This window comes from Ochrobactrum sp. PL_is483, from assembly GCF_055816855.1.
The window spans coordinates 1-56,441 of sequence record NZ_JBVPGS010000019.1; the positions used below are offsets into that span (position 1 = coordinate 1).

At 57.1% G+C, this 56,441-nt stretch carries 52 protein-coding genes and 8 pseudogenes (1 of these 60 running past the window's edge); 34 read left to right on the forward strand and 26 right to left on the reverse strand.

The genetic code is table 11. The features are described from left to right. Window positions 1–183: 183 nt before the first annotated feature. The 3 genes and pseudogenes from AC0TNJ_RS01135 to AC0TNJ_RS01145 form a co-directional block, all read right to left on the reverse strand. The gene (locus AC0TNJ_RS01135; protein ID WP_473769962.1) at window positions 184–393 is read right to left on the reverse strand and encodes an integrase core domain-containing protein; all 210 of its coding nucleotides are present in this window, start codon (window positions 391–393) and stop codon (window positions 184–186) included. Then, window positions 302–1,439: pseudogene (locus AC0TNJ_RS01140) on the reverse strand (IS3 family transposase). The gene AC0TNJ_RS01135 and the pseudogene AC0TNJ_RS01140 overlap by 92 nt, the downstream one beginning before the upstream one ends. A gap of 29 nt (window positions 1,440–1,468) precedes the next feature. Next, window positions 1,469–1,606 (reverse strand): annotated as a pseudogene (locus AC0TNJ_RS01145) (IS3 family transposase); the annotation flags it as partial. Between the two features lie 168 nt (window positions 1,607–1,774). Here AC0TNJ_RS01145 and AC0TNJ_RS01150 point away from each other — a divergent pair. The 14 genes and pseudogenes from AC0TNJ_RS01150 to otsA form a co-directional block, all read left to right on the forward strand. Next, window positions 1,775–2,253 (forward strand): annotated as a pseudogene (locus AC0TNJ_RS01150) (IS66 family transposase); the annotation flags it as partial. Window positions 2,254–2,487: 234 nt separating this feature from the next. Then, window positions 2,488–3,633 carry a UDP-galactopyranose mutase gene (glf, locus tag AC0TNJ_RS01155; RefSeq protein WP_473769963.1) on the forward strand — a complete coding sequence of 382 codons (1,146 nt, stop codon included), beginning with the start codon at window positions 2,488–2,490 and terminating at the stop codon, window positions 3,631–3,633. 86 nt (window positions 3,634–3,719) lie between these two features. Then, a complete protein-coding gene (locus AC0TNJ_RS01160) occupies window positions 3,720–4,637 on the forward strand; it encodes a glycosyltransferase family 2 protein (RefSeq protein ID WP_473766963.1) in 918 nt (305 codons plus the stop codon). Window positions 4,638–4,686: 49 nt separating this feature from the next. Next, window positions 4,687–5,631 (forward strand): beta-1,6-N-acetylglucosaminyltransferase, encoded by a 945-nt coding sequence (locus tag AC0TNJ_RS01165; protein WP_473769964.1) that lies wholly within the window; start codon window positions 4,687–4,689, stop codon window positions 5,629–5,631. Further along, window positions 5,631–6,677 carry a glycosyltransferase family 2 protein gene (locus AC0TNJ_RS01170; RefSeq protein WP_253126641.1) on the forward strand — a complete coding sequence of 349 codons (1,047 nt, stop codon included), beginning with the start codon at window positions 5,631–5,633 and terminating at the stop codon, window positions 6,675–6,677. The genes AC0TNJ_RS01165 and AC0TNJ_RS01170 overlap by 1 nt, the downstream gene beginning before the upstream one ends. Continuing rightward, window positions 6,674–7,489, forward strand: a complete 816-nt coding sequence (locus AC0TNJ_RS01175) for a glycosyltransferase (RefSeq protein WP_253126638.1) — start codon at window positions 6,674–6,676, stop codon at window positions 7,487–7,489. The genes AC0TNJ_RS01170 and AC0TNJ_RS01175 overlap by 4 nt, the downstream gene beginning before the upstream one ends. A 213-nt stretch (window positions 7,490–7,702) precedes the next feature. Further along, the gene (gene rfbA, locus AC0TNJ_RS01180; protein WP_253126635.1) at window positions 7,703–8,587 is read left to right on the forward strand and encodes a glucose-1-phosphate thymidylyltransferase RfbA; all 885 of its coding nucleotides are present in this window, start codon (window positions 7,703–7,705) and stop codon (window positions 8,585–8,587) included. Next, complete coding sequence (gene rfbC, locus AC0TNJ_RS01185; protein WP_473766960.1) at window positions 8,584–9,135, forward strand: dTDP-4-dehydrorhamnose 3,5-epimerase; 552 nt, start codon at window positions 8,584–8,586, stop codon at window positions 9,133–9,135. Before rfbA ends, rfbC begins: the two co-directional genes overlap by 4 nt. A 9-nt stretch (window positions 9,136–9,144) precedes the next feature. Next, on the forward strand, window positions 9,145–10,221 hold the full coding sequence (rfbB, locus tag AC0TNJ_RS01190) for a dTDP-glucose 4,6-dehydratase (RefSeq protein WP_473769965.1): 1,077 nt from the start codon (window positions 9,145–9,147) through the stop codon (window positions 10,219–10,221). Next, window positions 10,218–11,096, forward strand: a complete 879-nt coding sequence (gene rfbD, locus AC0TNJ_RS01195; RefSeq protein WP_473766958.1) for a dTDP-4-dehydrorhamnose reductase — start codon at window positions 10,218–10,220, stop codon at window positions 11,094–11,096. Before rfbB ends, rfbD begins: the two co-directional genes overlap by 4 nt. Window positions 11,097–11,418: 322 nt before the next feature. Next, a complete protein-coding gene (locus tag AC0TNJ_RS01200) occupies window positions 11,419–12,843 on the forward strand; it encodes a phosphomannomutase (protein ID WP_473769966.1) in 1,425 nt (474 codons plus the stop codon). A 3-nt stretch (window positions 12,844–12,846) separates the two neighbouring features. Further along, window positions 12,847–14,262: a mannose-1-phosphate guanylyltransferase/mannose-6-phosphate isomerase gene (locus AC0TNJ_RS01205; protein WP_473766956.1), complete on the forward strand. Its 1,416-nt coding sequence runs from the start codon at window positions 12,847–12,849 to the stop codon at window positions 14,260–14,262. 66 nt (window positions 14,263–14,328) lie between these two features. Beyond that, window positions 14,329–15,111, forward strand: a complete 783-nt coding sequence (gene otsB, locus AC0TNJ_RS01210) for a trehalose-phosphatase (RefSeq protein WP_473766955.1) — start codon at window positions 14,329–14,331, stop codon at window positions 15,109–15,111. Window positions 15,112–15,125: 14 nt separating this feature from the next. Then, on the forward strand, window positions 15,126–16,505 hold the full coding sequence (gene otsA, locus AC0TNJ_RS01215; RefSeq protein WP_473766954.1) for an alpha,alpha-trehalose-phosphate synthase (UDP-forming): 1,380 nt from the start codon (window positions 15,126–15,128) through the stop codon (window positions 16,503–16,505). Here the strand turns inward: otsA and AC0TNJ_RS01220 are convergent. The 4 genes from AC0TNJ_RS01220 to betI form a co-directional block, all read right to left on the reverse strand. After that, the gene (locus AC0TNJ_RS01220) at window positions 16,459–17,529 is read right to left on the reverse strand and encodes a helix-turn-helix domain-containing protein (protein ID WP_473769967.1); all 1,071 of its coding nucleotides are present in this window, start codon (window positions 17,527–17,529) and stop codon (window positions 16,459–16,461) included. The two genes, otsA and AC0TNJ_RS01220, sit on opposite strands and share 47 nt — an antisense overlap. A gap of 768 nt (window positions 17,530–18,297) precedes the next feature. After that, a complete protein-coding gene (gene betB, locus AC0TNJ_RS01225; RefSeq protein ID WP_473769968.1) occupies window positions 18,298–19,761 on the reverse strand; it encodes a betaine-aldehyde dehydrogenase in 1,464 nt (487 codons plus the stop codon). 118 nt (window positions 19,762–19,879) lie between these two features. Further along, window positions 19,880–21,529 (reverse strand): choline dehydrogenase, encoded by a 1,650-nt coding sequence (betA, locus tag AC0TNJ_RS01230; protein WP_473770004.1) that lies wholly within the window; start codon window positions 21,527–21,529, stop codon window positions 19,880–19,882. A gap of 2 nt (window positions 21,530–21,531) precedes the next feature. Then, window positions 21,532–22,116, reverse strand: a complete 585-nt coding sequence (betI, locus tag AC0TNJ_RS01235; RefSeq protein ID WP_473769969.1) for a transcriptional regulator BetI — start codon at window positions 22,114–22,116, stop codon at window positions 21,532–21,534. 162 nt (window positions 22,117–22,278) lie between these two features. On the opposite strand from betI, the gene AC0TNJ_RS01240 reads away from it, so the two are divergent. Then, the gene (locus AC0TNJ_RS01240; protein ID WP_473770005.1) at window positions 22,279–22,749 is read left to right on the forward strand and encodes a GreA/GreB family elongation factor; all 471 of its coding nucleotides are present in this window, start codon (window positions 22,279–22,281) and stop codon (window positions 22,747–22,749) included. On the opposite strand, the gene AC0TNJ_RS01245 is transcribed toward AC0TNJ_RS01240, so the two are convergent. The 3 genes from AC0TNJ_RS01245 to AC0TNJ_RS01255 form a co-directional block, all read right to left on the reverse strand. Further along, complete coding sequence (locus AC0TNJ_RS01245; RefSeq protein WP_473769970.1) at window positions 22,746–23,132, reverse strand: type II toxin-antitoxin system death-on-curing family toxin; 387 nt, start codon at window positions 23,130–23,132, stop codon at window positions 22,746–22,748. The two genes, AC0TNJ_RS01240 and AC0TNJ_RS01245, sit on opposite strands and share 4 nt — an antisense overlap. Next, window positions 23,129–23,359: an AbrB/MazE/SpoVT family DNA-binding domain-containing protein gene (locus AC0TNJ_RS01250; protein ID WP_061347202.1), complete on the reverse strand. Its 231-nt coding sequence runs from the start codon at window positions 23,357–23,359 to the stop codon at window positions 23,129–23,131. The genes AC0TNJ_RS01245 and AC0TNJ_RS01250 overlap by 4 nt, the downstream gene beginning before the upstream one ends. Window positions 23,360–23,420: 61 nt before the next feature. Next, window positions 23,421–24,413 (reverse strand): magnesium transporter CorA family protein, encoded by a 993-nt coding sequence (locus tag AC0TNJ_RS01255; RefSeq protein ID WP_122003277.1) that lies wholly within the window; start codon window positions 24,411–24,413, stop codon window positions 23,421–23,423. A gap of 164 nt (window positions 24,414–24,577) precedes the next feature. On the opposite strand from AC0TNJ_RS01255, the gene AC0TNJ_RS01260 reads away from it, so the two are divergent. Next, on the forward strand, window positions 24,578–25,255 hold the full coding sequence (locus AC0TNJ_RS01260; protein ID WP_473769971.1) for a FadR/GntR family transcriptional regulator: 678 nt from the start codon (window positions 24,578–24,580) through the stop codon (window positions 25,253–25,255). Beyond that, window positions 25,252–26,547: a CynX/NimT family MFS transporter gene (locus tag AC0TNJ_RS01265; RefSeq protein ID WP_473769972.1), complete on the forward strand. Its 1,296-nt coding sequence runs from the start codon at window positions 25,252–25,254 to the stop codon at window positions 26,545–26,547. The genes AC0TNJ_RS01260 and AC0TNJ_RS01265 overlap by 4 nt, the downstream gene beginning before the upstream one ends. Before the next feature lie 60 nt (window positions 26,548–26,607). On the opposite strand, the gene AC0TNJ_RS01270 is transcribed toward AC0TNJ_RS01265, so the two are convergent. Continuing rightward, window positions 26,608–27,204, reverse strand: a complete 597-nt coding sequence (locus AC0TNJ_RS01270) for a superoxide dismutase (RefSeq protein ID WP_122003280.1) — start codon at window positions 27,202–27,204, stop codon at window positions 26,608–26,610. A 333-nt stretch (window positions 27,205–27,537) separates the two neighbouring features. Between AC0TNJ_RS01270 and AC0TNJ_RS01275 the strand changes: the two genes are divergently transcribed. Together AC0TNJ_RS01275 and AC0TNJ_RS01280 are read left to right on the forward strand one after the other, a co-directional pair. Beyond that, on the forward strand, window positions 27,538–28,191 hold the full coding sequence (locus AC0TNJ_RS01275; RefSeq protein ID WP_473766947.1) for a haloacid dehalogenase type II: 654 nt from the start codon (window positions 27,538–27,540) through the stop codon (window positions 28,189–28,191). A 292-nt stretch (window positions 28,192–28,483) separates the two neighbouring features. Next, on the forward strand, window positions 28,484–29,200 hold the full coding sequence (locus AC0TNJ_RS01280; RefSeq protein WP_473769973.1) for a L,D-transpeptidase: 717 nt from the start codon (window positions 28,484–28,486) through the stop codon (window positions 29,198–29,200). A 93-nt stretch (window positions 29,201–29,293) separates the two neighbouring features. Here the strand turns inward: AC0TNJ_RS01280 and AC0TNJ_RS01285 are convergent, their stop codons facing one another. From AC0TNJ_RS01285 to AC0TNJ_RS01315, 7 genes are all read right to left on the reverse strand, one after another. Then, window positions 29,294–30,805 carry a helicase HerA-like C-terminal domain-containing protein gene (locus tag AC0TNJ_RS01285; protein WP_122003284.1) on the reverse strand — a complete coding sequence of 504 codons (1,512 nt, stop codon included), beginning with the start codon at window positions 30,803–30,805 and terminating at the stop codon, window positions 29,294–29,296. 104 nt (window positions 30,806–30,909) lie between these two features. Next, the gene (locus AC0TNJ_RS01290) at window positions 30,910–31,848 is read right to left on the reverse strand and encodes a c-type cytochrome (RefSeq protein WP_473769974.1); all 939 of its coding nucleotides are present in this window, start codon (window positions 31,846–31,848) and stop codon (window positions 30,910–30,912) included. Window positions 31,849–32,264: 416 nt separating this feature from the next. Beyond that, window positions 32,265–32,705, reverse strand: coding sequence for a c-type cytochrome (locus AC0TNJ_RS01295; protein WP_473766945.1), 441 nt, complete (start codon window positions 32,703–32,705; stop codon window positions 32,265–32,267). 293 nt (window positions 32,706–32,998) lie between these two features. Then, window positions 32,999–33,361: a DUF2267 domain-containing protein gene (locus AC0TNJ_RS01300; RefSeq protein WP_473766944.1), complete on the reverse strand. Its 363-nt coding sequence runs from the start codon at window positions 33,359–33,361 to the stop codon at window positions 32,999–33,001. 116 nt (window positions 33,362–33,477) lie between these two features. Then, window positions 33,478–35,178, reverse strand: coding sequence for an AMP-binding protein (locus AC0TNJ_RS01305; protein WP_473766943.1), 1,701 nt, complete (start codon window positions 35,176–35,178; stop codon window positions 33,478–33,480). Between the two features lie 103 nt (window positions 35,179–35,281). Further along, a complete protein-coding gene (locus AC0TNJ_RS01310) occupies window positions 35,282–35,620 on the reverse strand; it encodes a hypothetical protein (protein ID WP_473766942.1) in 339 nt (112 codons plus the stop codon). A gap of 114 nt (window positions 35,621–35,734) precedes the next feature. Further along, window positions 35,735–37,840: a S9 family peptidase gene (locus AC0TNJ_RS01315; RefSeq protein WP_473769975.1), complete on the reverse strand. Its 2,106-nt coding sequence runs from the start codon at window positions 37,838–37,840 to the stop codon at window positions 35,735–35,737. A 703-nt stretch (window positions 37,841–38,543) separates the two neighbouring features. On the opposite strand from AC0TNJ_RS01315, the gene AC0TNJ_RS01320 reads away from it, so the two are divergent. Then, the gene (locus AC0TNJ_RS01320; protein WP_122003292.1) at window positions 38,544–38,972 is read left to right on the forward strand and encodes a Ros/MucR family transcriptional regulator; all 429 of its coding nucleotides are present in this window, start codon (window positions 38,544–38,546) and stop codon (window positions 38,970–38,972) included. Between the two features lie 139 nt (window positions 38,973–39,111). On the opposite strand, the gene AC0TNJ_RS01325 is transcribed toward AC0TNJ_RS01320, so the two are convergent. Next, window positions 39,112–39,381 carry a cytoplasmic protein gene (locus AC0TNJ_RS01325; RefSeq protein ID WP_473769976.1) on the reverse strand — a complete coding sequence of 90 codons (270 nt, stop codon included), beginning with the start codon at window positions 39,379–39,381 and terminating at the stop codon, window positions 39,112–39,114. Window positions 39,382–39,652: 271 nt separating this feature from the next. On the opposite strand from AC0TNJ_RS01325, the gene AC0TNJ_RS01330 reads away from it, so the two are divergent. The 3 genes from AC0TNJ_RS01330 (at window position 39,653) to AC0TNJ_RS01340 (ending at window position 42,273) form a co-directional block, all read left to right on the forward strand. Beyond that, entirely contained in the window at window positions 39,653–40,099 is a 447-nt protein-coding gene (locus AC0TNJ_RS01330; RefSeq protein ID WP_122003310.1) for a helix-turn-helix domain-containing protein, read from the forward strand. Continuing rightward, window positions 40,096–40,887: a DUF6456 domain-containing protein gene (locus AC0TNJ_RS01335; RefSeq protein ID WP_473769977.1), complete on the forward strand. Its 792-nt coding sequence runs from the start codon at window positions 40,096–40,098 to the stop codon at window positions 40,885–40,887. The genes AC0TNJ_RS01330 and AC0TNJ_RS01335 overlap by 4 nt, the downstream gene beginning before the upstream one ends. Window positions 40,888–40,980: 93 nt before the next feature. After that, a complete protein-coding gene (locus tag AC0TNJ_RS01340; RefSeq protein WP_473769978.1) occupies window positions 40,981–42,273 on the forward strand; it encodes an amidase in 1,293 nt (430 codons plus the stop codon). Here AC0TNJ_RS01340 and AC0TNJ_RS01345 read toward each other — a convergent pair. The 3 genes and pseudogenes from AC0TNJ_RS01345 to AC0TNJ_RS01355 all read right to left on the reverse strand — a co-directional run. Continuing rightward, complete coding sequence (locus tag AC0TNJ_RS01345; protein ID WP_122003296.1) at window positions 42,265–42,690, reverse strand: SufE family protein; 426 nt, start codon at window positions 42,688–42,690, stop codon at window positions 42,265–42,267. The two genes, AC0TNJ_RS01340 and AC0TNJ_RS01345, sit on opposite strands and share 9 nt — an antisense overlap. A gap of 66 nt (window positions 42,691–42,756) precedes the next feature. Beyond that, window positions 42,757–43,200 (reverse strand): hypothetical protein, encoded by a 444-nt coding sequence (locus tag AC0TNJ_RS01350; protein ID WP_473769979.1) that lies wholly within the window; start codon window positions 43,198–43,200, stop codon window positions 42,757–42,759. A gap of 67 nt (window positions 43,201–43,267) precedes the next feature. After that, window positions 43,268–43,387 (reverse strand): annotated as a pseudogene (locus AC0TNJ_RS01355) (PaaI family thioesterase); the annotation flags it as partial. A 368-nt stretch (window positions 43,388–43,755) separates the two neighbouring features. Between AC0TNJ_RS01355 and AC0TNJ_RS01360 the strand changes: the two are divergent. The 3 genes from AC0TNJ_RS01360 to AC0TNJ_RS01370 are packed head-to-tail and all read left to right on the forward strand — an operon-like array spanning window position 43,756 to window position 46,928. Then, window positions 43,756–45,600, forward strand: coding sequence for a sensor histidine kinase (locus tag AC0TNJ_RS01360; protein WP_473769980.1), 1,845 nt, complete (start codon window positions 43,756–43,758; stop codon window positions 45,598–45,600). Further along, window positions 45,575–46,558 (forward strand): peptidoglycan-binding domain-containing protein, encoded by a 984-nt coding sequence (locus AC0TNJ_RS01365; RefSeq protein WP_473769981.1) that lies wholly within the window; start codon window positions 45,575–45,577, stop codon window positions 46,556–46,558. The genes AC0TNJ_RS01360 and AC0TNJ_RS01365 overlap by 26 nt, the downstream gene beginning before the upstream one ends. Before the next feature lie 10 nt (window positions 46,559–46,568). Continuing rightward, entirely contained in the window at window positions 46,569–46,928 is a 360-nt protein-coding gene (locus tag AC0TNJ_RS01370) for a DUF1491 family protein (RefSeq protein ID WP_473769982.1), read from the forward strand. A 4-nt stretch (window positions 46,929–46,932) separates the two neighbouring features. Here AC0TNJ_RS01370 and AC0TNJ_RS01375 read toward each other — a convergent pair whose 3' ends face one another. From AC0TNJ_RS01375 to AC0TNJ_RS01390, 4 genes are all read right to left on the reverse strand, one after another. Continuing rightward, window positions 46,933–47,970, reverse strand: a complete 1,038-nt coding sequence (locus AC0TNJ_RS01375; RefSeq protein WP_473769983.1) for a DUF2336 domain-containing protein — start codon at window positions 47,968–47,970, stop codon at window positions 46,933–46,935. Window positions 47,971–48,165: 195 nt separating this feature from the next. After that, window positions 48,166–48,708, reverse strand: coding sequence for a DUF1254 domain-containing protein (locus AC0TNJ_RS01380; protein WP_473769984.1), 543 nt, complete (start codon window positions 48,706–48,708; stop codon window positions 48,166–48,168). Then, the gene (locus tag AC0TNJ_RS01385; protein ID WP_473769985.1) at window positions 48,701–49,303 is read right to left on the reverse strand and encodes a DUF1214 domain-containing protein; all 603 of its coding nucleotides are present in this window, start codon (window positions 49,301–49,303) and stop codon (window positions 48,701–48,703) included. Before AC0TNJ_RS01385 ends, AC0TNJ_RS01380 begins: the two co-directional genes overlap by 8 nt. A 6-nt stretch (window positions 49,304–49,309) precedes the next feature. Further along, complete coding sequence (locus AC0TNJ_RS01390) at window positions 49,310–51,466, reverse strand: penicillin-binding protein 1A (protein ID WP_473769986.1); 2,157 nt, start codon at window positions 51,464–51,466, stop codon at window positions 49,310–49,312. Between the two features lie 698 nt (window positions 51,467–52,164). Here AC0TNJ_RS01390 and AC0TNJ_RS01395 point away from each other — a divergent pair. The 8 genes and pseudogenes from AC0TNJ_RS01395 to AC0TNJ_RS01430 form a co-directional block, all read left to right on the forward strand. Continuing rightward, window positions 52,165–52,771, forward strand: a pseudogene (locus AC0TNJ_RS01395) (phage terminase large subunit family protein); the annotation flags it as partial. A gap of 88 nt (window positions 52,772–52,859) precedes the next feature. Further along, window positions 52,860–54,047, forward strand: a pseudogene (locus tag AC0TNJ_RS01400) (phage portal protein). Next, window positions 54,044–54,421: a DUF6107 family protein gene (locus AC0TNJ_RS01405; RefSeq protein ID WP_473769987.1), complete on the forward strand. Its 378-nt coding sequence runs from the start codon at window positions 54,044–54,046 to the stop codon at window positions 54,419–54,421. The pseudogene AC0TNJ_RS01400 and the gene AC0TNJ_RS01405 overlap by 4 nt, the downstream one beginning before the upstream one ends. Continuing rightward, window positions 54,408–54,584, forward strand: a pseudogene (locus AC0TNJ_RS01410) (HK97 family phage prohead protease); the annotation flags it as partial. The gene AC0TNJ_RS01405 and the pseudogene AC0TNJ_RS01410, both read left to right, overlap by 14 nt. 148 nt (window positions 54,585–54,732) lie before the next feature. Continuing rightward, complete coding sequence (locus tag AC0TNJ_RS01415; protein WP_473769988.1) at window positions 54,733–55,479, forward strand: GTA baseplate fiber-binding domain-containing protein; 747 nt, start codon at window positions 54,733–54,735, stop codon at window positions 55,477–55,479. A 104-nt stretch (window positions 55,480–55,583) separates the two neighbouring features. Beyond that, window positions 55,584–55,775, forward strand: a pseudogene (locus tag AC0TNJ_RS01420) (hypothetical protein); the annotation flags it as partial. Window positions 55,776–55,880: 105 nt separating this feature from the next. Then, a complete protein-coding gene (locus AC0TNJ_RS01425) occupies window positions 55,881–56,177 on the forward strand; it encodes a hypothetical protein (protein ID WP_122002669.1) in 297 nt (98 codons plus the stop codon). A 47-nt stretch (window positions 56,178–56,224) separates the two neighbouring features. Then, on the forward strand, window positions 56,225–56,441 hold the 5' end (the start) of the coding sequence (locus AC0TNJ_RS01430; protein ID WP_122002668.1) for a response regulator transcription factor. It continues 473 nt past the right edge of the window; the window shows 217 of its 690 coding nt (coding positions 1–217); its start codon is at window positions 56,225–56,227; its stop codon lies beyond the right edge, outside the window.

The window sequence follows — 56,441 nt, forward strand, 5'->3', positions numbered from 1 at the left end:
TTTTGCTTGGATAGCCCAACTGGCGAATAGCAGCTTTCGGGCGCTTGCCCAGCTTGATGTAAAGCGCAACTGCTCTCATCCGGTCTTCGTAGGAATACATGAACTACCTCCATGATAGTCCAAGTTTTCGTCCGCACCCCCGGCGTGGCCTGATTGGAGTTGCCCCTTAAAAACTGGACATTTTCAGGATTGAGCATTTCTGCTCAGGAACTCTCGTGGAGATTGATATCCTAAAGCCTTGTGCGGGTGAAGATTGTTATAGTGCTCGATGAACTGCCCCCATTTCGACCGGACACGCCGGCTAGATTGATTTAGCCCTGATGAACGGCCGAGGGGAAGCCATCTTGAGCGCGGAATGGGGATGAATTTCATTATAGTCTTCAATCCATCCATCGATGAGCCGGAGCGCCGTTTCGGCGTCCGGTAGTGCCGAGATACGGATGTAGTCCCGCTTCAGGGTTTTAACGAATGCCTCGGACATTCCGTTCGACTGCGGGCTGGCCACCGGGGTGAAGCAGGGCGTCAGATTGAGTGCTTGAGCAAACAGCCTCGCGTCCCGCGCGGTATAAGCCGAGCCATTGTCAAAGAGATGCTCGAGAGCATGCGGGGCTCGTGTTGCATGGAAGCTTTCTCGACCGCCTCCAACATCATGTCACGCACGTCTGAGCCGGAAATGCCTGCATTGGCAACCGCCGTCCAGGCGATGATCTCGCGGTCGAATGCGTCGATGATGAAGGCGAGACGAATGACCTCGCCATTCCAGCAGGTGAACTCCAAACCGTCCGAGCACCAACGCAGATTGGAGCGCATAACCATGACCTTGCCGTCATGGATGCGGCCCTTGCGAACGGCGGTATGCTTCTCCAGCAGCATGGCGTGGTTGCCCATGATGCGATGGACCCCGTTTGGCGTTGACGACAGGCTTATCGGCGGCCCGCCTTTCGCGATTGAGGAGCGCGACGATCTGCTGATCGCCATAGGTTGGCCTTTGATCCACCGGCCTGCGGATGGTGGGCAGGAGCTCCGCATCCTCGGCCTTATGATAGGACCCGCGCGGCTTTGGTCTCCCTTTCAGCCGCTCGACGAGGTTGGAACGGGAAACGCCCAGCGTCTCGGCGACGGTCTTCATCGCGAACCGTCCTTCGGCAACAAGATCGGCCGCGATATTCGTTTTTTAAGTCCGCTTTGGAAAGTGCTTCGCGGAGGATTTCGACCTCCATCGTCTTACGGCCGAGCATGCGCTCCAGCTCGCGGACGCGATCTTCCAGTTTCTTCACTTCCGAAGTGCCGACCACCGGCTCGTCAGAATCCACGGCTGCAGCACCTCCCTCACTCAAGAGCCTGCGCCACCGATAAAGCAGATTGGGCGCAACGCCGTGACGGCGAGCGGTCGAAGATACCGTTTCGCCTGGTTCGAAACTCTGCTCAATGATCGTCAGCTTTTGCTCGGTTGTCCACCGCCTGCGGCCGCCCTGATCTGAGCAACCAGATCAGCGTCGGGAAGCGGAGGTCTCCCTCGGGCTCTGGAAAGGGCGCCTGTGGCGCGTGCAGCGATATTCGACCGGCTTCTCGCCTTCCATCCAGTCTTGCGGCCGCCGTCGGTTTCGCACGGGTTCTGCCGTCAAAACCTCGAATGTTCGGGGTTGATTCAAACCGTCGCTCATAGGGTTCTCCATATGATTCATGAAGAAAATCTCTCACCGACGAAAGATAAGTGGGGTAGCTTAGCCGCTTACTATCTATTGGCCGTGTTGCGTGACGATCGCGGCTGGAACGGATTAGCGCGGCCACGCCAAAGAAAGGATCGCCCATCGTAGACGAGGCGCTGGTGCGAATCGCCGTGCTTAAGATCAAAGTCAGTATGCGGGGCCCAGATCCCGAACGTCACCGGGCAGTTCGACAGGATCTGTCCCTCCCGCTGGTGGACGAGTTTTCACCTGGCTGGCAGCGCAAGCCAAGCGCGTCTCACGCAATTCTTACCTCGGAAAAGCCTTGGCCTATATGCTGACGCGACAGGACGGATTCCGGCTGTTCCTCAGCGACGGTCGCGTCGATATCGACTCCAACCTGGTGGAAAACGCGATCCGCCGACCCGCTATGAATCGCCGCGATGCGCTCTTTGCGAGCCACGATGAAGGGGCCGCAATTGGGCCCGGTTTGCCAGCCTGATCGGCACTTGTAAAATGAACGGCGTTGAGCCTTACGCCTATCTGTGATCTCTTTACCTTCCTCACAAACGGCCACCTCGCCTAAAATATCGACGATCCGACGCCATGGGCCTATGCCGCCTGCATGAAGACCTCACGATGAGCTGGTCGGATACTACCGGCTGAGCTCACATCCGAGCCTCACGCAAGATTGTCAAACTGCTGCAACTGATAAATCAATGTGGTATGGACGCCGCATACGTTCATTGAATTAACGGTGGGTATGAACTATTAGGAGCGGGTGGGTGGTGTACAATAAACGAGACTTTGGCAGGTTAATGTGAATTTCGATAATTATGATCTGATAATTGTAGGTGCTGGTTTCTTTGGAGCAACCATTGCGGAGCGTGTTGCAAATGAGTTAGGGCGGAAAGTTCTGATCCTTGATAGGCGCGCGCATATTGGTGGAAATGCATATAGCGAGAATGACGCGGAGACTGGCATCGAAGTTCACAAGTATGGCGCACATCTTTTCCATACACCTAATAAAACTGTTTGGGATTATTTGAACATTTTTACCAAATTTACGGATTACAAGCACCGCGTATATACGTCGTATAAAGACCAAGTCTATTCGATGCCAATTAATCTTGGCACGATAAGCCAGTTTTTTGGACGGCGTATGTCACCAATTGAAGCGCAACAGCTCGTGCTGGAGCAGTCGCGCGAACTTGGTGACAAAAAAGCCGAGAACCTAGAAGAAAAGGCCATATCGCTAATTGGTCGTCCTCTCTATGAGGCGTTCATTCGCGGTTATACAGCCAAACAATGGCAGACCGACCCACGTGAATTACCCGAGCATATCATAACACGTCTTCCCGTGCGCTATAATTTTGATAATCGATACTTCAATGACGCGTACGAGGGCCTTCCTGTTGATGGCTATACAGCGATCTTTGAGAGAATGCTTTCTCATCCATTAATTCATATTCAAACGGGTGTGGATTATTTTAACGTGAAGAACCAAATTCCAGCGGGGAAGCTGGTTGTCTTTACGGGGCCGATCGATAAGTTTTTTGATTATAAAGCAGGCGAACTTGGATGGCGAACCATCGATTTTGAGCCCGAAATTTTGCAGGTGGGGGATTTTCAGGGCACGGCTGTCATGAACTACGCTGACGAGGATGTCCCATACACACGTATCCTTGAGTTTAGGCATTTTAATCCAGAGCGTGATTATCAGAAAGAAAAGACCATCATTGTTCGCGAATATTCTCGGTTCGCACAGCGTGGAGATGAGCCATACTATCCTATCGATACGCAGAAAGATAAACAAACGTACCTTGTTTACAAGGCAATGGCGGATGCTGAAAAGGATGTCATTTTTGGTGGGCGTCTTGGTACTTATCGTTATCTAGATATGCATCAGGCAATTGGTGCGGCATTGAAGTGCTTTGATAACGAAGTTAAATCCAGGCTATCTTGAGGTTGAAGAGCTGCCCAAGCACTTTGTGATTGGTTGCTCGATTCTGCAATGTGTAGATAGTTTATTTTTGACCGGGCCTGTTTGTTATGAGCAAAGCTGAGGCAGCGGTGGACGCTGTGGTTGTGACATATAATCGACTGGAGAAGCTGCGTGAGTGCCTCGAGGCATTAAGCAGACAAACCGGAGAGTTACGTTACATCCACGTCGTCGATAATAACTCGACGGATGGGACACGCGAATGGCTCGAAGCGAATAGTCGGCGTCTGAATCTAGTTTTGCATTTGCTTGATTTTAATAGCGGGGGAGCTGGTGGATTTAATACGGGCATTCGCGCTGCAATAAAGATGAACGCTGATTGGGTATGGGTAATGGATGACGATGTCATGCCGAAGCCTGACTGTTTACAAGCCGTTACGGAAAGCCCTTTTTTTGTCCAGCATCAAGCAGGGTTCCGAACGGTTGGCTTTTTATCCAGCCGAGTGGAGTGGACAGACGGCAATTTATGCGTAATGAATATTCCTGTTGCGCGTTGGCCTTGGAACAGTACATTTCATGAGATGTCCTCATCTCTTCCATGTGTGTCGTGCTCCTTTGTTTCTTGCTTTATCAGTCAAGAAGCTATTCGAAAAGTCGGACTTCCCGTGAAGGAGTTTTTTATCTGGCACGACGACACCGAGTATACCCGCAGGATTTCACATCATTTCGACTGCTTCTATATTGATGCTAGCGTGGTGATGCATGTTACTCCCCAGAATTTGCTTCCAACCTACAGCAATGTTTCCAAGAATAATATTTGGAAGTATAAATGCGATATAAGAAATGTTGCAGCAGTCGAGGCGCGTACAGGTAGGAAAGCGGACAAGATCATTGCACTTCGATACGTTTTCAAGAACTCATGGTTGGCTTTTAAGGCTACAAAGAACATTACAATCTGTCTGACGCTATTGTGTTGCGGAGTACGTGGGGTCTTCTGGAATTATAAAAAGCATATAGAGTTTTTATGACGGCTTCTCTTAATAGAAGTGAAGTTGGCGACTGAAGATGGAGCGGCAAGTGAATATTATTTTTTTGATACTAGCGCATAGCCAAGCTCGCACAGTTGTGAAACTTACAGAAAATCTGGTTCAAGGGGGGGGGGGCAATCATGTCGCAATTCACTATGACGCAAATTCTCCTTTTCACGATTTTTCTTTTATTAAGAGGCAAATGCGACCGGTAGAGAGGGTTCATCTCGTTGATAACAGAATAAAATGTCATTGGGGGAGTTTCAGTTTAGTTGAAGCTGTTATCGCTAGTCTCGAAGAGATTCAAACCTGCATTGGGTTGCAATCCTATGACTATGTTTTTCTTTTAAGTGAAGCTTGCCTTCCTAACCGTTCGTTGAAACAGCTGTATCGATATCTCTTGGAGAACAGAGGTGCACAGTTTATCGAAGTCGCCGACCAAAACTGGATCAAGGATGGCCTCCGCTCCGAGAGGTATCAGTTCTATTTTCCTTTCTCCCCATCGAAAAACAACTCATTCTTACAAAAAAATCTGATCAGGTTTCAAAAACTCTGCGGCGTAAAGCGAAATGTTCCGCAAGGTTTGGATATCCGGTTCGGGTCTCAGTGGTGGGCGTTAACTGGAGAAATGTGTGGGTCCATTGTTGATTATTTGCGCGATAATCCGGAGCTGGTCTCATTCTTCAAAAGAACATATATTCCCGACGAAATGGTGTTTCCGACTTTGGTTAATTATCTTGATAAAACACAATCTATCACCGGTTTCAATCTTACAGACTATCGGTTCGATGAAGGAGGTAAGCCGATTGTGTATGGTAATAGCGATGTCGATGAGGTCATGAATTTAAAGAGCTTTTTCTTCCGGAAGGCGTCACCAGATGCAGAAATACTGAGAGAAGCCTGTTTTGCAGCGGCTCTTAGTGATGATGACGGTCGCGATCTGGGCGCTATCTCTTTCTTAAAGGCAAATTTCTATATACCCGGTGATTCATAATGGGATTCCGCGAGTTTCTCCATTGGCTTTCGGTTAAGTGCCCGAATCTCACGTTCCTATTCGAGCCATTTCGTCGGCCAGTCAGAATACTGATTCGAAGAATACATTATCGGCACATCGTTGCGGCGAGCCGTTCCACGCAACTGGAGTTTATTCAAGCTGCTGAAACGGAGAGGAATGGGAAAACCGTTGCGCTGATGAGCGTTCGAAATGAAATCGACCGCTTGTCGGCATGTTTAGAATACCACAGACATTTAGGTGTGAGCGAATTCTGTATCGTTGATAACGGATCAACAGATGGTAGTTTGGAGTTTCTTAAAGCCCAGCGTGACGTCAATCTTTATCGTACGAATGAGAGTTACAAGCAAGCTTACTACGGTATAACATGGATAAATTTTCTGTTTCATAAGCATGCAAAAGGCAGGTGGGCCCTATTTATAGATGCTGATGAATTGCTTTACTTGAATAGAGAAGATTGTAAGATCGATCAATACGTCGAATTGCTGTCAGGGATTGGTCAATCATATTTATATGCTCCAATGGTTGATTTGTATTTATTCGATGATGAAAAAGTAAAATCGGTTGGAGACCGGCGTGACTTAGATCTTGCACTTAAAGAATCCATGCACGACGTCGACGGTTACGAGCCCGGCCCTTTATTGAGTAATGGTTTTCTATCCCTAAAAGGAGGCCCAAGGGGTCGAATCGCCCAAAAGACTGGCGGCGCGCAACCGCTTTTAGTGAAGTTTCCTTTGATCCGGTACGATGAGCGCCGTTATTTTACGGCATCCTCCCATGAGTTTATGCCAGATTCATATGAAACTCACATAGAACAAGGCTGGCTGATTCATCTTAAGTTAGGAACTCAAATGGCTCGCCGTCATAGTGATCCAGAGATTGAACGGGAACATTACGGCGCTGGTGAAGAAAGAACTTATCTAAATAGTTCTCAGGATGTTCCGAGAGATGCCACAGCACGGCGTTTCGATGGCTTGAGAACCTTGGCATGCTTGCGCAGTAAGATTGTAGCCGAAGGCAGACAATGAGTCTTTCTGTTCTTGTGTCTATATACCGCCTTGAGAGGCCCAATTATCTGGAACGTAGCCTTAAAAGTATTTGGTCGGACCAGCAGCTAAAGCCTGACGAGATTGTCTTGGTTCTTGATGGGCCTATTACCCATCAATTGCAAACTGTGGTTAGCAGATGGAAGAAGCAAATCGGAGAATCGCTGCGGATCGTTCCTTTAGGGGAGAATATCGGATTGGGCGGAGCTTTGCGGGCAGGGCTAAATGCTTGCTCATGTGAGTTCGTCGCCCGTATGGATGCTGATGATATAGCGCTCGATACACGTTTTCAAAAGCAAGTCGAATATCTATCGAGCAATCCTGACATAGCGGTATTGGGATCTTGCGCTTTTCTAATTAACGCTGAGGGCGAGCAAATTGGTGAAAGAACTGTTCCCGTAACCGATACGGAAATAAAGCGGTTGATATGGACCTGTCCGATGATACACCCATCAGTGATGTTCAGGCGTTTAAGAATCTTGGAGGCGGGCTCTTACGATGCCGATATTCCTTCTCGACAAGAGGATTATGATTTATGGATTCGTGCTGCGCGTCACGGATTGAAGTTTCATAATCTACCGGAATCTCTGATCTTTTACAGGGTCAGTGGAGAGGAGAAAAACGACTGGCGGGTCGGCTGGAATCGGCTCAAGATTGGTTGGTCGGCTGCTCAGGAGTTCGATCCTCGGCTTCTCTCTTATTTGGGTGTTTTTTATCCGCTTATCAGAAGCCTCCTACCCAGATATCTCCGCAATCGTCTTATAAAGTTAATACGGTTTTGCGATCCACGGTGAGATTATGTAGTTCTCTTTTAAGGTATTTTTAGGTTAAGTTGAGGGTTCGGGTTTCTTGGATGCTGGTTTGGCAGTATTAAGAAGAGGAATTATTTTTATGACTTGATTGTTTTGTATTTATATTGAAATTAATGTTAAAGGTGTTTTTATATATTTTTTCAGACGGTGGTGTCTCTGGTGTATTGATGTTTCGGGGATCAAAATGAGGCGCAGATGAAAGGAATAATTTTAGCTGGCGGCAGCGGAACACGTCTTTATCCTCTGACGATAGCCGTTTCGAAGCAACTTCTTCCGATCTATGATAAGCCGATGATCTATTACCCGCTGAGCGTGCTGATGCTGGCGGGGATCAGGGACGTTCTGGTTATCTCGACACCGCATGATCTGCCGCTTTTCCGCAAGCTGCTCGGAGATGGCAGTGAGTTCGGCATGAATTTCTCCTTCGCGGAACAACCGCAACCTAACGGTTTGGCGGAAGCTTTCATCATCGGTCGCCATTTTATCGGTAGCGACCATGTGGCGATGATTCTCGGCGACAATATATATTTCGGTGATGGCTTGTCCCAGTTGTGCGAAAGCGCTGCCCGTCTGGATAAGGGCGGTTCAGTATTCGCGTACCGGGTGGATGATCCTCAGCGCTATGGCGTGGTCGAGTTCGATAAGACGACCGGCAAGGCAATCTCCATCGAGGAAAAGCCCATCAAGCCTAAATCCTCCTGGGCGGTTACGGGGCTGTATTTTTACGACAATGATGTCGTCGATATTGCCGCTTCGCTCAAGCCCTCCGCGCGCGGCGAACTGGAGATTACAGCCATCAACAATATCTATCTTCAGCGTGGCGATCTGGTAGTCCACCAGTTGGGCCGGGGTTATGCCTGGCTCGATACCGGAACGCACGACAGCCTTCAGGATGCGTCGTCTTTCGTGCGTACTATCGAGAAACGGCAAGGCATCAAGATTGCCTGTCCTGAGGAAATCGGGTTCGAAAAAGGCTGGATCGACGGAGCCGCCGTTCTCGAACGGGCGGAAAAACTTGGCCAGACCGAATATGCTGCCTATCTGCGTCGACGGGTCGAGGAAATCGGTAGCGAAAGATGATAGTTCGTCCCTTAGGTTTAGACGGCGTTTTCGAGATCAGCCCGCGTAAAATTGGCGATGACCGGGGCTTTTTCTCCGAGACCTACAATGCGAAATCATTCGCCGAAGCCGGGATTAATCTGACTTTCGTTCAGGACAATCATTCTTATTCGGCCGCCAAGGGCGTCGTGCGTGGTCTTCATTATCAGTTGCCGCCATTTGCGCAGGACAAGCTGGTTCGTGTCACGCGCGGTGCAATTCTCGATGTTGCGGTTGATATCCGCAAAAGCTCGCCCACATTCGGGAGGTGGGTTTCGTTGGAAGTCTCGGCTGAAAAATGGAACCAGATTCTGGTGCCCAAGGGCTTCGCACACGGCTTCATGACGCTCGTGGAGAAAACCGAAGTTATCTACAAGGTGACGAATTATTATTCTCCCGAGCACGACCGCTCGATCCGCTATGATGATCCGGCCATTGGTATCGATTGGTCACTCGCATCTTCAGGCGTCCAGCTTTCCGATAAGGATCGGAAGGCCCCGCATTTTGCTGACGCAGAAGTTTTTGCTTGAGGAAATGATATGAATATTCTCGTTACGGGTGGAGCAGGCTTCATTGGCTCTGCGGTGTGCCGGCATCTGGCTTCCGAGCCCAGGATCAATGTCGTCAATCTCGACAAGCTGACCTATGCAGGCAATCTGGCGTCTCTCCGTCAGATTGAATATCATCCGAATTACAGCTTCCTCCAGGCTGATATTTGTGATGACACGAGCGTTCTGGATGCTCTGCGCGCCAACGAAATCGATGTGGTCATGCATCTGGCGGCAGAAAGCCATGTCGACCGTTCAATCGATGGTCCGGGTGCTTTCATCGAGACGAATATTGTCGGAACGTTTCGCCTGCTGAATGCGGCACTTGCCTATTGGCGGGAACTGCCGGAACCGCGCAAGTCGAGCTTCCGTTTTCACCATATCTCGACGGACGAAGTGTTTGGCGATCTGCCTTTCGACAGCGGTATTTTCACCGAGGAAACGCCCTATAAGCCTTCGTCGCCCTATTCGGCTTCAAAAGCGGCCTCCGACCATCTGGTGCGTGCCTGGCATGAAACCTATGGCCTGCCGGTTGTGTTATCGAATTGTTCGAACAATTACGGTCCGTTCCATTTCCCCGAAAAGCTGATCCCGCTTGTCATTCTCAATGCGCTCGATGAAAAGCCGCTGCCGGTTTATGGGGCCGGGGCGAATGTACGCGACTGGCTCTATGTTGAAGATCATGCGCGGGCCCTCGCTCTGGTTGCGACGACGGGCAAGCTGGGCGAAAGCTACAATATCGGTGGGCGTGCGGAACGCACCAATCTGAATGTGGTGGAAACCATCTGCGCCATTTTGGACAAGAAGCGGCCTCGCGTAAACGGCAAGAGCCATGCCGACCTGATCACCTTCGTGACAGATCGCCCCGGTCATGATCGCCGTTATGCGATCGACGCTTCTAAGATTGAGCGCGAGCTGGGCTGGAAGCCGCAGGAAACTTTCGAGACCGGGCTGGAAAAAACCATTCAATGGTATCTCGACAATGCATGGTGGTGGGAGCCGATCCGCAGCGGTACCTATGCCGGTGAGCGCCTTGGCAACACGGCAGTAAAAGAGGCCAGGGCATGAAAATCGCCGTCACCGGGAGGGAAGGGCAGGTTGTGCAGAGCCTTCTTGAGAAGGCGTCGCAGCGTGCGGACCTCGAGGTCATCGCGCTGGGCCGCCCGGAGCTGGATCTGGCAGAGCCGGACACCGTGCGCAGTGCCATTGAAGCGATCAAGCCCGACATCGTCGTCTCTGCCGCCGCTTATACGGCGGTGGATCTGGCCGAGGATGAGCAGGAACTTGCCTTTGCGGTGAATGCAGCAGGCGCCGGGGCAGTTGCGCAGGCAGCGATGAACTGCGGCGTTTCTGTCATTCATCTGTCCACGGATTATGTTTTCGCGGGCGACGCCGACAAACCCTATGTAGAAACGGACGCGACCGACCCTCGCAGTGTCTACGGAAGTTCCAAGCTTGAAGGTGAGCGTCTCGTAGCGCAAGCCAACCCGCAGCACATCATTTTGCGGACAGCGTGGGTCTATAGTCCTTTCGGCAAGAATTTCGTCAAGACGATGCTGAAGCTCGCGGAGACGCGCGACGTTCTCTCGGTTGTTGCTGACCAGTGGGGCAATCCGACCAGCGCGCTTGATATCGCTGATGCAATTATCCGGGTGGCGAATCATCTGGCGGCGGCACCGGAGTTTTCAGCTTATGGTGTTTATCATCTGGCCGGAACGGGTGATACGAACTGGAGCGGCTTTGCACGCGCCATATTCAGTGAAAGCGCCAGGCTTGGCGGGCCGACGGCGACCGTTACGGATATTGCGACCGCCGGTTACCCGACCAAGGCCGTGCGCCCCGCCAACTCCCGCCTGTCGACGGCCAAATTCCAACAGGCGTTCAACTGGTCGGCACCGCAATGGCAGTCGTCGCTGCAGGACGTCGTATCCCGGCTGATATAGAGCATTTCCAGCAAAAGTGCGAAGCGGTTTTGCGTAGGAGAATGCGTGAAAACAAAGAGATGGAGCGGTTCCCCGATTCCGTTTCAACTGGAACCGCTCTAGCTTTCAGCCAAAGAAGCAAAACAGCAATTATTAACGCAGTCTGCGTTAAGGATTTGATATTGCCCGCCTATACGGATTATGACCCACAATAAGTTGCATGGGATTGCACCATTGTGGGGATGATGATTTTCGGATTCACGTTATAAGATGGCAAGACTTTTAAGCCCGGCGGGCGCTTGCGGGCGTCGCCTCTTCGATACTGGAAAATCTGGCGGGAAGCATGAGCGGTACATCGCTTAAATTTGGCACGAGCGGTCTGAGAGGACTGGCGGACGAACTGAATGGCCTGCCTGCCTATGCCTATTCCCTTGCTTTCGTCGGAATGCTGTCGGAAGCCGGGAAGCTCCGGAAGGACGACAAGGTCTTTGTTGGTCGCGACCTTCGCCCCTACAGTCCTGCCATTGCAGCGCTGTGCATGGCGGCAATCGAGGATGCAGGATTTCAGCCCGTCGATTGCGGTGTTTTGCCGACGCCAGCATTGAGCCACTACGCGATCTCGCAGCATGCGCCCAGCATCATGGTCACGGGCAGCCATATTCCCGATGATCGCAACGGGCTGAAATTCTATCGCGCCGACGGGGAAATCGATAAGAACGACGAAAGCGCCATCAGCGCTGCCTATGCCGCCCTGCCTGATAATATCGCCTTCCGCCATCTGCACGAGGCGCCGCTTGGCAGCGATGCCATTGACAACTATGTGCAGCGTTATGTTGCCTTGGCGGGAGATGAAAGCCTTCGGGGATTGCGGGTAGGGGTCTATCAGCACTCTTCTGTGGCACGTGACCTCATCGTCCGCATCCTGACCGAGCTTGGTGCCGAAACCGTACCCCTTGGACGGTCCGATGTATTCGTGCCTGTCGACACGGAAGCCCTGCGCCCCGAGGATATCGAACTTCTCGGTCAGTGGGCCAAGGAAAGCCGCTTCGACGCTATTGTTTCAACAGACGGCGATGCCGATCGCCCGTTGATCGCGGATGAGAACGGGCGTTTCGTCCGGGGCGATCTGGTAGGGGCGATCACCGCGAAATGGCTTGGCGTCGGAACAATCGTGACGCCGGTGACGTCCAATTCCGCTCTTGAAGAGCATTTCGGGCGTGTTGTCAGAACTCGCGTGGGGTCGCCCTATGTCATTGAGGGCATGGAGCAAGCCATCGCGGAGGGCATACGGGCAGTTGTCGGTTTTGAGGCCAATGGCGGTGTGCTGCTGGGCACGGATATGAGCCGTGGCGACCGCGTGCTGGTTGCCCTGCCGACACGCGATGCGCTGCTGCCAATTCTGGGGTGTCTCGGTTCCATCAAGGAAACGGGCAAGCCGCTGTCTGAAATCGCATCCGGTTTCCACTTCCGCGTTGCGCTGAGCGACAGGCTCCAGAACATTCCGCAGGAAAAGAGCCTTGCATTTCTGTCCATGCTGAAGAGCGAGACAAAACGCGACGCGCTGTTTCAAATGGATGATCCGATCGTCCGAACCGAGACGATTGATGGCGTGAAACTCTTCTTCCACTCAGGCAATGCAATTCATTATCGCGCTTCCGGCAACGCGCCGGAACTGCGGTGCTATGTGGAAGCTTCTGGCGAAAGCCAGGCAGAGACGCTTCTGGAAACGGGACTTGCCATCGCCCGCAACGCAACGAAGGACAACTGAGCAATGAGCTTTATTCCTGTCATCATCAGCGGCGGTTCCGGTTCCAGATTGTGGCCGCTTTCGCGCGACGCGCACCCGAAACCATTCATCGAACTGCCCGATGGCAGCACCCTGATCGGCAAGACATACAAGCGCGCGGCACAGCTTGACGGTGTGGACCATATCCTCACCGTCACCAATCGCGACTTCCTGTTCTTGACGCTCGATGCCTATGCGGATGCGAAGGCGCCCAAGGTCGACAACGCATTTCTGCTGGAGCCGCTTGGGCGCGATACGGCGCCTGCTGTCGCGGTTGCGGCCCTGCATGCGGCTGCGACTTTCGGGCCGGATGCCACATTGCTGGTCATGCCCGCCGATCATCTGATCGAGGATGAGGCAGCATTCGCCGAGGCCGTTTCCAAGGCTCGCCAGCTCGCGGAAACCGGGCGCATCGTCACTTTCGGCATCGTGCCCGATCATCCGGAAACCGGTTTCGGTTACATCGAGGCCGAAGGTACGGATGTGCTCCGCTTCGTCGAAAAACCCGACGCCGTAACGGCACAGGCCTATGTGGAAAGCGGCCGGTATTTCTGGAACTCCGGCATGTTCTGTTTCACCGCCGGAACCATGCTCGCAGCGATGCAGCATTTTGCACCGGATATTTTCAATGCCGTGCAGGCTTCACTTGAACATGCCCGGCGCGGCGTCAATGGCGAGACGAAGACCGTCGAAATCGCGAAGGACGAATTTGCGGCGGCGCCTGCGATTTCCATCGACTATGCGATCATGGAAAAGGCCGACAATATTGCCTGCATTCCGGTGTCCTGCGGCTGGTCCGATATCGGTTCCTGGGCAGCCATGGCCGACCTCATCACGCCCGACAGCGAAGGCAACCGCTTGCGGGGCGAAACGGTCATCGAAGACACGACCGACAGCTTTGTCCTGTCTGAAACCCGGCTCGTCAGCTTGGTCGGCGTTCACGATTTGCTTGTCGTGGACACGCCGGACGCATTGCTCGTCGCCCATCGCGACAAGGCGCAGGAAGTGCGCAAGGTCTTCAACAGGCTGCGGGCGAGCGGCCATGAGGCGGCCAAGCTTCACCGCACGGCCCATCGGCCATGGGGCACCTATACGGTTCTGGAAGAGGGCGACGGCTTCAAGATCAAGCGGATCGAGGTGAAGCCGGGGCGTCGCTTGAGCCTTCAGGCGCATCATCACCGGTCCGAGCACTGGATCGTCGTATCCGGCACCGCGAAGGTGACCAATGGCGACCGCGAAATCCTGCTCACGACAAACCAGTCGACCTATATTCCCTGCGGTTTCCGGCACCGGTTGGAAAATCCCGGCATACTGCCGCTCGTGCTCATCGAGGTGCAAAGCGGTGAATATCTGGGCGAAGACGACATCGTGCGCTTCGATGACGTCTATGGCCGCACGTAAGGGCAGGAAACTGCCTGGCGCGGCATTTATTCGGGAACCATTCGCCGCCGCGGATGTTTGCCTTATATGCCCAGCAAGGAACAGGACCCGGCGACCGATGTGATCGGCATGCCGGTCATTGATTTTCAAAAACACGCTCTTTTTTTCGATGTCGACGGAACCCTGCTCGATATCGCCGCCAATCCTGACGGCGTTGTGGTTCCGCCCGACCTGCAGCACTCCCTGTCTGTCATATCCCGGCGGCTGTCCGGTGCGATGGCTCTGGTCACGGGCAGGGCGATCGCGTTCATCGAGGAACGCTTTCCCGATTATCACGGCCCGATAGCGGCGCTGCATGGCGCCGAGTTCCGGCACGCATCCGGGCTGGTCGAACTGATCGAGCCGAGCGAACATTTCCTGATCGCCAGGGATTTTCTGCGGCAGGCCGCGCTTCGCGTCAGCGGCCTTCTTGCCGAAGACAAGGGCAACGCCGTCGCCCTTCATTATCGCGCTGCGCCCGAAAAGGCTGATCTGGCGCATGACCTCATCGAAAAGGCGTCGAAACTCGTCGGGCCTGATTGGACTGTGCAGCCCGGCAAGATGGTTTTCGAGCTACGCCCGGCGATAAGCGACAAGGGCACGGCCCTGCGTCGCTTCATGGGAGAAAAGCCGTTTGCAGGCAGGATTCCGGTCGCATTCGGCGACGATCTTACCGACCTGTCCATGCTGAAGGCGGCAACGGAATGGGGCGGCGCGACCGCCGTGGTTGGACGGACGATTGACCTTCCGCATGCCGCGCGGTTTGCAAACCCCGGCGAGCTTCGCCTGTGGCTCTCCAGCATTCGGAGTGATGGACAGGAAAAGCAATGAAAGGAGCTTGATGTATGGGAAGGCTGATCGTGGTCTCCAATCGTGTTCCCTTGCCCGATGAACAGGGCAAGGCGCCTGCTGGCGGGCTGGCCGTAGCGTTGCAGGCGGCGCTCAACGAACGCGGCGGCATATGGCTCGGTTGGTCCGGCAAGACGCTTCCCGCGCGCCAGTCGCAGGAGCTGACAATCCGCGACGAGGGGCCAATTCGCTACGCCCTGCTTGATCTCCATAAGAAGGATATCGATGAATATTATGCGGGCTTTGCCAACCGCATGCTCTGGCCGCTATGCCACTATCGCCTTGATCTCATCGATTACACGCGCAAGGACATGGCCGGATATTTCCGGGTCAACCGCCTATTTGCGAAGCATCTCCTGCCGATGATCGAGCCGGACGACCTCATCTGGATTCACGATTACCATCTCATTCCCCTGGCTGCGGAACTGCGCAATCTGGGTGTCACCAATCGCATCGGTTTCTTCCTGCACATCCCATGGCCGCCAGCGGATATCCTGTTCACGCTGCCCGTACACGAAACCATCATGCGCGGGTTGGCTTCTTACGATGTTATCGGCTTCCAGACCCGGAATGACGTCGATAATTTCATAGGCTGTCTGCGGCGCGAGAAAATCGGCAAGCCGCTGGATGATAATGGCCTGTTTGAGGCTTTCGGCCATCGGTTTCGCGCCGAGCGTTTCGGTATCGGTATCGAGACCGCTGCCTTCGCGGAAATAGCCAGCAAGGCGCAACGCCATCCAACGGTAAAGCGCATGCGCGAAAGCATGCTGGATCGCGATCTTATCATTGGGGTTGACCGGCTCGATTATTCCAAGGGCATCACCAACCGCATGGAGGCTTTCGAGCATTTCCTGAAAGTCGACCCCGGCAATCGCGGCAAGGTCACTTTTTTGCAGGTCACGCCGAAATCACGTTCGGAAGTGCCGGAATATAAGGACATGCAGCGCGCTGTCGCCGAGCTGGCCGGGCGGGTGAACGGGGCCAACGCCACCGTTGACTGGACGCCGATACGCTACATCAACCGTTCGCTGAACCGGGATGTGCTGGCGGGACTTTACCGGCTGGCTGGCGTGGCGCTGGTCACGCCATTGCGCGACGGCATGAACCTCGTCGCCAAGGAATATGTTGCCGCACAGGATCCTGAAAATCCGGGCGTGCTGGTCCTGTCCCGTTTTGCCGGCGCCGCCCAGGAACTGGACGGCGCGCTGCTGGTCAATCCCTATGATATAGAGGCGGTTGCCCATGCCATGGCCCGCGCGCTTGCCATGCCGCTGGGTGAACGCAAGGAACGATTTGAAAGCATGATGGCCTTCCTGAGCGCGAATGACGTCAACCGTTGGTGTGACGACTTTTTGTGTCGTCTTTCATCAGCTTGACGGTCAGCTCATGGTTTGACAATGCGGCGTCCGCCGGCTTGTTCCGAAACATGAACGTACAGTCGAAGTTTGCCGCATCCGGCGTCAGCAGGTCCGTGTGCGATTCGCGAGCATCCTTGGGCGACATGCCGAAACGGTTTTTGAATGCCTTGGTAAATTGCGCGCCATCGTGAAAGCCGCAACGATAGGCGATTTCCTTGAACGACACGTGTCGGCCCCGCTCGTCAACCAGAATGCGATAAGCGCGATCCAGCCTCTTGTCGCGAATGATGCTGGCAATGCCGCCTTCCGCCTCGAAGGTCCGGTAAAGGCTTGAGCGGGAGATACGGAGATTTTTGGTGATGAGGTGCGGCCCAAGCAGCGGGTCGGAAAGATTGTCATCGATATAGGCGAGAATTCGCTTGCGCATGGGCAGGTTGGCCGGAAGGCTTTCGACTACGCCGCCTGTGGTGCCGTTTATGCTTGCACCGAGCAAGGTGAACATCGCGTCCAGCGCTGACTGCGCATTGATCCTGTCCAGGTCCCCGCTCAATGACAGGAGATCGTGAAGATAGCTGAAAAGCAGACGCGTCATGGGAATCTCTGCCGACATGTGAAGGCCATGGAGATTTCGCCAGCCGACCATCTTTTCCAGCTCCTCGCGCGGAATCACGACCGTAATGCGCGAGCCCCAGGAACCATGGAGCTTGACCGTCTGGCTGAGGTCGATGAAGACGATATCCCCCGGCTTCGCATCGACATCGACACCGTTGAAATTGCCGCGCAGCTCACCGCTGGCCATGAGTTGCAGGACATAGTGGTCCAGTCCCGCTTGAGCGATAAGCTCTGGCACGCGCGCACGGTTGTGGGACTTGAACGAGGTGGCTCCAATCTGAACGGAGCCGATGGAACGGGCAACGATTGATCCAGAGAATTGGTAATCGTCGCCTTCGGCTTCATACATAGGCTTGAGGATTGCGCACCAGAAATCATTGGGCAACCGATCCTCTATCATATCTGTCGAAATTAATGTCTTGTTATCCATGCAAACCGTTCAGCCAAGAACGCGACTATGTGGGGGGAATTATAGATTAGAAATAAATACTATATTGCTTGAATAAGATATTCCTTGTTGTTGCTGCCAATAAATGGGAATTAAATTGCTATTCGTTGACAATGGGCTTGTCTATACGATTTTGATCATGACAGATTCTTTATTTCGTGATAAATGATTTTCGGCTAATATAGCAAAGTAGAATATTGTACATTAGTGTTTAATATTCATTTCGTTTGGGCAAAATACCCGGAGAACCCACAGAAGATAAGTTATCTTGATAAAATCTTATGGAGTACTCATCGCTAGAGCATTGCCAGCAATGCCTGCGCGGGGAAAGCAGTTCACTGGACTGATTTCTAATCCCGCTCTGATGCGTTGGAAGATGCGACAAAACAAATAGTTAGAGCGGTTCCGGCGGTTCCGTTAAAATAGGGAACTGCATCTAATGACGCGGCATGCCTCTCGAAAGCGGGAACCGGTTTGGGGATAAAGACATGTGTAAAAACAAATAGAATACCCTCCCGGCCAGGAACCGCGTTGATTTCGGCAGTTTCAATCTAATATTGTTTGAAACTGTTGTTAACAAGGCTATTTTTTACTGTTTGTGATTGCTTGCCGGGCAAGGTGAACACTGCTCCCGCAGTGGTAGTGAAGGCGTATGGGCATAGAGTACCAGCGCGTTCCTGTTCAGATAGCGGGTATTTTCAATACGGTGCCCGCAGAACCGAAAGCAATTCCGCGGGCCGATTTCAGCGATCAGTAGGGGCTGTCTACCTTGCCCATTTCGACATAGATGGTCTTGATCTGGCTGTAATGGGCCAGCGCGGCAATGCCGTTTTCACGCCCGATGCCGGATTGCTTGTAGCCGCCGAAAGGCACTTCCACCGGTGTCAGATTATAGGCATTGATCCAGCATGTGCCCGCCTTGATCTGGCCGATGACGCGATGGCCGCGTGCGATATCGGCAGTGAACACGCCAGCGGCAAGTCCGAATTCGGTGTCGTTGGCACGTGCGATCACCTCGTCCTCATCGGAAAATTCGAGCACGCTCATGACCGGGCCGAAGATTTCTTCGCGGGCGATGGTCATCCCGTCCGTGACATCGGTAAAGATGGTAGGCTCGATGAAATAGCCCTTGTCGAAGCCTTGCAGTTTCGGCACGCCGCCGCCGCAGGCAAGCGTTGCGCCTTCTGCCTTGCCCTTTTCGATATAGGACAAAACCTTGTCGCGCTGGGCTGCATTGACAAGCGGGCCCATCTGGGTTGCCTCATCCAACGGGTCGCCAATGCGGATTTTGCGCGTGCGTTCGACCAGCCGTTCGACAAAGCGCTCGCGGACCTTCTTGTGAACGAAAACGCGCGTGCCGTTCGAGCAGACCTGACCGGTCGAATAGAAGTTGCCGAGCATCGCGCCGCCGATAGCGCTTTCAAGGTCGGCATCGTCAAAGACGATAATAGGCGACTTGCCGCCAAGTTCCATGGTGACGTGCTTCAGATGTTCGCCAGCCTGCGCCATGATGCGCTTGCCGGTCGGCACTGAGCCGGTCAGCGAAACCTTGGCCGTCAGGCGATGGTTGACGAGTGCGGCTCCTACATCGCCGAAGCCCTGCACGACATTGAACAGTCCGTCGGGCAACCCGGCTTCCTTGTAGGCTTCGGCCAGCGCCAGAGCCGAAAGCGGCGTATTTTCTGACGGCTTGAAGATGAAGGCATTGCCCATTGCGAGCGCAGGCGCGGATTTCCACGCGGCGATCTGGATGGGATAGTTCCACGCGCCGATGCCGACGCAGATGCCGAGCGCTTCGCGGCGCGTATAGGCAAACGAGCCGCCCAGTTCCACGAACTCGCCGTTGAAACCGGAAATGATACCGCCGAAAAACTCCAGCGCGTCCGCCGCCGAAGCGGCATCCGCCACCAGCGTTTCCTGAAGCGCCTTGCCGGTATCAAGCGTCTCGAGCTTCGACAGTTTCTTGTTCTTCTCACGCAGGATTTCTGCCGTGCGGCGCAGTATGCGTCCGCGCTCGACGGGCTTCAGCGCGGCCCATTCGCCTTGCGCTTTCAGCGCAGCCGCATAAGCCGCCTCGATCACGCCGGGCGTGGCGGAATAAAGCTTGGCGATCTCTTCACCCGTCGCCGGATAGATGACTGGCAAAGGCTTTCCTGCCTTGTCTTCCACGAATGCGCCGCCGATGAAGTGCGAGGCTTTGGGTTGTGCTTTCATTTCTGGTTCCTTGTTTAAGGGAATAGGGGGTAGGGCAGTAAGGCAGTATGTTGTTAAGCGCCGGGAACACGAGCTGACATATTCCCCTACTGCCTTACTGCCCACTCGCTGGACCGCGTCAGCGGTCCGCAACCTGCCACCTTGGATTGATCCATGGTTCCTGATTGGAGCGCGCCAGCGGCGTGCGGCCAAGAATATGATCGGATGCCTTTTCGCCGACCATGATCGACGGGCCGTTGAGATTACCATTGGTGATGCGCGGGAAGATGGACGAATCCGCAACGCGCAAGCCTTCGACACCGATCACCTTGCATTCAGCATCGACCACGGCCATCGGATCGTCAAGCGCACCCATTTTGCAGGTGCCGCACGGATGGAAGGCGCTTTCGACATGCTCGCGGATGAAATTGTCGATTTCATCTTCGCTCTGGACCTGCGCGCCCGGCTGGATTTCCGCGCCGCGATAAGGATCGAACGCCGCCTGTCCGAAGATTTCCCGCGTCAGCCGCACGCAATGGCGGAAATCGGCCCAGTCGTCCTCATGCGACATGTAGTTGAACTTGATGACCGGCTTTTCGCGCGGATTGGCCGAACGAAGCGTCACGCTGCCGCGCGATTTTGATCGCATCGGCCCGACATGGGCCTGAAAACCGTGCGACTGCGCTGCCGCCTTGCCGTCATAGCGGATGGCGACCGGCAGGAAATGATACTGGATATCGGGATATTCCACGCCAGCCTTCGAGCGCACGAAAGCAGCGGATTCGAAATGATTGGTCGCGCCGTCGCCCGTCTTGAAGAACAGCCATTCCGCGCCGATCCTGGCTTTCGAAAACAGGTTCAGTTTGGAATAGAGCGTGATCGGCTGCGTGCATTCCTGCTGGATATAGACTTCCAGATGATCCTGCAGGTTCTGGCCGACGCCGGGACGGTCGGCAACCACTTCGATCCCATGGTCTTTCAGATGCGCGGAAGGCCCGATGCCGGAAAGCATCAAAAGCTTTGGCGAATTGATCGACGAGGCGGCAATGATGACCTCGCGCCGCGCACGGACGGTCGAAAAGGTGCGGCCTGCCTCGATCTCGACGCCAACCGCGCGCTTGCCTTCAAGCACGATCTTGCGCGCCAACCCCTTGACCAGCCTGACATTCGGGCGCTTGAGCGCGGGCTTCAGATAGGCATTGGCGGCAGACCAGCGACGACCATTATGGATCGTCTGCTCCATCGGGCCGAAACCTTCCTGCTTCTCGCCATTATAATCTTCCGTCACTTCGAAACCCGCCTGATGACCGGCCTCGACAAAGGCATGAAACAGCGGATTGTCGCGCTTGCCGCGCTGGATATAGAGCGGGCCGCTGGTGCCGCGCCAGCCTTCCTGACCGCCGCTCGAATTTTCCATTCGCTTGAAATAGGGCAGCACATCGGCATAGGCCCAGCCGCGCGCGCCGCTTTCCGACCAGTGGTCGTAGTCGCGGGCATGGCCGCGCACATAGACCATGCCATTGATCGAGGACGATCCGCCAAGCACCTTGCCGCGTGGCGTCACAAGGCTGCGTCCGCCAATATGCGGTTCCGGCTCGGTGGAGAACCCCCAGTCATAGGTCTCCATATTCATGGGGAAGGAGAGGGCGGCAGGCATCTGGATCAATGGGCCAACGTCAGGAACGCCATATTCGATGACAATCACCGAATAACGGCCGTCTTCCGACAGGCGATAAGCCATGGCCGATCCGGCGGAGCCCGAGCCGATGATGACGAAATCTGCTTCCATGCTCATTTCTTCCCCGCAAGCTGAACCGCAATATAATCTTCCACCAGTGCCGTTGCTCGGGCGGCATCCGGCGCGTCGGCGCCAAGCGCGTGACGGATATAAAGGCCGTCGATCATCGCACCGGCACCCTCCGCGATCCGGTGCGCCTGTTCGCGGCTTGTGAGCTGCCCCAGCGCGAAAACGAGGTTGGAGTGAAGGCGGCGCGCATAGATGCGCAACAGCCGCCTTGTGTCATCCGACTGCTGGGCGTGGACATAGAAGGTCAACCAGGCGGCAATCGTTTCCTGCGCAAATTGCGATGCGGAAAAGTTCACGGCGATGATAGCGGCGATGCGCTCGAGCGGCGTTTCAGCCTGTCCGATTGCCGCGTTGAGATCGCGGCCCAACTCGCGCAGCAGATGCCGCATCGTAGCGAGAATGAGCTTGTCCTTGCCGCCGAAATAATGATGCGCGAGCGCGGGCGACACGCCCGCCTCATGGGCGATCTGCGCAACGGTCACGTCCAGCGAACCGCGCTGGCCGATAGTGCGAATGGCGGCATCGATCAGTTCGCGCCGCCTTAGGGGCTCCATCCCGATCTTGGGCATAATATTGGTCCGTTCTCAGGCTAATTCCGGCATAGTCTATCTTTGATTGACTCATCAATCAATAAAAACCCATCATGCAAATCATGCGTTTACGCATCGCGGAAGCGGGGCGTGCGGTTGGGGAGGCTTGCCGGAAGGGGTGCGCTTGCTTACATTCAAATGATGAGCAGAGCTTTCACCAAAGAACAGGATGATGCGCCGACCGACCTTGGCGAGCGCCCGGTCAGCCCGCATCGCAATCTCGTCACGCCAACCGGGCTGAAGATGATCGATGATGAAATTGCCCGGCTGCAACGCGAACTGGCCGATGCCAATGTCGCCGGCGAGCGCTCGGCGGTTGCGCGCATTTCGCGCGATCTGCGCTACTGGACGACGCGGCGAGAAAATGCCGAGCTTTCCACTCCCGCTCCCGACAGTGATGTGGTGCGTTTCGGCATGACGGTGGAGCTGGAAAACCTGGATGACGGCAAGGTCCGCCGCTGGACCATCGTTGGCGAGGACGAGGCCGATCCGTCAAACGGCAAGATTTCCCACGTCGCGCCTGTTGCCATCTTGCTGTTCGGCAAGCCGGTCGGCGATGTCGTCAAAATCAACAATGTCGAATGGGAAATCGTGTCGCTGAAAGGGGGTTAACCCTCTACCGCAACCGTATGATCGCGGAAAAACGCTGCGGCGCCAGATTCATCGATTTCGCTGGTCGAAACCATCAGGACAAGTTGGATAACGTCTTCCTGTCCGGCTTCAAGACTGTAGCCATTGAAATAAAGAAACAAATCGGCGGCAGCCAGCCCGGTTCTCTTGTTGCCATCCACAAAAGGATGGTTCTTCAGGATGCCGAACAGATAGGCCGCCGCCAGATCGAAAATGTCGGGATCGCCATAGGCTTCCTTCTGCAGCGGACGCGCCAGCGCTGAATCCAGCAAGCCGGAATCACGAATTCCTGCCGCGCCACCATGCAGGCGCAACTGCTCCTGATGCAGCGCTTCTATGAAGGTCCGCGAATGAAAGTCTATCATTGAGCGAGCACGCGATAGGCGGTCTCATATTTTTTCATCCGCTCGCGGGCAATCTTCATTTTCTTCTCGAAGATTTCCGGGTCTTCGGTGCTTCGGGTCAGTCTCAGCCCGTCCTTATCTGCGGTCAGGACCAAGGTGTCACCCGTCTGCACGTTCAACTGCTCCAGCATTTCCTTCGGGATGATCACACCGTCAGAATTGCCGATCTTGCGCAGGGTCACGTTCATGGGTTTTCTCCTATGTTATAACGCACGATATAACATAGTGCGCCTCCCTTGTCACTGCAAACTACAGCCAACCCTTTCGACGAAAATAATAGAGCGGCAGCAGGGCAGAGGCGACCATCAGAATAAGCGCCATCGGATAGCCCCAGGGGGAGTGCAATTCGGGCATGAAGGAAAAGTTCATGCCGTAGATGGAAGCGACCAGCGTCGGCGGCATGAAGCCGACTGCCGCGACCGAGAAAATCTTGATGATGGCGTTTTGCTCGACCGAGATCAGGCCGACAATCGTATCGAGCAGGAACGTGACCTTGTTGGACAGAAAATCCACATAGGCGGTCAGCGATTGCGTGTCGCGCTCCAGCGACTTGATCCAGCTGCGCGTTTCCTTCTTCCCGGAGGCCGGATTGTTGGTTGCAGACAGATAGACCAGCATGCGGCTGATGCCTGCCAGACTTTCCCGCATCCGCGACAGAAAGGTTCCCTGTCCGCCGATCTGGGTCAATATGTGCCGGAAGTCCTGCGTCGTCATCGGGCGGGCTTTCGGCTGGCGGCGATAGATGGAATGCGAGGCCGCATCGATCTTGCCCGCCACACCTTCCAGAATATCGGCAAGCCGGTTGGTCGTGGCCTCGGTGATGCCGAGCATGATCGAAAGCCCTGAGCATTTGGCCGATATGAGCCCATTGCCCGGCCTGGTGGAGCGCATCACATAGGTCGTGAATGACTTCGGATTGGCGTAGCGCACGGTTATCAGCCGCGTTCCATGCAGGATGAAGGTGACTGGCGCCAGCTCGCGATGGTCGAGATCGACCGCGTGCAGGATGGGGACGGTGAGATACTGCGCGCCGGTCTCCATATAAAAACGGCTCGATTCCTCGATTTCCGTCATGTCCTCGCGCGTCGGGATCGAAATTCCCGTCCACGCCTCCACAATGCTGTCCTCGTTCACGCCGGGGGCAAACAGGTCAATCCAGATCACGTTTTCGGGCAGCGGGGTGCCCGGTTCGACCTCCACCGCTGCAAGATGGTCCCCGGAAAGGCTGTATAGCGTGATCATGCTGGCACCTGAAGTCTCAATGGCTCGAAGCGGCACTTTGCGCCAAAATTGTTAACGGAATGCGGCGGTCCGCGCCATCCCCCGTAGCGTGCTTCTTCTTCCTTGTTGACATGTGGGCTTCGCCCGCATAATTCATCAAGTCATCGGATGACTTTGGTGAGGGTATGAAGACAATATCCCGAAAGAGCCTGACGGATGCGGCCATGCAGTCGTTGCGCACGGAGATTACATCGGGCCGCTGGTCGATAGGCGACCAGCTTCCCAACGAAGCTGCGCTTTCGGCCAAGCTGGGCGTGAGCCGCGGCACGGTGCGTGAGGCGGTACGGGCGCTGGTGGCGCAGGGAATGCTTGAAACCCGGCAGGGGTCGGGCACCTATGTCCGTTCCACTGCCGATGCAGCGCGCAGCCTTGACCGTATCCGCCATTCCAGCCTTCGCGACCGGTTTGAAACGCGGGCGCTTCTGGAAACGGAAGCCGCGCGCCTTGCCGCACAGCGCGCAACGGCGGAAGCGATCACGCATCTGCAACAGATGCTGGCACAGCGGGGCAATCGCGAGCAACTCGGCCGGTCGGTTTTCGTTGCCCGTGACTTTGCCTTTCATGAGGCCATTGTCGCCGCTTCCGGCAACGGCGCATTGATCGAGGCTTACAACCTTTTTTCCGCCTCCATACGCGAATCCATAGAAGCCACGCTCGATGGCGAACTGCCCGAACCGAGCGACGAGGCGCATCGCCAGATCGTGGAAGCCATCGCCTCGGGCGATCCCGACAAGGCCGGAGCGACCGTTCGCCGTTTCATGGCGCCCCTGATTGAAGAACTTGAAAGGTTGCTGGCATCATGAGCCACACGAACACAGCCCTGTCAGACGCGACGGAAAACGAGGCGATGCAGCCAGACGCGCTGGTCGACGCGGAGGCGGACAGCGTTCCGCCGCCGCCTGTCCAGCAGCCGCCCAGCCAGGCGATGCGCATTTTGCTGGGGTTGAGCCTCGTGCTCATCGCTGCCAATTTGCGGCCGGTATTCTCCAGCGTTTCCGTGCTCTTGCCGGAAATCATCGATGCCACCGGCATGTCCTCCATCGCGGCTGGCGTGCTGACCACCTTGCCTGTGGTCTGCCTTGGCGTTTTCGCTCCCTTCGCGCCGCGCCTCGCCCAGCGCTTCGGAGCCGAGCGCGTGCTGCTGTTCGTGCTTCTCGTGCTGACCCTCGGCACGGCGCTGCGCGGGGTGGGCAACTTCTATTCGCTCTATATCGGCGCGACGCTGGCTGGCGCGGCCATTGCGACCGGCAATGTGCTTCTGCCCGGCGTCGTGAAGCGCGATTTTCCGAAAACCGCCGCCATCATGACCGGCCTTTACACGATGGCGCTGTGCGGCGGCGCGGCTTCCGCTGCCGGCTTTACCATTCCGATCAAGGAGATGTTCGGCGGTTCGTGGAACCTCGCTTTGGCGTTTTGGGCCGTTCCGGCAGCGCTTGTTCTGCTTCTGTGGTTGCCGCAGGCCGTGCGCGCAAAGCATAATGTGGCACATTCGGGCTTCCGCGTGATCGGTCTCTGGAAGGACAGGCTGGCCTGGCAGGTCACGCTGTTCATGGGGCTGCAATCCTCCACGGCCTATATCGTCTTTGGATGGCTGGCGCCGATCCTGCGCGAGCAGGGCCTGAGTGCCGCAGCCGCCGGCGGTCTCGTCTCCTTCTCGATCATGGTGCAGGTCGTCACGTGTCTCGGGGTGCCGTCCATTGCCACCCGCCAGAAGAACCAGAGCCTGCTCAATGTCGTCCTGTGTGCCTGCGCGGCCCTGCCGTTGATCGGCTTTCTCTACCTGCCGCAGTGGACCTATTGGGGGCTGGCAGTCGTTCAGGGCATCGGGCAGGGCGGTCTCATTGCCGCCGCCATGATGGTGATCGTTCTGCGCGCGCCAGATTCACACACGGCGGCGCATCTGTCCGGCATGGCGCAATGCGTCGGCTACACGCTCGCCGCGATCGGGCCGTTGATCGTCGGCATGATCCACAGTGCGACGGGCAGTTTTGCCGCCTGCGGCGCGTTCTTCGGCCTGCTCGGGCTGGGGGCGGCGGTCGCCGGATGGGGCGCGGGACGGGCCCAGCATGTGGGCGTGCAGGTCATAAAAGAGTAAGACGAATATCAAAAAACCCCGGCAAAACCGGGGTTTTTCTTTATCGGCATACGAAAGGGATCAGGCCTTTTCGTAGAGTTCCTCGACATATTCCCAATTGATGAGGCTGTCGACAAAGGCTTCCAGATATTTCGGACGCAGGTTGCGGTAATCGACATAGTAGGAATGTTCCCACACATCGACGCCGAGGATCGGCGTTGCACCATGAACCAGCGGGTTTTCGCCATTCGGGGTCTTGGAGATTTCAAGCTTGCCGTTCTTGACCGACAGCCAGGCCCAGCCCGAACCGAACTGGCCGACACCGGCAGCGATGAAATCTTCGCGGAACTTGTCGTAGCCGCCGAGATCCGACTCGATTGCCTTTTCCAGCTTGCCCGGCAGCTTTTTGCCGCCGCCGCCCTTCTTCATCCACTTCCAGAAATGGATGTGGTTGTAGTGCTGGCCGGCATTGTTGAAGAGGCCCTGATTCTTGCCGTAGCTTTCCTTGACGATCTCTTCCAGGCTCTTGCCTTCGAGGCCGGAGCCTTCGAGCAGCTTGTTGCCGTTGGTGACATAGGCCTGATGGTGCTTGTCGTGATGAAGTTCAAGCGTCTCGCGCGACATGAAAGGCGCAAGGGCGTCATAGTCATACGGCAGGGCGGGCAGTTCGAAAGCCATTGGAAACTCTCCTCTTTTCTTCAGCTTATATGGGCAGCTCTTGGCTGGCCGAGCAGATGCTGCCACAAAACTTGCGTGCGGAATCTACATAGGCCGCATCAGTGCGGGCGGCAATGGCGCGAATGAGCAATTCAGCTTCAAGACAATGAATTATTATTGAAATCACAGTAGGATGGCGTAATTCTGAATTTTGAGCGCATCCCGAAAAGTGTGAAACGGTTTTCGGATAAGATGCGCGTCAAAAACAAAGGATTAGAGCCCGGTCTGATCCAATCAAGATCGAAACGCGCTCTAACTCTTCGCGATGCGCGGCAGCCCCCGCAGGAGGAAACGGTGTCCCACAGTTCTTATGTCTTCGACGCTTATGGCACATTGTTCGATGTCCATTCGGCGGTGCGGCGGCATGCGGACAAGGCCGGACCGGACGGGCGGGCATTTTCCGAGCTGTGGCGAGCAAAGCAGCTCGAATATTCCTGGGTTCTGAGCCTGATGGGAGCCTATAGCGACTTCTGGAAACTCACCGAGGAATCGCTTGGTTTTGCATTCGCCTGCTATCCTTCCGTTGATCCCGCTCTGCGCAATGATCTGCTTGACGCCTATTGGAAGCTTGATTGCTATCCGGAAGTGCCAGCTGCCCTCAAAAGCCTGAAGGAGAAGGGGGCGCGGCTTGCAATCCTCTCCAACGGGTCGCCCGCAATGCTGGAATCCGCCGTCCGTTCGGCTGCACTCGATGTTTTGCTGGACGACGTGATTTCGGTCGATGAAGTCAGGAAGTACAAGACCGCCCCGGCGGTCTACGAACTCATCACCCTGCATTGGCGGCTTTATCCGTCGGCGATCTCGTTCCAGTCCTCGAATCGCTGGGACGTGGCAGGCGCGGTCCGGTTCGGCATGCGTGGGGTCTGGATCAACCGCTCCAACCAGCCCGACGAATACAGGCAGTTTGCTCCCGCACTCATTCTTCCAAGCCTTCAACTGCTCGACTGAATGCTCACTAAAATTTGAACGTTCCCGGTTTATTGAAAGCCGGTCCGTGAACCCAAAATTGTGTCGCGGCTGCAACACGAGCCATGCTGGTGGGCCTTTGCCATGTTTAGGCCGCATTAAGAACGGGCGTACGCCACATTTTTCGGGCGTTTTCCGTGCAACCGAATACCGGAAATTGCCGTTTAGGGCCGTTTCGATGGTTCGCCGCCGATCCGCCACAATTGGCCGGGTCGCAATTCGTTAACCCTGAATGTGTATCTGTAACTCCTCCCGTCACTAAACTGGTTTTCATATGCAAACGACCCTTACCCGCCGTTCCTTCCTGACGGCAATGACAGCGACAGCGGCGGCCGGCCTGGCCGGTTGCGCTCAGTTGGGGCAGAATGTTCCAATCATTGATGTGGATCAGTCGGGCAACCCGATCAACCGCACCCCGCAGGCCAATGTGGACTCCTCCTATGGCGGCTGGGCGCAGATGTATGCCGCCGTGGATGATGGCGGCTTCCAGCTTCCGGCGATCCCGGTCCAGAAGATGGACAAGCGCTATCTGCGTCAGGTTGTGCAGGACCCGACCGGCGAACTGCCGGGCACCATCGTCATCGATACGGCGAACCGCTTCTGCTATCTGGTCCTCGAAGGCGGTCAGGCAATGCGCTACGGCGTCGGCATTGGCCGTGAAGGATTTGCATGGTCTGGCCGTGCTGTGATCCAGTACAAGCGCCAGTGGCCGCGCTGGACCCCGCCGGACGAAATGATTGCCCGCCAGCCGGAACTTATGCCTTACAGCGCCAAGAACGGCGGCATGGCTCCGGGCCTCAAGAACCCGCTCGGCGCCCGCGCGCTCTATATTTTCCAGGACGGCAAGGACACGCTGTACCGCCTGCACGGCAATCCGGAATGGTGGTCAATCGGCAAGGCGGTCTCTTCGGGCTGCGTGCGTTTCCTGAACCAGGACATCATCGATCTCTACGATCGTGTTCCAGCCAAGGCGCCGATTCTCGTAATGTGAGCTTAGGGGAATAGGGCAGTAAGGCAGTAGGGCAATATGTTTGCTTGACTGAAACCTTCTGCCCTATTTCACTTACTGCCTTACTGCCTTACTTCACCGCTTGAAACTGCCCAGAATCCCGCGCACGAGTGCACGCCCCAGCGAATTGCCGACCGAGCGGACAACGGATTTCATGGCTGCTTCCGCCACCGTCTGGCGGCCGGAGCGGCGGCCGGTACCGAGCACCGTACCGGCGATCTCGCCAAAGATGCCGCCGCCGCCTTCTTCCTCTTCCTTGCCCTTTTGCTGGGCTGCCGCCGCATTCTGCGCCTTGCGGGCCAGCATTTCGAAAGCGGAATCGCGGTCCACAGCCTGATCGTACTGCCCGGCAACTGGGCTTGCGGCGATGATCTTCGCGCGTTCTTCCGGCGTCAGCGGTCCGATGCGTGACGAGGGCGGGCGAATGAGGGTGCGCTGCACGATGGAAGGCACGCCCTTGGCCTGAAGCGTGGAAACCAGCGCTTCGCCGGTGGCAAGATTGGTGATTGCCTGAAACGTGTTGAAATCCGGGTTCGGACGGAACGTGTCGGCTGCGGTCTTCACGGCATTGGTCTCACGCGGCGTATAGGCGCGAAGCGCATGCTGCACGCGGTTGCCGAGCTGCGCCAGAACCGTTTCCGGCACATCGAGCGGGTTCTGCGTCACGAAATAAACGCCGACGCCCTTGGAGCGGATCAGGCGCACGACCTGCTCGACGCGGTCGATCAGCGCCTTCGGCGCCTCATCAAAGAGAAGATGGGCCTCGTCGAAGAAGAAGACGAGCTTCGGCTTGTCGGGGTCGCCCACTTCCGGCAGTTCCTCGAACAGTTCCGACATCAGCCACAGCAGGAAAGTCGAATAGAGGCGAGGGCTCATCATAAGCTTGTCGGCTGCAAGCACGCTCACGACACCGCGCCCGTCGGTGGTGGTGCGCATCAGATCGGAAATCCTCAGCGCCGGTTCTCCGAAGAATTTCGAGCCGCCTTGCTGGTCGAGAACCAGAAGCGAGCGCTGGATCGCGCCGACTGAGGTCTTGTTGACGTTGCCGTACTTCGCCGAAAGCTCCGCCGAACGGTCCGCCATTTCAGCGAGAATGGCCTGCAGGTCCTTGAGATCCAGAAGCAGCAAGCCTTCTTCGTCCGCCAGGCGGAAGGCGATGTTCAGCACGCCTTCCTGCGCGTCGGTCAGGTTCATGAGGCGAGACAGCAGCAGCGGCCCCATTTCGGAAATGGTGGCGCGGACGGGATGGCCCTGTTCGCCGAAAATATCCCAGAAGATCACCGGCGCGGCGCGCATGTCATAAGGGTCGAGCTTCACTTCCGATGCGCGCTTGAGCAGCCCGTCGTTTTGAACGCCAATAGCCCCGATGCCGGACAGGTCGCCCTTGATGTCGGCGCAGAACACCGGAACGCCAGCCGCCGAAAAGCTTTCGGCCAGAACCTGCAAGGTCACCGTCTTGCCGGTGCCGGTCGCGCCGGTGACGAGGCCGTGCCGGTTACCGTATTTCAGCGCTAGATATTCCGGCTGCTGGTAGGAGTCGTCTGGCTTGCGGCTCGCGCCAAGAAAAATAGCGTCTTCGGCAGTCATCAGGCGGCTTGCTCCCTCTGTTCAACTCACTCAACGTATAAACGCCGCTCGTCGCCACGACAAGGAAAAGCCGTGGCTTGCCTCCAAACAGGGCATGGCGGAATTCACCGCGCCGGATAGCCGTTTTCGTGAGCCGGAATGGCTTTCAGATAGGCGGCAATGGCGTTGCGGTCCGCCTCGGCAAGATGGGCCATATTCGCAACCACATCGGTCATCGATCCGCCGAGCGAATCGAAATCCGGGGTAAAGCCGCTCTGCAATGCATAGGCGATGTCTTTCGCGCTCCAGCCGCCAATGCCCGCTTCGTCCGGGGTGATATTCGGCACAACGCCTTTTTTGCCGTCACTGCCGGTCTCAGGCGACACGGCACCGGCAAGCCACTTGCCGGTTTCCACTCCGCCAATCGCATTGCGCGGCGTGTGGCATTCGCCGCAATGGCCAAGCGCTTCCGTCAGATATTGGCCGCGCTTCACCTGATCGGAGGCGTTCGCGATTTCCACCGCTGGCTGATCGGTCAGATAAAGCTGTTTCCACAGGCCAAGCCCGCGGCGAATATTGAAAGGGAAGGACAGCTTGTGCGGTGCCGCGACATTGTCGGATGGCGGCAGCGTTTTCATGAAGGCGAAAAGATCGGCCACGTCCTGCGGCTGCATTCTGGCATAGGATGTATAGGGGAAGGACGGATAAAGATGTTCGCCGCGCTTGCCGACGCCTTTCAGCATGGCATTGGCGAAATCATGGATCGTCCAGGTGCCAATCCCTTGCTCGGATGGGGAGATATTGGGCGCGATGAATGTCCCGAAATCTGAAACCAGTTCATGCCCGCCCGCCAGAACCTTGCGCGCATCGCCCGTCGCACCCGGTGCCGCATGGCAGGAAGCACAGCCGCCCGCCCAGAAAACCTGCTCACCCTTGACGGGGTCGCCCGGCTTCATCGCGTCCAGCACCGTCTGGTCAACCTTCTGAGGCGCCGTCAAAATCCAGAAAGCCGCCGCTCCAGCTACGGCCACGATGCCTGCGGCATATGCCAGTTTTCGGATCATTCCACCCGTTCCCGTATGCGGTTCCGGTATTAGAGCGCCGTGCGTCCTTACGGACGCACAAAGGTAGCTCCAACCTATTGAATCTAAGAGCCTGTTCCAAAAGTCGCCATGCCGGTCGGCAAATGGCAATTTTCTGCGTTTCGGTGCTCATGTAGCTTTCTCAGACGCATAGTCTTATCCGAAAAGTCTGCAACTTTTCGGGACTATGCTTGGAAGCACACTGCGCTCCGGTACTCGAAAATCGCCATTTTCGCCTCGGCCTGCCGCTTTTTAATTCAGGCTCTAAGCATCGTGCTTTCCGAAAATCGATTCCGATTTCCGGGCCGATGCTCTAGCGGACCGCTTTGCACATCTGCTCAAAATGAATTGGCACACCGAATGTTTCCGTCCGGTGTGCCCGGTGTCAACCGTGAAGATCAGTCTTTCTTGACGCGATAGGCCTGATGGCACGAACCGCAATTGGCGGCGACCTGCTGGAAGGCTGGCTTTAACGCATCCAGATCCTGCGGCTTGGCGGCGAGAGCAGCAGCGGCATCGGCCCGGAATTTTTCGACATGCTTGACGAAATCGTCCTTGTTTTCCCAGATTTTCGGCGAAGCTTCGGTATCGCCCTTATCCGAACCGGCAGGGAACAGCGCATCCACATCCAGCTTTTTGGCATCGGCATCGATCTTTTCCAGCGCCGCAAGCGCCGTGGCCGCATCGAAAGGCTTTTCGCCCTTGATCATGGGAGCAATCGTCCCGACCGAACGCCCCAGATCCTTCATGATCGCCTCGCGATCAGCGATGACGTCGGCTTGCGCCACGCCGGCAACCAATAGCGCCGCAGAGCTGACAGTCAGAAAAAACAAACGCATGCGATCCTCCGCATTTAAAAAATTGAACAGAATTCGTCCCTTGGTTCAAATATCCGATACAATCCCGGACATTGCAATCATGACACCGGCCAAATCCCCAAGGCAGCAAGTATCATTTTGAATCTGTAGCGGTTATTACATGCGGTTCACGTTATCGTGATAAACATGACTTAAATTCTATTGTTTTATACTCCGGATGAGGCGGCTGCTCGTGAATCAATGTCTAATCACCGGGGCCAAACAAAAACGGCCCCGGAATCCGGGGCCTTTTCTGAAGGGCATGCAAGGCTTGATCAGACGAACTGGCCAAGGCCCGGAATCGCGCCGATGACGGCATCAACCGGTTCGTCACCGGCCTTTTCCTTGGCGAAGCGGATGGTTTCCTTGGCAACGCCGGAAATTTCACCCATGCCGAGGCCCGCGCCCATCAGCTGCGAGCCGAGGCCCATCACGCCGCCCATCAGGCCGGACAGGAAGCCGCCACCCTTGACCTGCGAAATCGCTTCTTCAGCGCCCGGAAACGCTGCCAGAAGCTTCTGGACTTCCGCTGCCGGACCTTCCTTCTGCAGGAAGGCGAGGATCATGCCGACTGCCTTTTCTGCCGTTCCCGCATCGATGCCAACTTTGGAGGTGATGCGTGCGATCAGTTCTTCCATGGAAACTCTCCCAAAAATCTTACGTTTACGTAATATGCATTCTCGCCTTCGCTTTGCAAGCGGCTGTATGCCAAAATATTAGGTGTGCGGTCCCGAAATGAGATGGTGCGGGATAATTACGCCGTTTGAATTTCCTGCAGTTCCAGCTCTTCGATCATGACCTGCCGCATGACGAATTTCTGGATTTTGCCGGTCACGGTCATCGGAAACTGATCCACGAAGCGGATATGAGCCGGAACCTTGTAATGTGCGATCCGTTGCTGGCAATATTCGGTGAGTTCTTCCTCAGAAAGCCGGGCGTCCTTGTGCAGCTTGACCCAGGCGCAGATGATTTCGCCGAACTTCCGGTCCGGAATGCCAAATATCTGCACATCGCTGATCGCGGGATGGGTAAAGAGGAATTCCTCGATCTCGCGCGGATAGATGTTCTCGCCGCCGCGAATGATAAGGTCCTTGATGCGCCCGACGATGTTGCAATAGCCTTCTTCGTCTATGGTCGCGAGGTCTCCCGTGTGCATCCAGCCCGCATCGTCAATGGCTCCGGCTGAACTTTCCGCGTCGTTCCAATAGCCGCGCATGACGCTGTAGCCGCGCGTCAGCAATTCGCCCTTTTCGCCGCGCGGCACGACCTTGCCGTCCGCATCGACGATCTTCACCTCCAGATGCGGGTGAATGCGCCCGACCGTGGAGACGCGCCGCTCCAGCGGATCGGTCGTCGAACTCTGGAAACTGACCGGGCTTGTCTCGGTCATGCCATAAGCGATGGTGATTTCGCTCTGGTGCATCTCGCTCACCACGCGCCGCATCACTTCGATGGGGCAGGGCGATCCCGCCATGATGCCGGTGCGCAGGCTTGAGAGGTCGAAGCGGCTGAAGTCCGGGTGATCCAGCATCGCGATGAACATTGTCGGCACGCCATGCAGGCCCGTGCATTGCTCTTCCTCGACGGTCTGGAGCGTCAGCAGCGGGTCGAAACTGTCGTTGGGGATCACCATGCAGGAGCCATGGGTGACGCAGGCAAGATTGCCCAGCACCATGCCGAAACAATGGTAGAACGGCACCGGAATGCAGAGCCGGTCCTGTTCGGAAAGCTGCATCGCCTCGCCGACGAAAAAGCCGTTATTGAGGATATTGTGATGCGAGAGCGTCGCGCCCTTCGGGCTGCCGGTCGTGCCGCTGGTGAATTGAATATTGATCGGGTCGTCAAATTGCAGTTCTTCGGCAAGCTGCACCAGTTCTTGTCTGGTGACGTCATCGCCGGATTGGGCGACTTCGTCGAAATTCAGCATGCCCGCCGTCTGCTCCGTGCCGAGCCGGATCACGCATCGCAGTGAGGGAAGCCGCCCGGACATCAGATGACCGGGCCGGGCTTCATCGAGTTCAGGCGCAATGCTGCGCAGAATATCGATATAGTTGCTGGTCTTCAGCGACGGTGCGAGGATGAGTGCGGCGCATTCGACTTTGCCGAGCACATATTCCAGTTCATGCGCCCGATAGGCCGGGTTGATATTGACGAGGATCAGACCCGCCTTGGCGCTCGCAAACTGGGTGAGTATCCATTCGAGATTGTTGGGCGACCAGATGCCGAGCCGCTCGCCGGGGCGCAAGCCTATCGCGAGAAAGCCTTCGGCAAGTTCGTCGGTGCGTTGCCTGAGTTCGGAATAGGTCAGCCGGATATTCTGGTGCCGGACGATGACGGCTGGACGGTCGGGATATTGTTCCGCGATCTGGTCCAGATGCCGGCCGATCGTGTTGCCGATGAGGAGCTTGTCGCTCGCGCCATGGACATAACTGGGAACAGAGCTTGCCTGCTGCATTTTCGATCCTCCCAAACCGAAGATGACGCCGAAGGCGACGCATCAAGTAATGAGAGGATGCCATCCGCAGGGCTTCATGAAAACCGCAGATTTTTGGTCGGGGTCAGCGTTTCGTGCAGCGGACGAGCGTTGCAGCACCGGCATTGGTGTATTTGCTCTGCATCGTATAGAGCCAGCCCTTGCATTCCGACAGGGTGGTGAAGCAGCGAACCCGGTCGATCGGGATCAATCCGTCGCCGCCGGTGAGGAAGGGCGAATCGTCCACGCCGCTGAACTGGCCGACAATGATGCCGCTGCCGCGTCTCGGCACATTGCAGCGCTGGCCCGCATATTCGCTCACATCCTTGCGCACCTGCGCTTCAGCCGAAATCGGCAGCGCGACAAGGCCGGAAACCGCAAGCGATGCGGACGTGAGGCAAAGAGCAATCAGCTTACGCAGCATCGAATTCTCCCTGAAAAGACCAGCTATGAAACAACTTCACAAGTAGAATAGTACTTTTTCTTCCAATGAGAAGCATCGCACCCTTAAAATAGGGGTGCGATGCCTTGTCTGAAATCAGAGCGTGTCGCCTGCCTTGCCAGTCACCTTGAGCGCAAAGGCATGGGTGTAGGCGACTTCCTCCAGCCGCGAGAAGCGGCCCGAGGCTCCGGCATGGCCCGCATCCATATTGATGCGGAACAGGACCGGATGGTCGTCGGTCTTCAGTTCGCGCAGCCGGGCAACCCATTTGGCGGGCTCCCAATAGGTGACGCGCGGATCGGTAAGCCCCGCCACGGCCAGAATGGCGGGATAGGCCTGACGGCTGACATTATCGTAGGGCGAATAGCCCGCAATCGTCCGGTAATCGGCTTCCGAAGTGATCGGGTTGCCCCATTCCGGCCATTCCGGCGGGGTCAGCGGCAGCGTGTCGTCCAGCATCGTGTTCAGCACGTCGACAAACGGCACTTCGGCAATGATGCCGCCGAAGGCGTCGGGCGCCATATTGGCAATCGCGCCCATCAGCATGCCGCCTGCCGAACCGCCATGGGCGACGATGCGGTCATGGCTGGTGAAGCCTTCTGCAACGAGGTGCCTCGCGGCGGCGATGAAATCGGTGAAGGTGTTCACCTTCGTGTCGCGCTTGCCGTTTTCGTACCAGGCGAAACCCTTGTCCTTGCCGCCGCGGATATGGGCGATGGCATAGACGAAGCCGCGATCCACAAGCGACAGCCGCGAGGTGCTGAAGCTCGCCGGAATTGTGATGCCATAGGAACCGTAGCCATAGAGCAGGCATGGCGCAGAGCCATCGAGCCTGGTGTTCTTGTGATAGAGCAGGGAGACCGGCACCAGTTCGCCATCCGATGCCTTGGCGAAGACGCGGCGCGTGACGTAATCCTGCGCATTGTGGCCGGACGGAACTTCCTGCGTTTTCAGGAGCTTCCGCTCCCGCGTGCGCATATTGTAGTCGAAAAGCTGTTCCGGCGTCGTCATGGACGAATAGGAGAAGCGGATTACATCCGTATCATATTCGGCGCTGCCGTGAAGACCGAGCGAATAGGCCTCCTCGTCAAAGGCAATGGCGTGTTCCTCGCCGGTTTCGCGGTCGCGGATCACGATGCGCGGCAGGCCGTTGTCCCGCTCCATCCAGACAAGATGATGCTTGTAGGCCGAGTGCGACAGGATCAGCCGTCCCGGCTTTTCCGCCACGACCTCGACCCAGTTTTCCGGTTGCGGCGCGCTGGCGGGCGCCTGGCATATCTTGAAGTCCTTGGCGCCATCGGCATTGGTCAGGATGTAGAAGACGTCGCCGCCGGGCGCGATGTCATATTCCGTGCCGGTCTTGCGCTTCATGACGAGCTGCGGCTTTGCCGCCGGATCGCTGGCGGGAAGCAGCCAGCATTCCGATGTTTCATGGTCATGAATGTCGATGAAGATATAGTCGTCCAGCGCCGAACCGCCGACGCCGAGGAAAAAGCCCGGATCTTTTTCTTCATAGATCAACCGGTCGTTTGACTGGTCTGTGCCTATCTTGTGGTAGAAGACTTTGGATGGCCGGTGGTTTTCATCAAGGCGCGTATAGAAGAAGCCTTCGCTTCGCGCATCCCAGGCGCCGCCGCCATTGGTATCGGTGACGATATCCTCAAGGTCCTTCATCGAAGTGAGGTCGCGGACTTTCAGCTTGTAGAATTCCGACCCCTTGTCGTCATAGCCCCAGATCAAAAGTTTGTGATCAGGCGCATGGTCGGCGGAGGCGAGGCGGAAATATGCCTTGTCCTTGCCTTCGACATCGCCGTCGAGAAGAATGGTTTCCGCGCCGCCATCGCGGGGCGTGCGGATGAAATAGGGCTGTTCGCCGCCGGTGCGATAGGACACGCCATAGGCGTAGGGGCCATCCCTTGAGGGGACGGACGAATCATCTTCCTTGATCCGCCCGCGCATTTCTGCAAACAGGCTTTTTTGCAGCGCTTCCGTGTCTTTCATGAGCGCCGCCTGATAGGCATTTTCGGCTTCCAGATGTGTGCGTATTTCCGGGGCCAGAACCGAAGGGTCCTTGAATACTTCCTGCCAGTTATCTGCGCGCAGCCAAGCATAATCGTCGGTGCGGGTGATCCCGTGGCGGGTGTCATTGACCGGATGTTTGGCAGCGTGCGGCGGTTGAGGTTGGGAGGAGCTTTGAGACATCCATAGTTCCGATGAAAACTGTTTCGATTGCTGCAAGGCCCGTAAGCCATGCGTTCTAGTGGATTGAATTTCACGTTTGAATCCCGGCTGACATAGATGCTGTTTCAAACGTCAAATTCCTGGTGGTCTTTTGGATTACCAACATTTGCTCAGCGCTTGAACCAAGGGATGCAAATGTTGGAATCAGACCGCTAGCGGGTGATACTGGTGTTTATATAGTTGCGCCAAAAGGCGAAAGCGAGTTGATTCCGTTGAAATATATTTGACCAATGCCTTTTTGAGGCCCGATTTTGCGGCCAAAAGCTACTGAACGGAAACGGGTTAGTCTTAAGCCTCGTACAAGAAAACTTGAGGGAAAAAAATATTGCTAGCGGCGCCCGAGCAAATTAAAGGAATCCCGGCAGCGAACTGCGGCTTCATCCTTATCCTGTAATAAATGACAGGGGAGGCGGCGCGAACACATCGTGTTTCATAGTTTCCCTATTCCGGCAAGGTTGAGTTCTGGTTTTTGTATTTGCCGATTCAAGAAGAAAGACTTGTTGTTAATGTAATGTGGTTTGACAATTCTATTGCAAATGACATTATCAACTGATATCCGCAATCGGGAATGAATGCGGCAGAGTTTTGGAATACGTAGCGACGATGGCAGGCGGGGATCTCCAGTCGTCGATTACGCAACAATAAGAAGTAAAAAGGAAATCTGATGGAAAATCTGGACACGCACGACGAGAGCGCAGAACTGCTTCTGAGCCTTACTGCAGATGTTGTGGCTGCATATGTCGGCAATAATTCGATTCGCGCCGGTGAACTGCCGCAGCTGATCGCTGAAGTGCATTCTGCTTTCAAGCGCCACGTCGAACGCGAGGAAGCGCCCGTCGTGGTTGAGAAGCCGAAGCCGGCAGTCAATCCGAAGAAGTCGATTCATGACGACTACATCATCTGCCTCGAAGACGGCAAGAAGTTCAAGTCGCTCAAGCGTCACCTGATGACCCATTACAACATGACGCCGGAACAGTACCGCGAAAAGTGGGATCTCGACCCGAACTATCCGATGGTCGCTCCCAACTACGCCGCTGCGCGTTCGCGTCTGGCGAAGAAGATGGGCCTCGGCCGCAAGCCGAAGGAAGCTTAAGCGCTCTGACATTCGAGCGCACTGCGCTTTGCCGCGTCTATTCTTGAGCGTTTGTTGAAATGGCCGTTATCGTAAAGCGCAAGCTCGACGATAACGGCCATTTTGCTTGGGCCTGCTTTTCCCGAAACGCTCGCCTCCATCAAGCGATCCGGTCAAAAGCCTGTTTCAATGCAATGTGCCGGTTCAGGTCATAACTCCAGTGACCGCGCATTCCTTTCAGTCGTTCCCTCTCCATGAGGCGCGTCAGGCGCCGCTTGGTCTGTTCCTTTTCTTCTTGCGATGCTTTGAGAACTTCATCGAGATCAATCCCGGCGATAATCTGCAAGGCGATACGCTGCATCGCAGTCAGTTGATTCTGTTTTTGCCAGTCAAAAAACAATTTGCGGGCATGTTTGAGATCCGCTTCCATCGTCACAATCCTCATTTCTGGGTGTGAACGAGCATGAGCCTCGCCAGTCGGCGTTGGATAATATTCCTAGATTTTGCCCGCAAATTTCGGTAGAATAGCCAGCAACCGTACCCTTCGTGGCGCGTTAATGCCATGCTTACAAGGCTTTAGCCTATCTTAGAAACCACGAAATTAAGCATGCAACGCAATCCATTCTACAAAACTTATCCACTCTTGCATTTTTCTCCGTATAAGAAGATATTCCTATTCTGGCGAGGGAAGATGAATGTCTTTGGAACTATCGGATGTCATTCACACGCGGGCAGAAGCTTTCGAAGCATTGAAGCTGCTGGCAGCAAGGCATGGTCGCAACCTTAGCCTGGCAATGGAGGAGGGCTCCGCCGATCGGTTGCGGCAGCGGCACAATGTAGCGCTGTGCGATGCCCTGATTGATTTGCTTGTAGCCATGTTCGGCGTTTCCGGCACCGAATTGCGTTCTCCCTTGCGTTGCAGGCGCGAGGTTGCGCGTGTCCGGCAGATCGGCATGTATGTCGCGCACACGGCATTCGGCCTGGCCATGCGGGATGTGGCGGTGGGCTTTGCACGGGACCGCACCACGGTAATGCACGCCTGCCATCTGGTGGAAGACATGCGTGACGATACCGAATTCGATGCGATCGTCTCGACCTTCGAGCGCATTGCGCAAAGTGCTTTCGCGGAGTGGAGGATGGCGGCATGACCACCCAACTGTCAGTGTCCGAAGCGAGAATTATACGCTTTCTGAAGGGCGGGTCCTGCGAGGTTCAGGATTCGGTTCGCCCCACGCATGTATTGCTCGCTGCGGATCACGGGACCATTGCGGCTTCCCGCTCCGAACTGAAGGCCATGCATCAAAAGGAATTGCTGCGCTGGGAGAATGAACGCCTTGTTCTGGCGCGAGACGCTGCCAGGAGCCAGAAGAAACGCTGCAAGCCGTCACCCGTTCCGGCAAGGAAAACCCTGACCGTGGAGTATGAGCAGGGCGAAAAGGTTGAGATCAACCCGGAAGAGTCGCCGCTAGCCATGCTCTACCGGCGCAAGACCGCGAGCGGTTCTTCCTTCATTTCGGAAGACGAGTTTCTTGCAGGCGAGCGGTTGCGTGCCGACTTCACGCGCGGCTCGCTCATGCCTTCCATCACGATGCGTTGGGAGACAAGCGTCAGGAGCAGGGCGAGCGGGGCGGGCGGCATGGCCGAACTGACGGATATTGCGCTTGCCAGCCGCGTCCGGGTCGAGCGGGCGCTGGAGGCGGTGGGGCCGGAACTGAACGGTGTTCTGGTTGATGTCTGCTGCTTCCTGAAAGGTCTTGAAACCGTGGAGCGCGAGCGGCAATGGCCCGCACGTTCGGCCAAGATGCTGCTCAAGGTCGGCCTTGCCGCACTGCACCGGCATTACAACCCTCAGCCTGAAAAGGAGCGGGGAGGCGGCGCCGTCCTGCATTGGGGCTCCGACGACTATCGCCCTCGGTTGCAGCCGCAGAACAAATGAAGCCATCTCCCTCATTGACACTCCATTGGGGCGGGTCTATCGCCTGTGCCAAACAAGCCTGGCAGGCCTGATGGGGAAGTGGGGAGAAATCACATGAATTCGGTACGGGATCGGCTGGAAAGCATCCTGTCGCGGCTGGAAGCGCGGGCAGGGAACGAGCGCGTTTTCAGCAAGGTTTATGCGCAACAGGCACGTGCCGAGGCGGATGCCGCCGATGCGCGCCTGCGCGACGGGCGCGCTGTCGGGCCGCTCGACGGGCGCATTGTTTCGATCAAGGATCTTTTCGATGTTGCCGGAGAACCGACGCTTGCCGGTTCGGTTATCCGCCGTGATGCAGCGCCTGCGACGCAGGATGCAACGATTGTCCGCCGTCTGCGCGAGGCAGGTGCGGTTATCGTCGGCAAGACCCATATGACGGAATTTGCCTTCACGCCGGTCGGCCTCAACCCGCATTATGGCGAGCCGGGCAATGCGATTGACCCTGCGCGCATTCCGGGCGGTTCGTCATCGGGTGCGGCAGTCTCGGCTGCGGAAGGCACGAGCGAAATTGCCATCGGTTCGGATACGGGCGGATCGGTGCGCATTCCGGCGGCGCTGAACGGCATTGTCGGCTTCAAGCCGACAGCCCGGCGCATTCCGCTCGACGGTGCTTTTCCGCTGGCGCCATCGCTGGATTCCGTCGGTCCTCTGACCGGCACGGTGGCTGATGCCATTCTAACCGATGCTGTGATGGCGGGCGAAACACCGATACTGCCCGACGCGCTGCCGCTCAAGGGGCTGCGTGTTGCGTTGCCGAAGGGCTATCTTCTGGCCGATATGGAGCCGGATGTGGCGAAGCATTTCGAGGCATCCGTCGCACTTCTCGAAAAGGCGGGCGCTATCATTGCCGATCTGGAAGTCGATGATCTGATCCAGCGCCTGCGCGAAGCAACCCGCGTGGGCTCCATTGCAGGCATTGAGGCAAGCCATGTTCACGCATCGACATGGCTGGGCGATCCCGAGGCCATTGTCGACATCCGCGTGAAGCGCCCGCTCGCCGTCCGCATCAAGGTGCCGATGGAAACCTATCGCGGGATCATGGAAACGCGCGCGGCGCTGGTGCGGGAAATGGACGAGCGTTTGAGCCGGTTCGACATGTTCGTGACGCCCGCTACGCCGATTGTTGCGCCGACGATTGCCTCGGTCAGCGATGACGAAGCCGAATATGACCGTGTGGAAGGGCTGCTTCTGCGGGATACACAGGTCGGCAACCAGTTCGATCTTTGCAGCATCACCGTGCCCATGGCGGGCATGACGCTGCCGACCGGCTTCATGCTCACCGCGCGCGGCGGCACGGACAAAAGGCTGCTGGCCGCAGCCCTGTCGGTGGAAAAACTGTTAGGCTGATTCTTTCGCAAGCTCCGCTTCGCGGCGGATGCGCGCCACCATGGAACGCAGACCATTGGCGCGCTGCGGGGTGAGGTGCTCGTCGAGGCCGAGCTTTTTCAAAATGGCTTCGGGGTCTATCGTCAGGATTTCCGAAGCCTTGCGGCCCGAGTAAAGCGCCAGCACGATGGCCACCAGACCGCGCACGATATGCGCATCGGAATCGCCCAGAAATTCGATGACCGGATCGGCGCCGTCTTGCGGCAGCGTTTTCAGCCAGACCTGGCTGACACAGCCCTGCACCTTGTGCTCCGCATCGCGCGCATCGTCGGGATAGGGCGGCAGTTCCTTGCCGAGATCGATGACATAGCGATAGCGGTCTTCCCAATCATCGAGAAATTCGAAATCGGACATGATGCTATCGATGGTCGTGGTCATGATACTCGCCTGAAAGAAGTTTCTTGCCGCTTATATAGTGATGAAACGTGGCAAGGTCACGGAAAACTAGCGTTCAATTGCGCCGATCGCGCGACGATCCAGTGCGCGCAGGGCGTCTTCCCGCGATGTGGGGATGGGAATGCCGGTTGCGGCCTGCGGAGGCAGAGGTGCTGCCGGTTCCACTTTCGCAGGCGGTTGCGGCTTGGTGCCGAAGCGGTCGCTCAGATATTCAAGCGCGACACGGCTTCCTTCCAGAAGTCCGCTTCCGGCGCTGGAAACCAGCGAGGTTCCGTTCTGGCAGAAGGACGGGTTATCGATGCAAAGCTTGCCCAGCTCCACGGCGGTTTTGCCATTGGCGAGAAGCTGGCCGATTGGATCAGGTTCCCGCTCGGTCGCGGCAATGGCGGGTTTCTCCTGCGGCTTGTTCTGCTCATCCGCAGGGAAGATGCGCGGCATCACAAGGAACGCCAGCGTCAGCCAGAATGCGGATTTGAGGAGAAAACGGATCATTGCCTTGCTTCTGTTGCGGTGTGTCGGCGTCAATGTCCGATGAATTCGAAAAGATTCCGTAACCGTTCGGTTTGAACGTTAGGCTGTAGTGACGAATTAACTTACGGTTCGGCGTTGGTGTATTTTTCTGCTGAACAGGAGAAACGACCGCATGGAGTTGTTCCTCCATAAGGGAGTTTCGACGCATTCAGAGGGAAAATACACCACGTCGCTTCGCGATATGACGAAAATGTCCCATCTTGGCGTCGCAAAACCTCAATGGGGGAACCACCCCATCTTCGGTTTCGCTCCTAAAGCTGAACCATTTTCGCTCATACCGAACCATGAGTTAATCCGTCTCTACAGCCTAAGATTGCATCGGGCAGCAATATCATTTCGCCGATTGCTACACTCTGTTTACCATAGACAGAAAAGCACCCCCGGCACATCACTTATCCGCTTTGGGCGGCTCCGCTTTATCGTTTCTTTAAAGCCTCGGCTGCAATCTGTTGCTCGCTGGAAGTGCGTCGGCTTTCCGGTTTTGACCATGCAAGAGTATTGAGTGAGTAGGGCACGTTGAACGCCATTCTTTTGAAAACAGCCGAAGCCTTCCGCACGAACGTGCAGGCGATCAGCCGTTTTTACGAACGTTTCTGCCGCCGCTGGGCATCCACGCCCGACGCGGCCTCCATACGTGTCATCGGCTCGGTCATCACCGTGCCGGTCCTGCTGTGTGCTGCGGTGCTTGGTTCCGGCGTAACGCCGGGCTTCACGGAATTTGCGATTCTCGCCGCCAGCTTTGCAGGCGTCGCCATGATCCTGTGCGCGCTGTCGCTGATGGGCATCGCTGCGCCCGTTCTGGCTGGCTTGAACTTCGCTGCCTATGGCGCGGGTCTCGCTGCCATCGGCGCCTTTTCGCATGGCAATGCGGTCCTGTGGCTGATGGCGGCAGGTCTGCCGCTTGAGGTCTGGTTTGCGACCCGCAAGCCGGGCGCTTCCGCGGTAGGCGCAGCATTCGCCGCGATGATTCTGGGTTTCCTTGCGACCGCGAGCGGCGGCGCTATTTCCGGCGGCAGCTATGTGTCTGTCGCGGTTCTTGTCCTTTATGCTGCAAGCCTCGTTGCGCGTGGCTTTGTGAGCGCTGCCAAACCTGCCGAGATCAAGGTCGGCGCACCGCAGATCGCGGTTGCTGCCGGTGACGTGCAGTTCTGCCTCGATGCGGATGGCGTAGTGTCGTCGGTCGACGCGAACTCTGCGAAGCTTTTGGGCGTGCAGCCGAAAATGCTGGAAGGCACGGCCCTGATCGACCGCGTGCATGTGGCCGACCGCGTTGAATATCTTTCGCTTCTGGCCGATCTTCGCGCCGGTGCCTCGGTGCGCAAGATCGACGTGCGCCTGCGCTCCATCGAAAATGGCGAGACCGTCTTCCGCACCTATCGGCTTGAAGGCGCCGCGAGTGCTGACGCCGTCACGCTGATTGGCCGTTCGCTTGAAGGCGAGCAGAAGCTTCTGGACGAGATTGCCACGCTGAAAGCGGAACTGGAATCGGAGCGCATCGGCAAGGGCCGTCTGCTCGCAGCCGTCAGCCACGAACTGCGCACGCCGCTCAATTCCATCATCGGCTTTTCCGACATGCTGTCGCATGAAATGGGCGGCAAGCTGGCCAATGAGAAGCAGCGCGAATATGCGGGGCTCATTCATCAGTCCGGCCATTATCTGCTGGAGCTTGTGAACGCCGTTCTCGATAATTCGCGTCTGGAAACCGGCAATTACAGCATCGATCCGCAGAGGCTTGCCTTCCGCGAAGCGGCTGAAATGTGCACCGCCGTCATGCTGCCGCTGGCCGAGAAGAAGGGCGTTGCCTTCTGCCATCGCGTCGGCAACGGCATTGGCGAACTGGTGGCCGATCGCCGCGCCATCCAGCAGATCCTGCTCAATCTCGCCGGAAATGCGGTGAAGTTCACGCAAAGCGGCGGCTGCGTCACCATTGATGCAGCGCGCGTGGTGGCTGAAGGCCGTGCGATGCTGGAATTCAGCGTTTCGGATACGGGCATCGGCATCGAGCCGGAAGACATGCAGCGCATCGGCACGCCATTCGTGCGCGCCAACAATAATTATGCGCGCGCGCAGGAAGGAAGCGGCCTCGGCCTTTCGGTGGTCAAGGGGCTTGTGGAGCTGCATCAGGGAACGATGCAACTGAAAAGCTGCCCCGGCGAAGGCACGGTCGTCACTGTCCGCCTTCCGGTGGCAGGTCCGCAATTTGTCATGGGAGAAGACGAACATCAGGAACTTGGCCCAAAGCTGGGCCCAGAGCTGGGCACGGTGATCGACATGCACCGTCACCAGGGAGAAAGGCGACATGACTGGCAGAACGACGAAATCCGGGAGCAGAAAAATGCGCAAGCCCGCAAAACGGCGTAGTCTCGGATCGCGGCTCCTCCATTTCTTCTTCACGTCGGCCTCGGCGCTTGCCATCGCTGCCGGAGATTTCATCGCGCGCAACCCCGTCCTGACCGGCGGGGCAACCGCGTTTCTGGTGGTCATGAGTTTTGTTTCGGCCAATGCGCTCTGGTATCAGCCGGAGGCGCACAACGCTGTGTTTTTCCGCACCAGGCCGGATTTCGTGTTCAAGCCGACTCCGCGCGAGGTGCTGCCGGGAACCGCCGCAGTGAGTGACAACGCCCCGAAACCGGCTGAAACCGCGAAGAGCGAGACCGCCCCGACGCAGGAAACCGCCAGCCTGGCGACGGACCGGCTAAACATGAGCGCATCGGTGGATGACATGCTGCCGGCACTTGCGCCCAACGCCGATCTGGAAATCGCGCGGCTGCAACAGCGGCTTTCGACGCTGGGCATCTACAAGGGACCGGTGGATGGGTTCACCGGGCCGCAGACCCGCGAAGCGGTGGAACGCTGGCGCGCCTTGCAGCAAAAGCTTGGCGTGCAGGAGGCCAACATCCCTGCGCAATTGCTGGCCGGTGCCCAAAACAGCAATTTGGACCGTAGCCCGGCTCAGGATGATGTGGCAAAAGCCATCGAGGTCGCGGTTCCGTCGCCGCGCCCGCAGCCTGCCATTTTGAAATCGGAAACAGTTTCAAAGCCGAAGCCCGACCTTGCTTCCTATGAAAAACCGGCGGCCAAAAAGCAGGTTGCGGCAACGCCCGCCATCCAATCGGGAAAAGTGAGTTCGCAGGATATTATCCGCGTGCAGGCCGGGCTGAAGGCATTCGGCAACGACACGGTGCCGGTGAACGGACAGCCCGGCAAGTCGACACAGGAAGCGGTGCGCGAATTCCAGAAACTGTTCAGCTTGCCCGTGACAGGCGAAATCGATGGAACGCTCATCGCCAAGATGCGTGAGATCGGCTTGATAAGCTGATGGATGCCCTATGCGCCTGACATCCGATTTCTGGGTTTCGGCCCTGATCCGCAAGGTGCAGGGCGAGGGCGGCTTTGCCTATCTCGCCCGTCGCGGTTCACCGGAAGCGGGCGCGATTTTCATCAAGGTAAGCTCGCGCTTCGGCACATGCGATTTATATTCGCCTGCGCCGCAGACCTCCTATGAAGAGGATAATGACGGGGAGCGCATGTTCCTGCGCATTCTTCACGACGCCGATGACATGGCGGCAAGTGACCGCATGGCGCGGGAAACCCGTTTCGACCCCGATCTGTGGCTGGTCGAACTGGTAGATATTGCCGACGCGTCGGCACTGTTCTCGATTTCGCAGGACGGAGAAGCGTCTTACTGACGGTTTATTTTACCAGCCGCTGCTGGGAGGGATGATCGGAATTGGCCGCATCCACGAGCGGGGTGTCGTCCTCGGCTTCGGCCATTTCGCGCAGCTTGCCGCGCAGCATGGCTGACATGTCTTCCGCCTTCCAGCGCCGCACGAGCGCCATCGCCTTTTCGCGGTCGATGGAACGATAAATATGGACAAACTCACGCAGGCTGTCGCGGTTGGCGTCGATCGGCCCCAGAATGGCAGTCATGGTGAGATAGCATTCCGCTGGCGACAATCCGAGCGCCTTCAGCGCAATCGGCAGATGCGAATCCGGCCACTGGCCGATGATCGCGTCGGAGCGTTCGAACGAAAGATCGAGCGCATCGGCCAATGCGTTGCGGAAAAACTGGCCGTCGATCAGAAGCGCGCTATCGATGAGATGCTGTGAACCAGTCGCGCCCGCTTCGTAAAATGGCTGTTGCAGCGCGCGTGCCAGCCGCTCGGAACTGCCTTCTTTCATCAATGGCGTTCTGGCGGCGGAAAGGTCGGGCACATCCGGCTTTTCAAGCGGCTCGGCCTCGATATTGGCGAGGTTTTCCTGAAGCGCCAGCGTGCGGTCGATGACTGGATCGGCAAAACTGCGCAGCACGCCTTGCAGAAGCACATCGCCCGATTGGCGCCGCGCAATGGCGCGCGCATGGGCAAGACCGTTCTTGCCGATGATCTCGATCAGGTCGGAAGGGCGCAGAAGGGGAGAGCGCAGCAGGATGGGCGCGGAGATTTCGACGGGCTGGTCGGCCAGCGCCAGAATGAGGCGACGCGGCGCGTCTTCGAGCTGTGCCAGCGCATTGGCGGCGTGGCGCTTGCCGCGTGTCGAAGCGCATTCCAGAAGCGGCAGGGCGAGATCTTCGAGCTGCTGCATATCCTGCCGTCCGGGGCGCGTGATGCCCGCGAATGCCGAAATCGCGGCCGCCAGAAGGTCGTCCGCCTTGGCTCTCCCCGCTTTTGAATCCGACGGGCTCCGGTGGCCTGAAATATCCTCCAGGGCGCGGAACTGATCATTTGTCACGCAGAATACTCCGGTAGGCACACAACTCACCCGCCCCAATCGCAGATCACGCATCCGGCAGCAGCCGGTTTGCGCAAAAATGCACCCCGCATGGGTCGGTATTGCGGATAATAGCGTTGAAGCCTTAGCAACTCATTAACCGTGCCATAAAGAAACAGCATTTGGTTGCGCTGATGCCTGAGGGCCGGGGTGCAGTCAGGGTCCTTCAAACGGCGCGCAGCGCGCTTCGGTAAAGAAGCCCTGCACTTGCCTGTTCCACGTGGCATCGGGCACGAAGGCGCGCAGCACGGCGACACCTTCACCGATATTCTGCTCGATCAGGATCGAACGTGCATCGGTCTGCGAACCCTCCGAACGAAGACTGGCCATCCCGATGGGGTCGGCAAGGATCAGGTCGAGCTTGCGCTCATTGGAAACGCTGTCGTTGAGGCTGTAGAGGTTGTCCCCGTTGGGCGCGTAGATCGAAAGCGACCAGTAAGGCACGTTTGCGCCGGTCGTGATGTGCACGGGACCATCGGCAAGATCGAAGCGGCAGGTGGCTTGCTGCACAAGCGGATCGCTGTCGCTGATCGGGCCGGTCTTTTCGTTGAGCCGGTGGAACCGGTAGGGCTCGCTTTCTGCTTCAATCCGCGACCAGGCATTCTTGTCGGAATAGAAGGGAACGAGGAAGAGCACAGCGATATGAACAATCGCAGCACCGACGAGGCCGAGAAGGACGAGGTGGAAAATCCTAGCCACGGCACGCTCCCGGATTTGCTCCGGCGATACGGGCGAGCGTTGGCATGACCGGATCGGTGAGGCCGGAAGAAGACGCCGCTGGCGTGTCGTAAAGCGTCATGACGAGAACGAAATCGCCGCTCCCTTCGACGGGGAGCCAATTGCCCGGCGCGGCATCGGGGCCGATTGTGATCGTGACGCTGCCGTCATCGTCATAAAGCACTTCACGGGAATGCAGCGCTTCCTGCAACCCCTCGCGCGGCCTGATCGGTTCGAGGTCGGTCGTGGCGGGATAGAGGGTCCAGAAGCGGGCAGGCGGCGTCATGCCGCTCAGGCGATAAGTGCATCCGCGCCGAAGCGTGCGGTCGCTAGTATCGGTGCGCGCGTAGAACGGCAAGCCTTCAGCCGTTCCAAGCGCCAGATAGGCCTTTCGGGCAGCGCGAGCCTTGGCATAGGGGTCCGCATCGGGCGTGCCCGCCGCCGGATAGGCGCTCCAGATTCCGACGCGGAGTTCACCGAACCCCTCGAAACGGTCGAGAATCTGGTCGACGCTCCAGATGCCGCCGCCGAGCGCCAGCACAAGCACAATCGCCGTGTAGAATATCCGCTTGAACATCGCCCCTCAGAGTACCGATATTTTCGTGCGCCCGGCGATCTTAGGCAGAGGCGGGGCTGCAAGGAAGCGGTCATGCAGTTCCTTGATGATTTTTGTCGACAGGGGCGAAAGCACGCGCGGCGGCGCGGCCATCACTTCTTCCGGCTTGGCGTTGGCCACTTGCGGCTCGCTCTTCTTGGGCGGCGCGGGGAAGGGCGGCGTCACGCCGGGTATGGGCTTCAGTTCGATGTTCTGATGCGCATAGGCCATCATCCGCTGCCAGGCCATGGCGGGCAGAACGCCGCCGGTCATTTCCTTCATGGGGGTGAAATTGTCGTTGCCGAACCACACCGCCGCCGTGAAATTGCCGGTAAAGCCGACAAACCATGCATCGCGATAATTCTGCGTCGTGCCGGTCTTGCCGCCAACCCGCGTCATCGGCAGTGCGGCGCGGCGTCCGGTGCCGCGTTCGGGCACCTGCACCAGCATGGAGTTCATTTCAAGCGCCGCCTTTTCCGACAGCGCCCTGTGCGGCTTCGGGGCATCGCGCCGAAAATCCCACAACACCTTGCCGTCCGGGGAAACGATCTGCGTAAACGCATGGCGATTGCCAGCCATGCCCGCATTCGGAAACACGCTGAAGCCTGTTGCCTGATCCATCACCGTCATTTCCGATGTGCCGAGCACCATGGTCTTATGCGACGAGATCGGCGATTCCACGCCCATCGCCTTGGTCAGCGCGACGATGGGGGCTGTGGTCAGATAATCGCGCGCCAGCCGCACCGGCACGCTGTTCAACGAACGGACGAGCGCAGTCGTCAGGTCCACGCGGCCCGCAAAACTGCGGCCATAATTGCGCGGCGACCAGTTGCCCCAGCTGATCGGGGCGTCCGAAACGATGGTGCTGGGCGTCAGGCCCTTTTCCATCGCCGCGGCATAGACATAGGGCTTGAAGGACGAACCGGCCTGCCGCAGCGCCTTGGTGGCGCGGTTGAACTGGCTTTCGCCATAGTCCCGCCCGCCGACCAGTGCGCGGACCGAGCCGTCATTGGCGATCACCACTGTCGCCGCTTCCGAAACATTATAATCCTTGCCGAACTGGCGCAGATGATATTCGAGCGACTCTTCCGCCGCCTTCTGGATATTGCGGTCCAGCGTCGTGCGCACGATCAGCGTGTGTTGCGGAATATTGGCGGCGACCTTTTTTACTTCCTCGAAAGCCCAGTCGAGGAAATAGTCGGGGCTTTCATTCTTGGCTCGGTCGATGACGCTGGCCGGATGGCGGCGCGCGACGGCCACTTGTCCATCGCTCAGGAAACCGCTTTCAACCATGTTGGAAAGCACGACATTGGCGCGCGCGCGTGCCGCGGGCAGGTTAACATGCGGCGCGAACTTGGCCGGAGCCTTGAACAGCCCCGCCAGCATCGCGGCCTCGGCGAGCGAAACGTCCTTGATGTTCTTGCCGAAATAAAATTCCGAAGCGGCTGCGATGCCGAATGTGCCGCCGCCCATATAGGCGCGGTCGAGATAGAGCTGAAGGATTTCCTTCTTGCTCAAATTGCTTTCCAGCCAGAGCGCCAGAAAGGCTTCCTTGATCTTGCGCTCGATGGTGCGCTCGTTGGAGAGGAAAAGATTTTTGGCAAGCTGCTGGGTGATGGTCGAGCCGCCTTGAACGACGCCATTGGCGCGCATGTTCTGGCTGAACGCGCGGGTCAGGCCCCAGAAGTCGATGCCGTAATGATCGAAAAAGCGCCGGTCCTCGGTGCCGAGCACGGCCTTGATGACATGATCGGGCAATTCATCGATCGGCACAGCCTGGCGATGCAGGATACCGCGCTGGCCGATTTCGTTGCCGTAACGGTCGAGGAAGGTAACGGCATAATCGTCCTGCGCGCGCCAGTCTTTCTTGCTCTCCTCGAAAGCGGGCACGGCCAGAATCAGCATCAGCACCGCACCGCCGACCCCAAGTGTAAATCCTTCGTCGAGAACTTCGACCACGAAACGCCGGAAACCGCGCACGCGAAAACGACGCGAGAAGACAGTGATGTTCTCCCACCATTCACCGAGATTGTACCGCAGGCTGTAGAGGGTGGAGTCGATCCATGCGTCAAGCCCGATCAGGCGCGAAACCCTGAACGGTTTGCGCTTCTCGTTTCCGGAATCTTTATCTGCCGTTCTACGCATGAACACTGACTTCGGCACGGTTGGTTTCGGAGACAGGCGGAACTTTCTCATCCATCATAGCAGATAAATAAGCCACAGCTCATGTGAAATGGTTAAAGCACGAGCGGCTTTTCGCATGTAGGAAAAAAACAATTAATAGGAAAATAGTCCTTGACTGCGTGACGGTGCTTTGCTAGGTTTTATCTACGGTAGACAAAGTGTGACCGTCGCCGGTTCTGCTATATACCCCAGTAGATATTTGGTGTGCATAACCCTGAGGAGCCAGCGAAGCCCGCATCTGTCTGGCGCATCAATTGCAGATTGCACACGGCATTGACCCCGCGGATATCGCGGCATTGCTGTCTGTTTCGATAAGCCAGTATCTCAACCGTCTGAATCGCCTGAATCTGGCTCGTTTGACTGCGGCGGCTGATTCGCAGAAGAGGTCACGCGATGCAATTCTGGAGCGACTTCAGACAGAACTGACACGGCTGCTGGAGGGCGGCGACCTGCCGGTCAAAAGCAAGTCCGAAGCGCTGATGGCGCTTGCCCGCGCCGTCAAGTCCGTTGGTGAACTCACCGCCGAGGACAGGCCCGCCAGCCAACAGCCGGCCAGCCATGCGGTTGCCTCGTTGAGCGACACGCGCAAGGCATTGATGCGCATAAGCAGGAGGATAGACGAACTTGCACAAAGTCGGGCGCGGGAGATCCTGGACGGCGAGAACGCAGCCAATCTCGCGCAAGGCTTCGTGCAGAGCATCAATGAACGCCATGGCGGGACACGTCTTGGACGGCAGGAACTCGATGGGGAACTGATCGAGGAACGTGCCGATGCGCTTTGGTCACGTGATCTTATCGAACGCTGTTTCGAGACTGAGGCCCCGGAACTGGTTCGTATCGTCGTGGCTATTGACCCGCCTGCCTCGTCCGGCAAGGCGTCGGATGCCTGCGGTATCGTCGTTGCCGGTCTCGACGATGAAGGAAAAGGCCACGTGCTCGGCGATGCCGGCATGAAAGCCGCCAAGCCGCATCAATGGGCGCGAAAGGCGATTTCGCTTTTCCACGCACATCAGGCCGATGGGATTGTCGCGGAGGTCAATCAGAGCGGCAAGATGGTGCGGCCGGAAGATGCGAGTGTGCCGGTTCTCAAGCGCCACGCCTCGCGCGGAAAGGTTTTTGCGGGCGGAGCCAGCGGCCGCACTCTATGAGCAGGGCCGAATCCGCCATGCCGGGCGGTTCCCGGCGCTGGTGGATGAAATGTGCGACTTCGCACCGGGCGGTCTGTCCGTCGGATGTTCGCCGGACAGGCTCGATGCACTGGTCTGAGCCCTCAGCGAACTGATGCTCGGCACCGAACACAAACCGCGTATACGCCGGTTTGGCTGATTTATTTTAGAGTTGGAGAAGCCATAGGATGGCATGGAACTGGGTCCGAAAATGGCTGGGGCGACGAAGCACGCCCGTATCAGCGGTGAAGTCCGACGCGCCGCGTCAGACAGAATGGCGAACGGATTTGTCGCGCTGCATATGGATCACGGCGCATCGTGGATTGCGCGGGATTATACGCCGCTGGCGCGTGAAGGCTTCATGCGCAATCCGGTCGCCCATCGCTGCGTGCGCATGATTGAGGAAGCGGCAAGCAATGTGCTGTGGCTGCTTTATGAAGGCATGACGGAACACGAAACGCATCCGCTGCTCGACGTCATTACTCGCCCTCAATGCAGGTTGGACGGAACGACATTTTTCGAGCGGCTACACGGGCATTGGCTGATTTCCGGCAATGCCTATGTCGAACTGCCGAACGGCCGCATGGAACTGCATCTTTTGCGCCCGGAACGGGTCAGCGTCGAAACGGACACGGATGGCTGGCCACAGGCGCTAATGAGCAATGCCGGCAAGCGGCTTTTCCCTTGGCAGCGGCGGGGCGGTTGCCTTGCAGCTCAAGTTGTTTCATCCGTTGGTTGACCATTACGGGTTTCCCCCGCTGGAAGCGGCCCTGATGGCGCTCGATCTCCACAATGCGGCAGGCGCGTGGAACAAGGCGCTTCTGGACAATTCGGCGCGGCCTTCCGACGCGCTGGTCTATGCGCCGAAGGATGACGGCAATCTGACGGAGGAGCAGTTCGCGCGGCTCAAGGAAGAACTAGAGGAGGGTTTTACCGGTGTTTCGGATGCCGGGCGTCCGCTGCTTCTGGAAGGCGGCATGGACTGGTAGGCGATGGGCTAAAGCACGCAGGACATGGATTTTATCGAAGCCAAAAATGGCGCTGCCCGTGACATCGCGCTGGCCTTCGGAGTGCCGCCAATGCTGCTCGGCATACCGGGCGACAACACCTATGCCAATTATGCGGAAGCCAATCGCGCCTTCTATCGGGTAACGGTGCTGCCGTTGATTGGGCGCACGGCCAAGGCATTTTCCGGATGGCTTGGGCCGCATTTCGGCGACGATCTGCGACTTGAGCACGATATCGACGGTGTGGAAGGCCTGTCACGCGAGCGGGAATCGCTGTGGCGGCGCATTTCCGAGGCGTCGTTTCTCACCGACGAAAAAATGGGATGCGGGGTGGGCTATCAGCCGCATTCAGTCAGGAGACTGTCATGAGCAACCTCAACGATGCAGTTTTTGCTTCGGAAGCGGCCTGGATATGGTTCGCCAAGGTGGCGGGCGCGGTGGCAGGCTCCGCCGTCTCGCTCGCCTATATGCTGCCGCACGGAAAGCGCGAAGCGGCAAACCGTTTCGCGGTCGGCATCATCTGCGGCATGGTTTTCGGCGGCGCGGCAGGCGTCAAGTTATCCGAAACCCTGGCTCTCGGCGGCTTGCTTAGCCGGGCCGAGCTGATGCTGATGGGTTCGGCTGCTGCAAGCCTTGCTGCCTGGTCGGCGCTCGGCATCTTCAAGCGCTTTTCCGAACGGCTGAAACAGGCCGCGATACCGGGAATTCTGCCGGAGGAAAAGGGACAGAATGGCGATACGTGATTTGCGGCTGGAAACGAACAAGCCGCGCTTGCCATTGAGGAGGTGGAGCTGGACGGCAGCTTTTCCGGTTATGCAAGTATTTACGGTCTCGCCGATCGGCCTTGACGTGATCGAACGAGGTGCTGTTTCCCGCTCGCTTGCCAAGGGCGCTTTGCCGATCAGGGCAAAACGCCGACCAGTCCCGGCGGCGGTCCGGCTCTTGATACGAAGCCGATCTTTCATCTGATCGATTTGGCGCTCTAGCTAGGCGCGGAGGAGCCGGCTGAAAATTCCGCATCGCCTGTCATGCAAAGCCATGGCGCGGCGCGGCTGTGTTCGCGTCGCCCTCGGAAGACGGCTTTGCGGAGCGGATTATCGTGCAGGATCGTGCAATCATGGGCGAACTGACCGCGCCGCTGGAAGGCGCTCCCAGCGGACGCCTTATTGAAGGGCAGTCGGTTGAAGTTGCGCTTTATTCCGGCGAGCTGCAATCGCGGCCAATGGCGCAGATACTGAACGGAGGCGATACGGCTTTATTGCAGGCACAGAATGGCGAATGGGAAGTCTTCCAGTTTCTGGATGCGGAGGAAATTGGTCTGAACCGCTGGAAACTGACGCGCCTTTTGCGCGGACAATTGGGGACGGAACTGGCCGCATCGTTCACGAAGGAAGCTGAAACACCCTTCATATTGCTGGACGGCGCGGTTGTGCCAGCCGGTTTGCAGGTCTCCGAAATCGGGCTTGAGCTGAACTGGCGTGTCGGGACGGCGGGCAAGGCCTTTTCGGACGAGTTTTTCGATACGGTCCGGTCGAGCGGCGGTCTGCGGGGCTTGCGTCCGCTCAGCCCCGTCCATTTGAAAGTGGGGCGGCTGGCGAATGACGACCTGTCCTTCAACTGGATCAGGCGCGGGCGGATCGATGCCGACGGTTGGCCCGATAACTGGTTTGGCGAAGATATTCCGCTTGGCGAGGAACGCGAGGCCTACCGAATCGAAATCTGGCGGAACGACACCGCTGGTGCGAGGCAGCCAGACATCGACACCATCATGGATTTATGGCGCGGGGGAAAGGCAAGCTGATCTTGGCAATGAGGCATTCGGGGCTGCTTTCCAGTTTCGGGTTGCGATGATCGGCGCAAAGAGCGGGCCGGGCGATTTTGCGCGCCTCGACATCCCCGTAATGATCTTGGTATCTTTCGCGCACGGTCTGGGCAGGTCTCGTTGCGTTTTTTCTTTCGCTTGCCGGTGTTTTCGGTGTGGCTACCGATATGATCGATCAGGGCGCGTTAACGGATGTTTTGCTGCAACTGGCGACCGCAATTGCCGGAATTGTTACGATTATCGGGCGTATCGGGGCAACATCACGCATTTCATAATTACACAAACCGTGATAGTCAGAGGCTGATTTTTCCTTTGGGCCCGGCAAGAGGTTTGGTTGTTCATGCATCATTCAGCTGTTGGGCGCTATATAAGGCGGCATGATGAAAAAGAACCCTGCTCTCAAAGTTTTCGCGCTTCTCGCGGTTAGTATTGGCTTGCTGCCGGTCAGTGCCGGTGCATTGCCGATGACTGCGCCGCAGAAGTCCAATCTCGTTGTCGCTGCCGCCGGTGATTGCGCCGCGGTTGGCGAACAGGTGGCCGCCCAGCAGGGTGGCCAGCTGGCCAAGGCAACCGCTACGACGCAAAATGGTCGCCCCATGTGTGTCATCGTCGTGCTGGTGCCGGGCCGTGATGGCGAACGTCCGCGCCGCGTTGAAGTGGCTGTTCCCGCTCAATAACAACGGTTTCGTTGCTGTTCTGCATTTATTGAGGGGAGAACCTTCGCTTGCGTATCCTGATCGTTGAAGACGACAAGGACCTGAACCGGCAGCTTGCGGAAGCAATGGCTGCTGCCGGTTATGTGGTCGACCGCGCCTATGACGGCGAAGAAGGGCATTATCTCGGCGATACCGAGCCTTATGATGCGGTCGTGCTCGACATCGGCCTGCCGCGCATGGACGGCATCAGCGTCGTGGAGCGCTGGCGGCGTAGCGGCCGCACCA

Coding starts and splice junctions, on each gene's coding strand:
- AC0TNJ_RS01220 (WP_473769967.1), bottom strand. CDS start 17,529: ATGGATAACAAGACATTAATTTCGACAGATATGATAGAGGATCGGTTG.
- AC0TNJ_RS01320 (WP_122003292.1), top strand. CDS start 38,544: ATGGAAAATCTGGACACGCACGACGAGAGCGCAGAACTGCTTCTGAGC.
- otsB (WP_473766955.1), top strand. CDS start 14,329: ATGCCCAGCAAGGAACAGGACCCGGCGACCGATGTGATCGGCATGCCG.
- AC0TNJ_RS01335 (WP_473769977.1), top strand. CDS start 40,096: ATGACCACCCAACTGTCAGTGTCCGAAGCGAGAATTATACGCTTTCTG.
- AC0TNJ_RS01255 (WP_122003277.1), bottom strand. CDS start 24,413: ATGATCACGCTATACAGCCTTTCCGGGGACCATCTTGCAGCGGTGGAG.
- AC0TNJ_RS01160 (WP_473766963.1), top strand. CDS start 3,720: ATGAGCAAAGCTGAGGCAGCGGTGGACGCTGTGGTTGTGACATATAAT.
- AC0TNJ_RS01285 (WP_122003284.1), bottom strand. CDS start 30,805: ATGACTGCCGAAGACGCTATTTTTCTTGGCGCGAGCCGCAAGCCAGAC.
- AC0TNJ_RS01200 (WP_473769966.1), top strand. CDS start 11,419: ATGAGCGGTACATCGCTTAAATTTGGCACGAGCGGTCTGAGAGGACTG.
- AC0TNJ_RS01315 (WP_473769975.1), bottom strand. CDS start 37,840: ATGTCTCAAAGCTCCTCCCAACCTCAACCGCCGCACGCTGCCAAACAT.
- AC0TNJ_RS01345 (WP_122003296.1), bottom strand. CDS start 42,690: ATGACCACGACCATCGATAGCATCATGTCCGATTTCGAATTTCTCGAT.
- AC0TNJ_RS01340 (WP_473769978.1), top strand. CDS start 40,981: ATGAATTCGGTACGGGATCGGCTGGAAAGCATCCTGTCGCGGCTGGAA.
- AC0TNJ_RS01305 (WP_473766943.1), bottom strand. CDS start 35,178: ATGCAGCAGGCAAGCTCTGTTCCCAGTTATGTCCATGGCGCGAGCGAC.
- AC0TNJ_RS01280 (WP_473769973.1), top strand. CDS start 28,484: ATGCAAACGACCCTTACCCGCCGTTCCTTCCTGACGGCAATGACAGCG.
- AC0TNJ_RS01240 (WP_473770005.1), top strand. CDS start 22,279: ATGAGCAGAGCTTTCACCAAAGAACAGGATGATGCGCCGACCGACCTT.
- AC0TNJ_RS01370 (WP_473769982.1), top strand. CDS start 46,569: ATGCGCCTGACATCCGATTTCTGGGTTTCGGCCCTGATCCGCAAGGTG.
- AC0TNJ_RS01170 (WP_253126641.1), top strand. CDS start 5,631: ATGGGATTCCGCGAGTTTCTCCATTGGCTTTCGGTTAAGTGCCCGAAT.
- AC0TNJ_RS01290 (WP_473769974.1), bottom strand. CDS start 31,848: ATGATCCGAAAACTGGCATATGCCGCAGGCATCGTGGCCGTAGCTGGA.
- rfbB (WP_473769965.1), top strand. CDS start 9,145: ATGAATATTCTCGTTACGGGTGGAGCAGGCTTCATTGGCTCTGCGGTG.
- betI (WP_473769969.1), bottom strand. CDS start 22,116: ATGCCCAAGATCGGGATGGAGCCCCTAAGGCGGCGCGAACTGATCGAT.
- AC0TNJ_RS01325 (WP_473769976.1), bottom strand. CDS start 39,381: ATGGAAGCGGATCTCAAACATGCCCGCAAATTGTTTTTTGACTGGCAA.
- AC0TNJ_RS01310 (WP_473766942.1), bottom strand. CDS start 35,620: ATGCTGCGTAAGCTGATTGCTCTTTGCCTCACGTCCGCATCGCTTGCG.
- AC0TNJ_RS01350 (WP_473769979.1), bottom strand. CDS start 43,200: ATGATCCGTTTTCTCCTCAAATCCGCATTCTGGCTGACGCTGGCGTTC.
- AC0TNJ_RS01295 (WP_473766945.1), bottom strand. CDS start 32,705: ATGCGTTTGTTTTTTCTGACTGTCAGCTCTGCGGCGCTATTGGTTGCC.
- AC0TNJ_RS01300 (WP_473766944.1), bottom strand. CDS start 33,361: ATGGAAGAACTGATCGCACGCATCACCTCCAAAGTTGGCATCGATGCG.
- AC0TNJ_RS01390 (WP_473769986.1), bottom strand. CDS start 51,466: ATGCGTAGAACGGCAGATAAAGATTCCGGAAACGAGAAGCGCAAACCG.
- rfbA (WP_253126635.1), top strand. CDS start 7,703: ATGAAAGGAATAATTTTAGCTGGCGGCAGCGGAACACGTCTTTATCCT.
- AC0TNJ_RS01405 (WP_473769987.1), top strand. CDS start 54,044: ATGAGCAACCTCAACGATGCAGTTTTTGCTTCGGAAGCGGCCTGGATA.
- AC0TNJ_RS01425 (WP_122002669.1), top strand. CDS start 55,881: ATGAAAAAGAACCCTGCTCTCAAAGTTTTCGCGCTTCTCGCGGTTAGT.
- rfbC (WP_473766960.1), top strand. CDS start 8,584: ATGATAGTTCGTCCCTTAGGTTTAGACGGCGTTTTCGAGATCAGCCCG.
- AC0TNJ_RS01265 (WP_473769972.1), top strand. CDS start 25,252: ATGAGCCACACGAACACAGCCCTGTCAGACGCGACGGAAAACGAGGCG.
- AC0TNJ_RS01365 (WP_473769981.1), top strand. CDS start 45,575: ATGCGCAAGCCCGCAAAACGGCGTAGTCTCGGATCGCGGCTCCTCCAT.
- AC0TNJ_RS01135 (WP_473769962.1), bottom strand. CDS start 393: ATGGATGGATTGAAGACTATAATGAAATTCATCCCCATTCCGCGCTCA.
- betA (WP_473770004.1), bottom strand. CDS start 21,529: ATGGAAGCAGATTTCGTCATCATCGGCTCGGGCTCCGCCGGATCGGCC.
- AC0TNJ_RS01175 (WP_253126638.1), top strand. CDS start 6,674: ATGAGTCTTTCTGTTCTTGTGTCTATATACCGCCTTGAGAGGCCCAAT.
- AC0TNJ_RS01270 (WP_122003280.1), bottom strand. CDS start 27,204: ATGGCTTTCGAACTGCCCGCCCTGCCGTATGACTATGACGCCCTTGCG.
- otsA (WP_473766954.1), top strand. CDS start 15,126: ATGGGAAGGCTGATCGTGGTCTCCAATCGTGTTCCCTTGCCCGATGAA.
- AC0TNJ_RS01205 (WP_473766956.1), top strand. CDS start 12,847: ATGAGCTTTATTCCTGTCATCATCAGCGGCGGTTCCGGTTCCAGATTG.
- AC0TNJ_RS01250 (WP_061347202.1), bottom strand. CDS start 23,359: ATGAACGTGACCCTGCGCAAGATCGGCAATTCTGACGGTGTGATCATC.
- AC0TNJ_RS01245 (WP_473769970.1), bottom strand. CDS start 23,132: ATGATAGACTTTCATTCGCGGACCTTCATAGAAGCGCTGCATCAGGAG.
- rfbD (WP_473766958.1), top strand. CDS start 10,218: ATGAAAATCGCCGTCACCGGGAGGGAAGGGCAGGTTGTGCAGAGCCTT.
- betB (WP_473769968.1), bottom strand. CDS start 19,761: ATGAAAGCACAACCCAAAGCCTCGCACTTCATCGGCGGCGCATTCGTG.
- AC0TNJ_RS01260 (WP_473769971.1), top strand. CDS start 24,578: ATGAAGACAATATCCCGAAAGAGCCTGACGGATGCGGCCATGCAGTCG.
- AC0TNJ_RS01385 (WP_473769985.1), bottom strand. CDS start 49,303: ATGTTCAAGCGGATATTCTACACGGCGATTGTGCTTGTGCTGGCGCTC.